A 57,671-nucleotide genomic window follows, 5' to 3' on the forward strand; every position below is an offset into this window, starting at 1 on the left:
ATTCTTGGCTTGGTTTTACAGAGTCAAATTTAACAAGACCAGCTGGCGTGTTACGGCCAAATAAAGTGCCCTGAGGACCACGTAATACTTCGATACGCTCAATATCAAAAACAGGGAAACCTTTTAGGATAGGGTTTTCTTGAACAACTTCGTCAACCACAAGCGATACTGGCTGAGATGCATTCAGATCGAAATCGGTGTTACCAAGACCGCGGACATAAAAGCGCGGGAATGTACGTCCAAACGAAGATTCAACCGATAAGCTCGGGATCTTAGCGTTCATAAAGCGGATATCCATACCAGCAGAACTATAGGCGTCTAAATTATCACCTTGTAAGGCAGACACTGAAACCGGCACTTCTTGTGCGTTTTCAACACGTTTACGTGCGGTGATTTGAATCACTTCCAGTTGATTGCTTTTTGCTTGCTCTTCTTCAGCTAGCGTAGTGAATGAAGTACCTGCCACAGCAGAGAACAACGTTGCATTGATTAAAGTTGCTAACGTAGATCTTTTCATTGCTTTCATGTTGGTTTTTGACCTTATTAATGCACTCTTTGAGTTCAACGGTATATTTGGGCGCCGTATCACATTGGCTATGGCGTTCAATTTTGCGCGTTGATGACAAACAACGCGGACCTCGATCTCGAGAGTGCAAAACGACAAAACGAGGCTGAACGCGACGGGCGTAATTATAGCAGCATATTTTTAAAATGCTTCAAATAAACACATAAATTACACACATTTTTACAACGTTCGACGACGTTAGGTCAAATTTGACAACTTTTAGCTACAAAAAGCGGACATTTGTCCTTATAAACTGTTCAATACTATGTTCTAGAAAATATTTTTTACCCAATTGGTATACAAAAGATCAATATTTCATTGATGAAGCAAAAAAGAGACAATTTAGTCTCTGCTTAATAAAACTGAAATAAAATAAGTTTACACAAGTTACCATCGCCCAAAATGGTAACCGGTGTCATGAAAGCTTTGTTATCTTATCGAACTGTGAATTGAGATGAGAGGACATTAGACCTCTGCTCTTACATTACGATAAGTACACAGTAAGAACACACGTATGACCAAAAGTTCAAAGACGATGAAGATAAATTATTTTGAATTATGAAAAATAGAACGTGGGGTGACGCTGTCTGCTTAAATATAAAGCCGAAAGCACCTCACAAGGTGCTTTTTTCCATTGCAGACGAATTGATATCAGCTAATGGGCGAATGAAGCCCTTTGTAACTAGACTTATGTGTTTTCGGACAGTATTCGATAACCGCAACGCCTGCCGTTGGAAAAATTGGCATTTCACCAGGCACAAGCTGATCAACCATATAACTCACAATCGGCATATGAGCCACAATTAGCCAATTATCTATCTCATCATGCATACTGATCAGCGTTTCGAGATAATCAACAGCAAAAGATGCGCTGCCACTGGGGATCACATCGTTACAGGTTTCTGCAAATACAAAGTTGTTACTTTGCTTAACCGCTTCAGCTGTTTGTTGTGCCCGAGCATAAGGGCTAACAAGTATGGCACTTGGCTGATAAGACTGAAATAACCATTTACCCATTTCGGTCGCTTGCGTTTTTCCTCGCTCAGTCAACAAACGAGCTGCATCATCTGCCTGCATTGGACCGGCTTCACCATGACGCATTATCAATATTGTTTTCATAGCTCTCCGAAAAGTATTGGTTTTTTATCTCTATTCAGTAGTAAACCTAGTTGCATGTCCGCTATATTAAAACAAAATACTTAGAACTGGTAAGTGGTTTACTACTTTTAAGACTGTCTCACTTATTATATCGGCGGCGTAAACTTGAAATTAAGCAACAATGATAATAAACAATATAAGCATGTAACACTGGACAATGGTCTTAGGGTTTTACTCATAACCGACCCTAGTAGTGAGAAGTCCGCAGCCTCTTTAACAATTAATGTAGGTCACTTCGACGATCCTGTTGGTCGTCAAGGCATGGCCCACTTCATTGAGCATATGCTGTTTTTAGGTACAGAGCAATACCCAATTAAGGGGGAATTCTCACAAATTGTTAGCCAAAGCGGAGGAAACAGTAACGCTTGGACGGGCACAGAGCACACTTGCTACTTTTTTGACTGTCTCAGTCCCAAGCTAGACCACCTACTGTCGCGTTTTTCTGATTTTTTCATAGCCCCCTTGTTTGAGCAAAGCGCTTTGAATGATGAGCGCAATGCAATTGATGCTGAGTTTAATCTAAAAGTCAAAGATGATAATCGTAGAATTATTCAAGCCCACAAAGAGACAGCAAATCCAGCGCACCCTTTCACCAAATTTTCAGTCGGAAATCATGATACTTTAGGTGATAGTCATGGAGATATTAGAAAAGAAATCATCCACTTTTTTCAACAATATTATCAAGCGCAATGGATGACATTGGTTATTGCAGGCCCCCAACCTAGCGACGAGCTGGAACGCCTTGCTTATGCCCACTTTTCGGCTATCCAAGGCAATATCAAGCATCGTAAGCCGAAAATATCTTCGCCTTTCTATCGTGCAGAAGATCTTGGGATAAAATTACATATTAAACCAAGAAAACATTTACAAAAACTCATCGTTAGCTTTGCCATGCCTAACATTGACGAACTTTATCGCTATAAAAGTCTTAGCTTTTTAGCCCATTTACTGGGGTATGAAGGCGAAGGGTCGCTCTATGCAATACTTAAGAAAAATGGCTGGATAAATGCGTTGTCTGCCGGCGGCGGCGTCAACGGTAGTAACTTTAAAGATTTTAATATCAGCTTTGCTCTCACAGATTTGGGGATAGAGTTTTATGAAGACATCGTCGAACTCTTATTTGAATACATTAGCTTGATCAAAGCACAACAGCATGTACTTCCTGCATTATATGCGGACAAAAAACAACTGATGGAATTAGCTTTCGATAACCAAGAAGTGAATAAGCTCATTGATTGGGTCAGTAATGTCAGTGTGAATATGCATCATTACAGTGAAGAGTACACACTGTATGGGGATTACTGTATGGAGTGCTTTAACCAAGCTCTTCACGATGAGTTAATAGGTTACCTGTGCCCTAATAATATGCGGCTGGTTTTAATACACCCCACAGCAATCGATGAAGAAGGCGCTGTCAATAAAGTCGCGAAATGGTACAACACACCTTACCAAGTGGCGCAAATAGATAAAGAGTGGCTTGAAGCACTGTCACGTATTCACGAGCCATTGCCCGAAATGCGCCTCCCCAATGTCAATCCGTATCTCAGTGACGACAATACCCTGCATGATATCGAGTCCACTGCTCATATTCCCACCCAATTGCAAGACCGGCCGGGGTTCGCTTTTTGGTTTAAGCAAGATGCAACATTTAGAGTAACGAAAGGACATTTCTATCTCGAGCTCGATTCTGAAGCCTCTATCGAGAGTCACAAAGCAATGGCGCTTACACGGCTATTTGCTGATTTATTTATGGACAGCGTTGCAGAGCAATTTTATTCAGCAGAGTTAGCGGGACTTAGTTATCACTTAACATCCCATCAAGGTGGCTTAACACTGCATACAGCTGGGCTATCATCTTGCCAACTCAAGTTGGCATCTCAACTTGTCGAAGCGCTACAAAAACAGCCGATCAGTGCCGCTCGGTTTGCAGAATATAAAAAGCAACTCATACGCCACTGGCAAAACCACAATAAAAATAAACCTGTCAGTGAACTATTCAGTCTTTTAGGGGCCAAGCTCATGCCATGGAACCCGACACCTAATGATCTCGCAAAAGCACTTCAAAACGTCTGTTTTAATGAATTTAATTCATTTCGAGATTCATTTTTTACCTCCATCCATGCAAAAGCATTTTTGCATGGTAATTGGCAACAACAGCATGCCCTTGGTATTAAACAGCAACTCCTATGTAACTTTGCCAAAAGTGAAATCTTAGAGGATTTAAAAAAGCCATTAAATACAATTGATGAGAGCTACGAAGCATCGTTTATCAATGAACAGAATGAACATGCGTTTGTCCATTATATTCAAGCGCCGAGTCAGAGTGTGCAAGATAAAATCAAAATCATGGCTTTTAATCAGTTGGTCAGTCAGCTCTATTTTGAAAAACTTAGGACAGAACGCCAACTTGGCTATTTGGTCGGCGCAGGTTATGCGCCGTTCAATACCCGGGCAGGTATCGCTTTCTATATTCAGTCACCTAAATTTAACAGTAGAGAGCTACTTCAACAGCACCAATTATTCCTAGCTGACTTTGTAAACAATATTGATTCTATGGATGGCATCCATTGGCATGATGTCAAATCCAGCCTTCAATCTCAAATCGCAGAAAAAGATAAAAACCTGCGTCTACGATCTCAACGTTTTTGGATAGCCATAGGTAATGAAGATCATACTTTTTCAATGCAAACTCAACTCTTGGAGGCTTTGGACAAACTTACATTTGCTGAACTCAAAGCATTTATAGCTACCGTTACCGAGCAAAGCTTCCCCAGCATTATATTGCGTAATAATTAATGATTAAGCAGAGGCTGAGACGATATTTATTTTTGTTATCGCTCTCAGCCTAACAGCCTCATTCTTTAACACTAAGTCAAAAAAGGTACAAACACCTTAATTCTACCCGTCTCTTTCCACATTTCATCAATTATGCTTTGACTCAGACCAGTTGTTTCGATTAGATTAACGATGAATGTATTAATCTTGTACACTATGGTATATAAAAAAAATATAAGTAATTTATTGGCTCTTATTTATCTTTTCGCTTTGAGTACCCCTGTGCAGGCACACACCCTTTTAGAGCCCTTAACCAACAACACACTTATGCTATTATTTGTTGTTGCGGCATGTTTGACTCCGTTTTTTGTCATGTTGTTTTTCAATCGTCGGGCAATACAAAAGCTTGAACACCTTCGCATGTCTGAAAAATGGTTAAAAAGTACTGTAGAAGGAAGTGGTGACACCTTGTGGGATTGGAATATCCAATCTGGTGATATCATTCGTATTAATGATAAATATGCGTTAAACGAAGAAAAGAGCAATCATTTTATACCTAACGCTAAACGCATACATCCTCAAGATATTCCTCTTGTTGAAAAACAATTAAAATTGCATTTTGCAGAGAAAACCGCTTTTTTTGAAGCTTCCTACCGTTTAAGAGATAACTTAAATCAATATCACTGGGTATTAGACAAGGGAAAAGTTATCAGTAAAGACGATAACCTCAACCCACTCAGAATGACGGGGACAGTGCGAGATATTAATCACCTAAAAAGTACTGAAGAGCGCCTTAACTTATTTGCCAAATGTGTCGAATCTCTAACCGATGCCATCGCAATCTACGACCATAACTTTAAGTTAGTGGATTTGAACCCAAGTTATCTTAGAGTTTTTGGTGGAAAGCGAACACAATATATCGATTCAGACTTCCAATTACCCGGCTATGACAGCCGATTCATTAGGCAAATCAAATCTGCATTGAAAGAAACTGAGCACTGGCAAGAAGAACTCAAAATCTATGACCAAAAAGGCAGTATGCTACCCATTGAAGTGAGCATTGATGAAATTAAGAACAGCCATGGTCATGTCACAAATTATGTCGTTGTATTTTCAGATCTAACAGAGCGTAAAAAAGCAGAGTCACAACTGCATAACCTATCAAATCGAGACCGAATTACTGGATTGCCAAACAGGAACCTCTTCTTTACTAATTTAAAAAAGCTGTCTCAGCAAGGCACCCATCATGCATTACTTGTCTTTGATTTAGACAACTTTAAAAAGATCAACGATTCACTAGGCCACCAGCTAGGAGATAGCTTGTTATCCAAGCTCGCTATGCGACTAAATAAGCTATGCCGTCAGCAGGATACTTTCTATCGACTTGGAGGGGATGAGTTTGCTCTGGTGATGTCAGGTACTAACGATATACATACCATCACAAAAGTAGCCAAACAGTTTTTGGCCGCAATTGCCACCCCCTTCAAAATGGCAAATCATGAGCTAGTTATCACCTCTTCAGTGGGCATCGTTTTATTTCCAGAAGATGGTAAAACACCTGAGATCCTTCTAAAAAATGCTGATACCGCGATGTACCATGCCAAACAAAAAGGCAACCACTACTTATTTTTTAATGATTCAATGAATGAGCAAGCGGTAAAACGATTACAAATCGAGAATCTGATGCGATTTGGCTTAAAAGAAGACCACTTTGTGGTCTACTATCAACCCAAAATGGACATTAGAACCGGTAAATTAGTAGGTATGGAGGCGTTAGTTCGATTCATTACCCCTAAAAAAGGCATTATCAGTCCAGGTGTATTCATACCAATTGCAGAAGAAACAGGCCAGATTATTGAGATCGGTGAAGTAGTCCTCGATAAAGCCTGTAAAGATGTCAAACGTTGGGTAGATAAGGGACTATTCAATGGCAGAGTCGCCGTCAACCTATCAGCCAAGCAGTTTAGCTTGCCAGATCTGACGGCTCGGATAGATATTATCTTGCAAAAAAATCAACTTCCTTCCTATTTTCTTGAGCTTGAGATCACTGAAGGAACTGTAATGGATGATCCGCAAGAAGCAATTTCAATTATGCGTTCGTTAAACTCACGTGGTATTCATCTCGCTATGGATGATTTTGGTACGGGTTATTCTTCATTGGCCTATTTAAAACAGTTCCCATTAAATACGTTAAAAGTTGATAAAGCCTTCATTGATGACATGGGCAGTGAAAGAGGGCGCAATATGGTCGACTCTATTGTAACCATTGCACATAACTTAGACCTTCATGTTGTGGCAGAAGGCGTAGAAGAGGAAGAACAACTGGCACTTTTGAAACAGTTAGAGTGCCAAACAATTCAAGGGTATTATTACTCAAAGCCTCTTTCTAGTGAAGAGTTTGAGCGATTCTTGCAGTCTGAACTAGAGAGTAAACCCAGCTTGCAATTAGTGAACTAGCCGACCCATCGCACTGACAGCCCAAATTTTTGCAACCTCAGCTTAATCACAGTCAACAATAGATATTAAAAACCCGCAGCCTTATCGCCACAAAACAGCGTAAAAAGCCAGCAAAACAGCCTTTTTACGAATAAAATCCAATCAAAAACACAAAATTGTTGCAAAATATTGCATTATTTAATTTAATACCAGCCTTGAAGAAACAAGTGATTGCCAACTATTTAATAGAAAAAAAGAGTACATCGTTATTAAGTGTTAAAAAATCCTTAATAAACAAAACTTTACTGGATAAAACTCAATAACACGTACTTTTATGCGCCAAAATGTAAATTTCGTTATGTTTTAAACTGCAAATTGATGTTATTGAAATATCAAAATCACTTTTTTACATGGCGAAATTTCTAGTTTAGTAAAACGTAATAGTGAATTTACGAATACTAAGCTAAAGTAAGTATTAAGTAGTTCAGGTAGTACTTGTTAGATCAATTGGTCATGGTGTAGTTAGCGGCTACATAAGAGTGGTGCTTATTAAGCCTACTTGAGACAGTTTAAAGGTGAGAACGTTTAATTAGACATATTTTTCGAACTTATCTCATCTAATTTAATAAATTTCAATGGATTGTGATTTTTGTTTATGTAATTAGGTGAATAATGATTAAAGTGAATATGTCAACTATGTTTGTTATTTCATGACATTTTACATAAGAAGACTTACTCATTACAGAATTCTCTCAATAGCTGCTAAAATTAGCCCCATGTTGTTTTAATTAATATAGTTTTTTCAAGGACACGGGCTATGGATCAGAAGAGTGTACATAATTATTTACAGGCAAAGCCTGGGACCTTTATAACCAAGCCATTTGCACAAGAAGTTGATGTGTATAAAGTGCAACATAAAATGTTTGCAACACTTTATGAAGGTAAAGAAGGTCAAACAAATGACAATGGCGAGCCAGTGTGGTGGCTTAACCTAAAGTGCGATCCCGATGAGGCATTGTTACTACGTGACAAATATTCATCGATTGTACCTGGGTACCATATGAATAAGCGTCTTTGGAATACCATTGTATTAGATGGCAGCATTCCTGAAGACGAGGTAAAGAAGTTAATTGATGACTCATACAATATTGTTGTAGATAACCTCCCTACAGCTCAACGTGAAGAGTTAAATCGTATCACCTCTGGTGGTAATTAATTTGGCCTCCCTCGCACCTTGTGCGAGGGCCATTTAAACTTCCATACTTAACAAACCTGCTAAAAAAACAGCCTATTTTCATCCCTCTATCCGCTTGTCACCTAACTGTAAATTTCTTGTGGTTAATTATGCCCCGAAAACAATGACATTTTGGGACAATAACAATGAAACAACTCATACTTCCTTTACTGATTTCTACCCTTCTAGCTGGGTGTACTTTTGATGGTGAAGATGGTACCAATGGGATCAACGGCAAGGATGGAAGTAATGGCCAAACCGGAGAAGCAGGTACCCCTGGAGAAAAAGGGGACCAAGGCGAAGCTGGTAATAACGGAATAGATGGTAGCCATGGTATGGACACTTTCCAACAGCTCACTCCTTCCCTTGTTGGCCGAGCTGTACTCAATGCGCAAAGCCCAGAAGGAGCTGCAGAAATTGTCGCCTACCATGCACAAAACCAACGTATCTTTGCACTAAACAGTTCTTCGTCTCCTGCAACCATAGAAATAATTGATATTGCACAGATGGACCCACAAACATTAACGCAAAATACTGAAGGGGTGGTAACAAATACCAACCTACAAAGTAACGCAAGTATTAATCTGAGCGAATTTGAAAGTGGTGATGCAAACAGCCTCGCTATCCATAATAATCTGCTTGCTGTGGCAATCGCTAAAGAAACCGGTCAATCCGGTAAAATCGCTTTTTTTGATATTTCTGCTGACCCAAAGTTTATTAAATCAGTGACTGTTGGCGACCTGCCAGATATGGTGACATTTAGCCCCGATGGCAAAAAAGTCGTCGTTGCAAACGAAGGGGAGCCTAAAAGCGACTACAGTATCGATCCAGAGGGTAGTATTGCCATAATAGATATTAACGACACCCAAGTAGCCGATACCGCGACCATACTAAATTTCAACCAGTTTGACAGCCAATCTGCGGCACTAAAAGCACAAGGCGTCGTCTTTGCGAATCCAACAGGGCGCACAATTAAAGGCAACAGTATTAACACAACCGTCTCTATGGATCTTGAGCCTGAATACGTCACAATTAGCAAAGATAGTCGTTATGCTTATATTTCTTTGCAAGAAAATAATGCCATTGCAAAAGTTGACCTGTCAGACAATAGCTTATCTATACATGGCCTTGGTTTTAAAGACTGGGGGAATTGGACACTTGACGCCTCAGACAAAGATGATGCCATTAATTTTGCATCATACCCTGGGCTGTATGGTATGTATCAACCAGATACTATTTCAGCCTATCAATGGCAAGGCGCCAACTTCATCATTTCGGCAAATGAGGGAGATGGGCGTGAATACTTCTTTGACTCTCCGGACGAGGCGACTTGCTTAGCTGATGGCGGACTCGAATTTGATAGCGATGATGGTTGCCTTGCATACACCGATGAAATCAGAGCCGAAGATTTAACGCTCAGCAATAACTTCGATTATTTAAACAATGACGATCAAGACATTGGCCGATTAAAAGTGAGCACCGTATTGGGCGATTCTGACAACGACAATCAATATGAAGCGCTCTACACCTATGGAGCACGATCTTTCTCAATCTGGGATCATCATGGTCATAGAGTATATGACTCTGGTGACGACGTTGGGAAAATCACGGCCGCAATTCATGGTTCAGCGTTTAATAATGACGAAGACGAAAATAAAGGCGATACTCGTTCAGACGCCAAAGGCGCAGAGCCGGAAGCACTCACCATTGGTCAAATCAATAATCGTACCTATGCGTTCATTGGGTTAGAAAGAATGGGAGGCATACTAGTCTATGATGTCACCAACCCGTTCAACGTTACTATGAACACATACATGATAAACAGAGGTCTCGAAGCCGGTGCGCAGATCAGTGGAGACCTTGCCCCAGAAGGTATGGTGTTTATTGATCAAGCGCAAAGCCCTACGGGAGAAGCTTTGTTAGTTGTAGGTAATGAAATTTCTGGCAGCGTGTCAATTTGGTCGTTATCCAATAAATAAACACCTTTGACATTTGGGCATCGCTGTCTACGATAAAGCTTGCATGATCCTAAACAATTGAGGGAATACATGAAACGCATAGCAATTATCACCAGCGGCGGCGATGCGCCTGGAATGAATGCGGCAATACGTTCAATTGTATTGTCATGCCATGATGAAAATATCCAATGTATCGGTTTTTACCATGGTTACAATGGTCTGTTAAATGATGAGTTTAGTTATCTATCGGTCGATTTGGTGGCACCTATAATCCAGCATGGCGGTACAATTTTAAAAAGTGCACGCTGTAAGGAAATGCATCACGATGCTGGTCTTAAGCAAGTTGCGAATACACTAACAAAACACAAAATTGATGCCCTGATTGTTATAGGCGGAGATGGTTCATTTCGGGGAATGATGGCATTACAAACTTATTGGTCGGGCAATCTCATTGGGATCCCTGCCACTATTGACAATGATCTTGCCTGCACTGACACAACCATAGGCTTTGCCAGTGCCATTCATACAGCAACACAAGCCATAGACAAAATTCGAGATACCGCTAATGCCTTTGAACGCGTTTTTATTGTCGAGGTTATGGGTAGACACAGTGGCCACATTGCTTTTCATGTCGGACTTGCCACAGGAGCGGAGGCAATCCTATCATTTGAAAATTGTAGTATGGAGAATTTAGAACAGGTTAAAAATGGCTTAGTCACTCAGATCCAATCGCAAAAACAAGCTCATCAAAATGGATTTGTCATTGTACTTGCTGAAAACCTCTGGCCAAACGGGCCGTTAGGGTTGCAAAAAGACCTACAAGATACAGATAATATTGAAAGTGCGGTATGTGTGTTAGGCTATATACAGCGAGGTGGTAGTCCCTGCCCTGAGGATCGTATTTTAGCGACTGAGTTAGGCATTGAAGCGGTGAAGGCAGCCAAAGATAGTACTGGCGTCATGATCGGAAAAGTAGCAGGGCAAATCACTCGCCACTGTATTATCAGAGCCACGGAACAAAACAAACCAGTAGACCAAGCATTACACTCGGCCTACCATCAAATTTGTTTAAACGCTTAAAGCAGATTAGCCATAAATAGTAAATAAATCTGCGTTCAACCACAAGTGAACGGCGATACTCGCTGCATACCCCAACGCTATAACAGGTGTCCATTTAAGGTGCCCGAAAAAAGTATAGTTCCCTCTTGCTTGCCCCATCAAGGCCACCCCTGCCGCTGAGCCGATTGAAAGTAAACTGCCGCCTACCCCAGCTGTCAACGTGATCAATAGCCACTGGCCATGAGACATTTCTGGTTGCATCGACAGCACAGCAAACATAACGGGTATATTATCAATCACAGCTGAAATCACCCCTAAGAATACATTTGCGCTCGTGGTGGACCAACCGCCATACAACACGTGTGACATCAAATTCAGATAGCCCAAAAATCCAAGGCCGCCAACACACATCACAATGCCATAAAAGAATAATAGAGTGTCCCACTCCGCTCTTGAAACCTTACTAAAAACATCAAATGGTATGACACTACCAAGCTTTTGTAAGCGCTCTTTATCCCCTTCCCGCTCTGCCATTGCCATTTTCCGAGCCAATGAACCAGGTAATGTCACTCTTAAGAAATAGCCAAAAAATTGTAAATACCCCAATCCCATCATCATGCCAAGTACCGGTGGTAAGTGTAGTAAACTATGACACATAACGGCTGTTGCAACAGTCAGTAAAAACAGCGTTAAAATACGCAGCGCACCGCGCTTTAACTCCACGCTTTCACAACTGGCCGCTGGCTTTTTATTGGCAACAAAAAAGCTCATAATGGCCGCAGGTACCACATAGTTCGCAATAGACGGTATTAACAATACAAAAAACTCATTAAACTTCACCATTCCAGCCTGCCAAACCATCAACGTCGTAATATCACCGAAAGGACTAAAAGCACCTCCAGCATTTGCAGCAACAACGATATTAATACAGCTCAAATTAATAAACTTTTTGTCCCCTTCCGCAACTTTCATAACAACGGCACACATTAATAAGGCAGTCGTCAGATTGTCAGCAATTGGAGAAATAAAAAATGACAAAAACCCAGTCAACCAAAAGAGGGTCTTATAATTAAACTCCTTTCTCACCATCCAAGCCCGCAGTGCATCAAACAATCTACGCTCTTCCAGTGCATTGATATAAGTCATCGCCACCAGCAAAAATAACATCAATTCGGCAAATTCAAGCAAGTTGTGACGAAACGCATGCTCTGTCGCATCAGGCATGCCCTGCTCAATATAAAACGCGCCAATTAAAATCCATATCAAACCTGCCGCAACCAAGACAGGCTTAGACTTTCGCATATGTAATTTTTCTTCGAGCATGACGAGTGTGTATGCGACTACAAAAATAGCAATACATACAAATCCCAGTGTATTAGTGGTCAAATCAAGTTGAGTGGTGGAAGCAAACGCTGGAAAGCTCATCCCCAGCAAACAGAACAACAGCAGGCAACTGTTCCCTACAAGTTTCATTTCAAGGTGTTTCCTTGTCTAGTGAGTACATCTCCGCCAGAAAGTAACACACTTTTTACACTTGCGACATTGTACTCTAGTCTAATTTTACAGCTAATTTACGAAATCACAGGTTAAAGCATGACATTTTGTCATGAACTTTATGATAGACAGCAAATATGATGGTTTTGTTACTTAACCTTTATTGCGGGATTCAAAATTCATACGATACAACTCAGGAAAGCGCAAATGCGGTAAGCCTGCACACGACTGATCAACGGCTCAGAAGTGTGCACCCTTTTTATTCTTGATGGCTAAGTTTATCCAATGCAAGAATTAACACTAACCCAAATATTGCAAGCGCAATACAAATGGCTAACTGAGCGTCTTGACCCGTAAGTTGGGTGAACTCCATAGGAGAAATATTTTTTTGCATCAGTGGCTTTTCTATTCCGCTTGAATTTACATAAGTAGAGACCACTTTTTTCCATGGCCACAGCATATTCAGTGAACCGACTAAAAAACCAGCTAACAATGCAAATGTGACTTGCTCATAGCGCGCTAACAACCATGACAAGAACCGTGAAAATACCATTAGCCCACATATGCACCCTAACAGGAATAATCCAATCAAGAAAACGTCACGATCATTGAGGGCAGTCAGTACATGCCCATACATGCCTAATAGCAACAGGATAAAACTACCAGAAATACCCGGCAGTATCATTGCGCAAATTGCGATGCTACCAGCAATGAAATAAAACCATGGTTGTGCTTGCGCTTCAGCAGGGCTCAAGGAGGTAATCATCACGGCAACAGCCACTCCAACTAAGCAACTCACAATATGTTGCATCTGCCACCGCTCTACTTGCTTAGCGATATACACAAATGACGCAATGATCAAGCCAAAGAAGAATGACCAAACAAAGGTCTGATGATTTTCCAGTAAATAAGCAATGATCTTGGATAAAGAAAGAGCACTTGTAAATAAACCACCGAACACTGCAAGTAAAAAGTTACCATCAATATGTGACCAAGCGTCCTTAATTTGACCTTTTAAAACCATTTTTAAAACTGCAACATCAACACTTTTTATCGCAGCTAATAGTCGAGCATAGATACCTGTAATAAAAGCTACCGTACCGCCAGATACCCCAGGCACCAAATCCGCAGCTCCCATTCCTGCACCTTTAAAAAACAACCAAATGTAATCACGTTTACTGTCCGCTCTATTAGACACCAGCTAATCTCCATTTCTTTTTATCGGCTTAGTGTATCAAATTACAAAATTAAAATACTAAAGCTCATTGCTTTTTAGCCGATACTAAAGACAATTATCGGCCTGCAAATCTTTCGATGTTATGAGAAAACAGACTTTTTTAACTTTGCTACTTGGCATTTGTACTCTAATTGCTCTTCAAAGTCCGAGTATGGCCGCTGAACATATTGCTCCGATACCCAAAACCAAGCTTATTGAGTCTGATCTCGGTTATTACCTATCCAGTGATTCCTTTGTCACCATCAAAGACGATGAGCGAGAGATCCCAGTATTATTCTCCGAATATATGAGCGGCAGTAAGCGTGGCATTATTGTGATGCTACCAGGTATAGAACAATCGCCACTACAGGGAAATGGATTAAGCTTTCTAAGAGAGGCCCTGAATGACGATGGCTATGATACCTATGTGATACCTTCACCTCACTTCGATCTCAACGCAAGCCTGATCCAAGACGGTATCGTTGAGAGTCAACCAAAATCAAAACAAAAAATGGCTATTTCACCTATCAGTGAATCTGCACTCAATGAGTATAAGCTTGAGTTAGTTGCCCGCTTCGATGCGCTTTACAAAACGCTCGCATTGCGTGAACATGAGCACATTGCCATTGTCGCGTTTGGTAACAGTGCAGGCTTATTTGCAGAGCACCTAGCAACACTGCCTAAAATACGAATTGATGCTTTGATAACCGTCAGTGCTCAACTGGCTAATCCAAACAGAAACAAGCACCTCGCGGCAAGTTTGTCACTTGTCAGCCCGGCGCTACTTGACGTGTTTTATTCATATGACAACCCAGCCGTGCTTCATACCATAAAAGACAGACGCCGCTGGGCAAAAAGAAACAGTAAATATGATTATCGCCAAAGAGAGTTATTTGGCCAAAACTCTCAAATGCATCAGCAACATCGATTGCAAAAAGAACTATCTGGGTTTTTGAGACAATTATAAAACACTATTTTTTTAGTGCTTCATAGGCAGCTTGAATACTCTGCGATTTCGCTTTCGCAACTTCCATCATATGTTCAGGTAAACCTTGCGAGACTAGTTTGTCTGGGTGATGTTGAGCCATTAACTTGCGATAAGCGCGTTTAATTTCTTTTTCACTTGCCCCATGATCTAGCCCTAACACGGCCAAAGCTTGATGCCTCGAAATCTCTGGTTCAGGGGATGAATAGTTGCGACTCGATTGCTGATAGTCATGGTGCCCACTTTGATGAGACTGGTGATTGCGTTGTTGAGACTGCCATTGAGCACGCTGTTGACGAAATTTGAACTCAGCCTGATAACGTTTTAAAACAAAATTAAAATGTTTAGCACCAATCCCCAGGTATTTACTTACTAACTTTAAAAGCTCCAATTCTTTTGAAGATAAATGGCCATCTGAAAATGCCATTTGGATTTGAATCTCTAAAAAGAGCTGCAATAGGTCATATCGCCTTGCAAAGGCCTCTTTAAAATCTCCAACACACTCTTTGATAGAAAAGTCGCTATGCTTACCCGAGTTAAACGCACTTTGCGCCTCCCTCCTATCATCGCCATGCAGTGCCATGTCATCCATAAACGCAGACGCTGCTTGAATGTGCACCTCACTGACTCTGCCATTAGATTTTGCAATATGACCCATGACAGCAAAGCAACTAGAGAAAAATAAAGCTTGGCGTTCATTCAAGTCATCCCCCTTAAAAAAGCCTTGAAAGCCACCCGCTTTATCAAAATCCTGCTTTAAGCTTTTATCAAATAAATGGCCTAAGTAGCCTCCCAATATTGCACCTAGCCACTTACCAAATAAAAAGCCGAAGCCAGCCCCGAGTATTTTACCCCACATGAGTCGCCTCCATAGCAGCATTTATCGCTTTGAGTCGTTCAGGTGTCCCAATATCATGCCATTGACCTAAATAAAGCTCACTAGAGAGCATCTGTTCACTTATCGCATTTCTTAGCATTGGACCTAACGGTACTTTGGACACTGGAACATCTTTAAAAAAATCTTTATGGTAAAGACCAATACCGGAAAACGTGTAAGTTTCTTCATTAAGCGGTTGATGTGTCAAACAAAAGTCACCATCAGGGTGATGAGGTGGGTTCTCAACAAGCACAATATGTGCCTCCCCTGGCATAAGTTGGAGTTGCATCAAGGCATGTACGTCATAGTCAGTAAAAATATCTCCGTTTATCACGATAAATACGTCATGGTCTTCGCATAAACTGGGCAGCGCCTGAGCAATACCGCCGGCAGTTTCAAGACCTCCGTCACATTCGTAGCTATACTCAATCTGCATGCCCCACTGATGACCATCACCAAAATATTGCTCAATTTTCTCACCTTGCCATGCCAGGTTAATCACTACTTGTTGAACACCTGCCAACTTCAGTCGCTCGAGGTGATAAGCGAGTAAAGGTTTACCTGCAACTTCAAGCATCGGTTTAGGCATATGCGCTGTCAACGGCATCATACGCTGACCACGACCGGCAGCTAAGATCATTGCTTTCATAACGACTCTGCTAATTTTGCTTCTATCATAGGTATTATCTCGGAATGCAGCCAAGTTGCAAGCCATTGAAACTCAGGGTACATCTGCGCGGTCTCAGTAATATATTCTAAGGTTGGTAATATATTGGGAAGATATCCAGGTTTTCCATCTCTCAAATACAACCGAGCAAAAATGCCTGCCGCTTTTAAATGCCGCTGCATGCCCGTAAAATTAAAGTACTCAATGTACTGTTCATAGCCCATTTCACGTAATAAGCCAGCATCAGATAACTGACGATAGCTCTCTTGTCTTAAGCGCTGAAATTGCCCCGGAGGTAATTTGATATAACAATCTTTTAATAGAGATACCGCGTCGTAACACACTGGCCCAACTACTGCATCTTGATAATCAATTAACCTCCCTGCTGCTTCACAATACATTACATTGCGACTGTGAAAATCACGGTGCATTACCACTTGAGGTTGCGCTAGCATAGACTCTGTTAACGAAGTCGTCAGCTTTTGCCACTGCGACTCAAAATCACTTGTACTTGAATAACCGAGCCACTGTCCAAGCAACCAAACTTTAAATATTTCCATTTCTTGAGTAATAAAAGCTGCATCATATGCATTCATCCACCTAGATGGGCGGAGCATTGCAATTTTAGGTAACCACGTTAACAGAGCTTGATAATGTTGATCGCCTCCTTGTTGAGCGACAATATCAGCCAAATGCACTGAGCCGAGATCTTCAAGCAGCACAAAGCCGTTATCGACATCAAACGCAATCACTTCCGGCACAGCTAAACCGCCTTCAGCAAATTCTTGATTTAGATGTACAAATGCTTCAATTGACCCTTTTTCAGGTGGCACATCCATTAAAATATACTTGGTCAATTTAGTTTGGACACGAAAATAGGACCTAAAGCTGGCATCACCAGTAATCGCGTCGATGCTAATATCACCAAAATCACCTGTAAGTCGCTCAATTTGCGTCTCTATAAATCGCACTCTGATTTTCGCTCTTTGTAATTCAATTTCAGGAGTTAAACTCACCATATTTTCACCAATTACTGATCTTAATTACTGTATTTAGCACTATTTTCATTTATCATGTCTGGCTCAAACGTGGTGTTAGGTAGACAAGGTCGATAAATGAGCAAAAACTGGGGCATTTTAGTCCTACCCCTGATTAGTACACAAGTTATCGCTAATTCGAACACTGTTAGCGGACTCTGTAAAGACTATCTTCAACCAAAGGGTTGGCAACCAATACCAGGCATACTTCCTGACACCATCGATATTCAAGCGAATAAAGTCGAGCTACAAGGCACGGATAGTGCCGAGTTTTCAGGTGATGTTGCCGTCAACACCAGCACGATGACCGTTACCGCTGAAAGTGCGCTCATTGACAAACGTAAAGGGTTACTCAACGCGTCTGGCCCATTGTTATTCCAAGATAATTACACCAAGGTGAACAGCAGTGGAATGTATGCTGATCTCAGCCAAAGTGAATTTAGCTTGCTGGGTGCTCAATATGAGTTAACTGAGCAACTTGGTAGAGGTAAAGCTGAGAAACTACGTGCCACATCGACTCAAGTCGACTTGTTTAATTCAAGCTTCACAACTTGCCCAAGTAGCACACCGTTTTGGGCTATTGAAGCCAGTACGATTTCTTTAGACAAAGAAAAAGGATGGGGCGAAACATATAACACAGTACTAAAAATACTTGATACGCCTGTCATTTATGTACCTTATTTTACGTTTCCCATTGATGATAAGAGAAAGTCAGGGCTATTAACTCCCACTCTATCAAGCTCTAATCGCTATGGAGCAGAAATAGTTACTCCTTACTACCTTAATTTGGCAGAAAATTATGATGCGCTGCTCACGCCAAGGTACATGTCCAATAAGGGATTGCAATTGCAAGGGGAGTTTCGCTATTTAACCGAACAACATGCCGGACTAATAGCCACCGAATTTCTTAATGATGATAAGTCTGAACCAAACTTAGATGAACGATATTTAGTTCATTGGCAACAGAAAAGCTATTTTAATGACAACTGGCGCGCTAATATAGATGTGACCAACGTGAGCGATGACAATTACCTCACTGATTTGGGCTCTAATTATGCAAACCAAACAGATACCCAGTTATCCAGAAAAGCTCAGCTAAGTTATCTTGGAGATGACTGGTTAGTCGACCTTCAATTACAAAACTTTGAAGTACTGGGTAATCACGCAGAGTCGTATGCAGCGTTCCCTGAAATCACAGTGAAAAACCGAACGGCAGAAAAGTACTTTGGTGTTGACTGGCAATTTACAGGTCAATTGAGCCACTTTAAAAATGATGATGCCAAAATAACAGATGCTACCAGAATCCACTTGGAACCCAGTGTTACATACAATATTAATGACTACGCTTGGTCATTTGACTCAAAGCTCTCACTACTGCATACACACTATGAGCAAAATGGTAGCTTCAATGAGACCGAATTTGCAGAGTCAATATCTCGTACATTGCCTCAGGTTAGACTATACGGCCAATTAAATCTTGAGCGTAATACCGACTTATTCCTCACGGATGGTATTCAGACTTTAGAACCTCAGATCCAATACTTATACGCGCCGGAAAAAGATCAGAGCAGAATTGGGACTTATGATACGGTCAAAATGCAAGATGACTTTTTTGGATTATTTAGAGAGCGCCGTTTTTCAGGCGTGGATTACATATCTGAAGCCAATCAATTTACGCTTGGTGCAACAACGCGTTTGCTTGATAACAAAAATACCGAGCGTTTTAGCTTAAGTGTCGGTCAGATTATCTATCTTAGTAATTCAGCTAAACCAACAGAAAATACACTCGACAACCGCTTTGGCGAAAAAAATTATAACGCGCTGTTTGCCGCAGAAACAAAAATACATTGGCATCCTAGATGGTATTTTTCTGGCGGTATCCAGTATGATGCAGATGAGAAAGACCTGATACGTTCACATATGACAATTGACTATCGAGGTAATAATAAAAAACTGGTACAGTTGAACCATCACTACGTTAATGATGTCTCAGGTAATGAGATAGATCAGGTTGGCATCTTCACCAGTTTGCCAATAGATGATAATTGGCAAGTTGTCGCAAGTTATCACCGAGATTTGACCAGTAAACGTAGCGTTGAAGTATTTGCAGGTGTGCAATATGAATCATGCTGCTGGGCTGTACAAATTACTGGAAACAGAACGATAGAAACTGACTTGAATCAATCTACGAATTTTCAAGACCCGGTCTTCGACTCGAGCATAAATTTTAATTTTGTGCTAAAAGGGTTGGGAAGTAAGTCAAGATACGACGCAAGCCAATTACTTAAACAAGGTATATTTGGCTATCGTAGACCCTATTTTTTAAATAATTAACAACAAAGACTCTTATGAATTTCAAAAAGCTGTTACTCATTCCCGTTTTAAGTGCTGCGCTATGCCAGCCTGCACTTGCTGAACGTATACAAATTGACAAAGTAATCGCCACTGTAAATGACGGTGTGGTATTACAAAGTGAAGTTGACCAAATTGTAAACCGGGTTAAAGATCAAGCCAATCAGCAAGGTACTGAGTTACCATCGGATAAAGTACTACGCATTCAAGCAACTGATAAATTGATCGACGAGACCCTTATTCTTCAACTTGCGAGCAGAATGGGTCTAGCAATTTCTGATGCGCACCTAGATCAGACGCTTGCGAATATTGCTAAAGAACAAGGCGGTACAATCAGTGATTTAAGACGCTCAGTTGAAACGTCAGGTAATAGCTTTCAAGCATATAGAGAAGAAATTCGTAAAGAGATTACGATCGGACAAGTAAAACGCAGCGCCGTTGATAGACGAATTTATATAAGCCCTCAAGAAATCGAGAATCTCAATAAGATCCTGGCGCAGCAAAGCGGACAAAGCGAAGAATATAACATCGGCCATATTCTGATCAAAATTGAGAGTAAAGCAAACCCTGAAGAAATTGCTGAAGCAAGAGAGCGGGCAGAGAACGTCATTAAGTTTTTAAATGAAGGTAAAGACTTTAAACGCATCGCTATAGCGTCTTCAGGCGGCGCAAATGCATTAGATGGTGGTCAGCTTGGCTGGATGGGCATCAATGAAATGCCGACCTTGTTTGCCGAAGCTATTAAAGGCAAGAAAAAAGACGAGCTTGTTGGTCCGTTGCGCTCCGGTGCAGGTTTCCACATAGTGAAAGTTCAAGATGTACGTGGCCGTGAGCTTGTCGAAACAGTAGAAGTGCGTTCTAGACACATTTTATTAAAGCCTTCTATCATTTTAAGTGAAGAAAAAGCACGTGACATGCTAGCTGGGTTTGTACAAGACTTAAGAGCAGGCAAAGCTGATTTCGCTGAATTGGCAAAAGAACACTCGGAAGATCCAGGCTCTGCATTGAAAGGTGGAGAATATGATTGGACTGATCCGTCAACCTATGTTCCTGCGTTTAGAGAAACATTGATGGGCCTTGAACAAAATGAAATCAGTGAGCCGTTTCGTAGTACATTTGGTTGGCACATTGTAGAGCTTCTAGATAAGCGCGTGGCTGATAAAACCGAGCAAGCCAAAATGAACCGTGCACACCAACTGCTATTTAGAAGAAAATTCAAAGAAGAAAGCTTCAAATGGATGAGAGAAATGCGAGAGCAAGCTCACATTGAAGTTCTTGAAAGTAAATAAGAAGAGCATATATGAGCTTGAGAATAGCGATTACACCTGGCGAGCCAGCTGGCATAGGCCCTGATTTAGTCATTAAATTGGCGCAGCAGAGTTGGCCTGCCCAGCTTGTTGCGGTAGTGGACAAAAGCGTATTAGAACAAAGAGCAAATGAACTCGGCTTAGAGATAGAATTACTCGCGTTTGATCCGCAACAAGATGTTCAGCCAGCAGCAGCAAAGCAGCTCTACTACCTTCAAGTAGATAAAGGGTGTGATGTTGTTCCGGGCCAGCTAGACGAACAAAATGGTCAGTATGTGTTAGACACGCTGCGTATTGCCTCTGAAAAAAATATGGACGGCACTTTTGATGCAGTTGTTACTGGTCCTGTACATAAAGGCATCATTAACAGAGCAGGGATCTCTTTTAGCGGACACACGGAGTATTTTGCACACCAATCAAATACACCTGATGTGGTTATGATGCTTGCCACAACAGGATTACGTGTTGCATTAGCGACCACACATATCCCGCTCGCATACGTATCAAAAGCCATCACACAAGAGCGCTTAACAAAAGTCGCCAATATTCTATACCATGACTTACAAACGAAATTTGGTGTAGAAGATCCTCGTATTCTGGTATGTGGGTTAAATCCTCATGCAGGTGAAGGCGGGCATTTAGGTAACGAAGAAATAGATACTATCTCACCAGTACTAGAAAAGCTTAACAATGAGGGGAAAAACTTTATTGGACCTCTCCCTGCTGACACGCTTTTCCAAGCAAAGTATTTAGACAATGCAGACGCTGTACTTGCGATGTATCACGATCAAGGATTACCTGTGTTAAAATATAAAGGATTTGGTAACTCAGTTAATATAACTTTGGGATTGCCTTTTATCAGAACCTCGGTTGATCACGGGACAGCCCTAGATCTTGCCGCATCAGGTGATGTGGAAGTCGGTAGTTTTGAACTGGCAATTCACGAAGCAATCAAGCTTGCAAGCAAGAAAATACAGAATTCATGACAGATAAAGTACATTTGGGCCACCGTGCCCGTAAAAGATTCGGCCAAAACTTCTTAAATGATGACAATATTATCGACAAGATTGTTACGGCCATAGATCCAACCCCGAATGACAACCTAGTTGAGATCGGACCGGGCTTAGGTGCTATCACTGAGCCGGTCGTTGAACTTAGTGGTAAATTAACGGTTGTTGAATTGGATAGAGACCTCGCAGAACGTTTGATTGCACATCCGACGATGGGCAGTAAGCTGAACGTACATCAAGGCGATGCCATGAAGTTTGATTTTGCGAGTCTAGTCAGTGAAACAGCAAAGCTAAAAATTTTTGGTAACTTACCTTATAACGTCTCAACGCCGTTATTGTTCCACCTCTTTGAATTTGCAGACCACGTAGAGCATATGCATTTCATGCTGCAAAAAGAGGTGGTTAATAGAATGGTGGCAGGCCCAGGTTCCAAAGCATATGGTCGTTTAAGTGTGATGACGCAATACTATTGCCATGCTATGCCTGTTATCGAAGTGCCCCCAACCTGCTTCAAACCGGCGCCGAAAGTAGACTCTGCGGTGGTGCGACTCATACCAAAGGACGCAACTCAGCGCAGTGCAAAAAGCACTAAGGTATTAAATACTGTTTGCTTGGAAGCATTTAATCAGCGACGCAAAACGCTTCGCAATAGCTTATCAAATCTGCTTACAGTGGATGAAATAACTCAATTAGGTATTGACCCGTCACTCCGTGCGGAAAATATCTCTCTGTCTCAATTTATCGAAATTGCTAACTGGATCTATGACAACAAACAGTGAAATAGGCAGTCCAATAAAAGTCTCCGTTGAGACTTTTTATGTGGAGGCACAGTCCCAGCCTGAAAAAGATAAGTACGTGTTTGCTTATACCATTACGATAAAAAACCATAGCCTTTGTAGTGCAAAATTAGAAAGCCGGTATTGGTTAATAACAGACGCAAATGGCAAAGAAACAGAAGTCGAAGGCGAAGGCGTGGTGGGTGAACAACCCACTATTCGACCCGGTGAAAGCTACCAATATACCAGCGGTGCAGTTTTAGATACCCCTGTGGGCACGATGGAAGGCTACTACTTGATGCGTAATGAATTTGGTTCTGAGTTTAAAGCGCCAATCCAAGTATTCCGCCTTAATCGTCCGGACATACTGCACTAACGACGGTATGGCTTATTACGCAGTTGGCGATTTACAAGGATGCTATACGCCATTTAAACAGCTTTTGGCACAAGTAGATTTTAGCCCGAGTAGAGATCATTTGTATTTAGTGGGAGATCTGGTTGCAAGAGGACCAGACTCTCTTGCCTGTCTAGAATATGTTTATTCACTGCAAAATTCTGTGACTGTCACACTCGGTAATCATGACTTACACTTACTATCCACGGTGCTCAACAATAAACAGGCCAACCCTAAAGACAAGCTAGACGCACTGCTTTCAAGCGCAGCATTGCCCGACTATATCCACTTTTTACAATCGCAGCCTCTGTGTACTTACCTCCCAGAATTCGATAGTTTTATATCACATGCAGGCATACACCCTTACTGGAATATTGAACAAGCGATCGAATTATCTAACTGGGCTCAGACTTACTATCAAGGCCCTATGGCAGCAGATTACCTATCCAAGATGTATGGTAAGAACCCAGCTATCGATTTGTCCCCGTCCGACCAGCAGCTTAAATTCAATACTATCGTAAATGTATTTACCAGAATGCGTTTTTTAACAGAGCACTGGCAATTAGATTTTGACAATAAAGGGGAAATTAACAAGGGTGAATTACTACAGCCTTGGTTTGCACACCCTCGATTTAAAACAAGTCGTACTCGTTTCATATTCGGGCACTGGGCTGCACTGCAAGGGAAAACAAGTCTCAATCATGTAGTTGCTTTGGATACAGGTTGCGTATGGGGTGGTCCAATGACCTTGCTTAATTTGTCCACAAACGAACAAATAACCAGCAATTAGTCAAAACCTATCCGTTTTTACTGAATTTTATATTCACATCTGCTATAAAATACTTAACTAATGCGCAATAAATCCGATAAGTGGTTGTACTGCTTTAACTTGATGGTATGTTTGTATGAATTTAACCGTTAGCCAACGTATTTGGGGTGGCTTTATAATAATTACCCTGCTTTTATTATCTATCGGTGTGAACTCACTGCTCAGGATCGCAAATATCGATAGTTCCACTCAATTGGTCAATAATTTGTCTCTTCCTGCGTTAGATAGAAGCGCAGCTTTACAAATTGAGTTTACGCAAATGAGCAAACTCGCTCAAGCTAGCTTTTACACTCAATCAAGTAATGATTTGAGCAGCCTAAAGTCCGCTTTTAACACGCGACAAAAAGCATTTGAGCAAAGCTATTCAGCGCTTAATCAAACAGTTCAGAATGAACCAACGCTATCAGGGAGCAGCCGAGATGTTGCAGATAGCTTTGGTACATTCTCTAAGTCGGTTACCTCACTATTTGCTGATAAATCACTGGAGCTGAGTCTAAACAAGCAGCTTATTTCACAATTAGAGGAAGCTGAAATAGCCGCTGAAGACGCCGCAACCGTGGTGCTAGATATTTTAGACTTAGATGGCTTTGAATCATTAAATGCTCGCGCATACCAAGCTGCAAATAAGCTAGAAAACTCATTTAGCTCGTTGGCAACAAGCAGTGGAGATATCCTGACAATTAATGATTCAAGCACGTTAGATATTGTCAAAAAAGAACAAAGCTATGTATTTGAAGATGTCGACCGCAACCTTGAATTAATGCGCAACACTGTAGCTCAGCTAGATGAAGATCTACTCAATGATTTAGACTCATACTACAGCGCACTTAAAGAACAACTTCAAGGCAGTGACAGTATTGTAAACAACCGCCAACGCTTGATCACCGCACGTATAAATACTCAAAATGAGCTGAACAGTGCAGAGAAAGCGACTCAAAAGGCACTTGCACAATTGGGTGAGCTAGTAGCGCAGTCCAAACAGTTGGCATTTGAAATCCAAAATGAAGTGACTGAGGATGTATCATCAGCCAATATCGCAACGTGGACCGGCATGATTGCAGCCACTTTACTGGCCATTGGTATCGCCTACTTCACTGTGAGCCGTATTACTAAGCCTCTTGCGGAAGTTAACCGCGTACTTGATATTGTGGCTAGAGGTGATATGACGCACTCACTTGATGCCTCAGCCAAAGATGAGTTTGGAGAATTAGCACAAAGTTGTAATACCCTGATCACCAGCTTAAAAGAGTTGATCACAGGTATTGTCTCACGCTCTACTCAATTAGCAGCAGCTTCAGAGCAAACTTCTGCAATCACTTCAGAGTCAAGCCAAGCGATAAAAAGTCAGCAGTCACAAGTTGAACAAGCGGCTACTGCAACCACTGAAATGAGCAGTACGGCTCATGGTGTAAGTAACAGTGCACATCAAGCACTTGACGAAATTAAAAACGCAGACCAAGAAGCTGAGCGTGTTAAAGGGATTTCCCATGACAATAAAAGAACGATTGAGCAACTGGCGCATGAAGTGGAGGAAGTTTCTACCGTTATCAACAAACTGCACCATGACAGCTCTGCGATCGGTGGGATTTTGGATGTTATTCGTGGCATTGCGGAACAAACTAACCTACTCGCTTTAAATGCTGCAATTGAAGCCGCTCGTGCTGGTGAGCAAGGCCGAGGATTTGCAGTGGTAGCCGATGAAGTGCGCTCTTTGGCGAGTAAAACACAAGAGTCCACACAAGAGATTCAGTCAATGATTGAGTCCCTGCAAGCCGGTGCAGAAGAAGCCGTCACAGCCATGTCAAAAGGCCAACAACAAGCGGAATCGTGTGTGGCACAAAGTGATATCGCTAACGAAGCACTTAACTCAATTACCGATGCCGTATCAAGAGCACACGATGTAAGTGAGGAAATTGCGACAGCAGCAAATGAGCAACAACAGGTATCACAAGAAATCAGTGAACGATTAGAGTCAATTGTCACCATCGCAGAACAAACCGCGGAAGGTGCAAATCAAACGACTATTTCCAGTTCAGAAGTTGCTAAATTAGCTGAGGAATTGAGACAGTCTGTCTCACAATTTAAAGTTTAATCAGCTTAAGACGTGAAAAATTAAAAATTTTTTACACATTAAAAGAAAAGAATACTTTAGTTCTTGGCTTTTTAATTGAAATAGTTGCAATAAGTTAATCTGAAATGTGATAAAAGAATAAAAAAAACCGCCCATCAGGCGGTTTTTTTAAATCATATCATTATCAAAATAATGCTTTCGCTTTTGCAACGATATTCTCAACTGTAAAGCCAAAATGCTTGAATAGCTCACCTGCAGGTGCAGACTCACCAAATGTGCTCATACCTACAATCGCACCATTTAGACCAACATACTTAAACCAGAAATCTTCAATACCCGCTTCAATTGCAACACGACGTGTTACTGATGAAGGCAATACTGATTCTTTGTATTCAGCAGATTGAGCATCAAATACATCGGTAGATGGCATAGATACTACACGTACCTTTTTACCTTCTTGGCGCAGCTGTTCTGCCGCTTCCACAGCTAGTTGAACTTCTGAACCTGTTGCAATAAGAATAACCTCAGGGTTTGCATCACAACTTAAAATATAACCACCACGTTTAATGGCCGCAACCTGCTCTTCACTACGAGGTTGCTGAGCCAAACCTTGGCGAGTAAATACGAGTGATGTAGGACCATCCTTACGTTCCACTGCTTGCTGCCAAGACACTGCTGACTCGACCTGATCACATGGACGCCAATTAACTAAGTTCGGTGTCATACGCATATTTGCAAGCTGCTCTACCGGCTGGTGTGTTGGGCCGTCTTCACCTAAACCAATTGAGTCATGAGTGTAAACGAAAATGCTTGGTTGTTTCATAAGTGCAGCCATACGCACCGCGTTACGCGCATACTCCATGAACATTAGGAAAGTCGCACCGTATGGGATAAACCCTTTGTGCAACGTAATACCATTCATGATCGCAGACATACCAAATTCACGTACACCATAGAAGATGTAATTACCTGATGCATCATCTGCAGTTAACCCTTTTGAGCCTTCCCAAAGCGTCAAGTTTGAACCAGCAAGATCCGCTGAACCACCCATAAACTCAGGTAAAATTGGACCGAAAGCGTTAAGCGTATTTTGTGACGCTTTACGTGTCGCAGGATTAGCAGGGTTCGCCTGTAATTGTGCAATATATGCTTCTGTTTGCTCAGTCCAATTCGCAGGTAATTCACCCTTAGTACGACGCTCAAATTCAGCCGCAAGCTCTGGATAATGCATCTGGTATTCAGTGAACTTAACTAACCACTCGCTTTGGATTTGCTGTCCGTGTGCCGCACCATCCCACTTAGCATACACATCTTCAGGGATTTCGAATGCATCATGCTTCCAGCCAAGGAACTCACGCGCAGCTTTAATTTCATCATCACCTAACGGCGCACCGTGACAATCATGGCTACCTGATTTGTTCGGAGAACCATAGCCAATCACTGTTTTACAACAAATCAGAGTCGGTTTACCTGTTTCAGCACGTGCAGCTTCGATGGCAGCGGCGATTGCTTCGCTATCATGGCCATCAACAGCTGGAATAACGTGCCAGCCATATGCTTCAAAGCGCTTTGGTGTATCATCACTAAACCAGCCTTCCACTTCACCATCGATTGAGATGCCATTGTCATCCCAAAACGCGATCAATTTACCTAGGCCTAATGTACCTGCAAGAGAGCATGCCTCATGAGAAATGCCTTCCATCAAACAGCCATCACCTAAAAATGCATAAGTATAGTGATTAACAATATCGTATTCGTCACGGTTAAACTGAGCTGCTAACGCCTTTTCAGCAATAGCCATACCAACAGCATTAGTGATGCCTTGGCCTAAAGGACCCGTCGTTGTCTCGATACCTGGTGCATAACCATACTCAGGGTGGCCTGGCGTTTTAGAGTGCATTTGACGGAAGTTTTTCAAATCATCAATCGATAAGTCATAGCCACTCAAATGTAATAAAGAATAAATTAACATTGAGCCGTGACCATTTGATAATACAAATCTATCTCTATCTACCCACTCTGGATTGTTCGGATTGTGCTTTAAATAATCGCGCCAAAGTACCTCTGCGATGTCTGCCATGCCCATGGGTGCCCCTGGGTGGCCTGATTTAGCCTTTTGTACAGCGTCCATGGATAGAACGCGAATTGCGTTTGCAAGTTCTTTGCGAGATGGCATGGATTCTCCTACCTTTAAGTGTTTGCACGGGTGTTTTAAAGGCCCATTCTTACCTAATAAAATTACCACTGCAATTAAAATCACAATAAAAGTTATAAATTCACATTGTTTTTAATGCAGAAAATGCAAGTAATTAAAAATAGACGTCTAGGCGTAAAAAAACTATGCATACATTCATGTTTTGGTTAGAATATCTCTCCTAGATTTTTCCAGCGCTGTTTTACGCATGTTCGCGAAGCGCACTTTTTGTGAGTATATAATAATGGCGAAACACTTATTTACTTCAGAGTCAGTTTCTGAAGGCCATCCGGATAAAATTGCGGATCAAATTTCAGACGCAGTATTAGATGCAATTCTTGAGCAAGACCCTAAAGCACGTGTTGCGTGTGAAACCTATGTAAAAACAGGTATGGTCATGGTTGGTGGTGAAGTAACCACAAGCGCTTGGGTAGATATCGAAGAACTAACGCGTAAAACCGTTCGTGAAATTGGTTACACGCATTCAGATATGGGCTTTGATGCTGATTCTTGTGCAATCTTAAATACAATTGGTAAGCAATCTCCTGATATCAACCAAGGTGTAGACCGTTCTCGCCCTGAAGATCAAGGCGCTGGTGACCAAGGTCTGATGTTCGGTTATGCATGTAACGAAACTGATGTTTTAATGCCTGCACCAATTACATATTCTCATCGTTTAGTTCAGCGTCAAGCTGAAGTTCGTAAAGACGGCACACTTCCTTGGCTTCGCCCAGATGCAAAGTCACAGGTAACTTTTGCTTATGAAAATGGACAACCTGTTGGCATCGATGCAGTCGTTCTTTCTACTCAACATTGTGATTCAGTATCTCAAGATGATTTGGTTGAAGCGGTGATGGAAACCATCATTAAGCCAACTCTACCAAAAGAGCTGATCACTGAAGCCACTAAGTTTTTCATCAACCCAACTGGTCGTTTCGTAATTGGTGGCCCAATGGGTGACTGTGGTCTTACAGGTCGTAAAATCATCGTTGATACATACGGTGGTATGGCAAGACACGGTGGTGGTGCTTTCTCTGGTAAAGATCCATCTAAAGTTGACCGCTCAGCGGCTTACGCAGGTCGTTACGTGGCTAAGAACATTGTTGCAGCTGGTCTTGCTGATAAGTGTGAGATCCAAGTTTCTTATGCAATCGGTGTTGCAGAGCCAACCTCTATCAGCATTGATACATTTGGTACAGGTAAAGTTGACGAAACACGTTTAATCGAACTTGTTCGTGAGCACTTCGACCTACGCCCATATGGCTTGATCACTATGCTTGATCTTGAGCGTCCAATTTATCAACCTACAGCGGCATACGGCCACTTCGGTCGTGAAGAATTCCCGTGGGAAAAAACCGATAAAGCTGAAGCGCTTAAAGCAGCAGCTGGCGTATAAATACCAATCTTTTGAAAAGGCGCTATATGCGCCTTTTTTTAACCTATCAAAAACTCTTCAACATCTTCTTTCACATCGGTATAGTCATCGTCACTCAAGTCTAGAGCAAGCATCACATCGTCTTTAAAGGCGTGCCAATCCGCACAGCTTCTAAAATGCTTAATTTCAAAGCAAAAATTTTCCGCCAGTTTCAAAGTTGCCATAATTTTTTTTTCAACATCAGAGTCATTGTCTTGGAAAAACAGCGGATCATGATGTCGTAAAATAATTTGGCATACCCTTTTAGGTAAATGCCAAGAGCTAGCCAAATAGTACCCTACAACCGTGTGGTTTGTGGGATACTGTTGTGCTTCGTATTCTATCAATGGGTGTTCTGGCCGCTGCGCTGCACGCATCAGCACATCATTATAATCTTTAAAACGCATCGCCATGGCAGGGACACCCGCATCATGAAATAGGCCAAGTAATTGCAAGTCTTCAACCGGAATTGCTGGGCTTACTTTTTTTCCTATGAGCATCGCGACCTGTGAAATATCAGACGCACTATCCCAAAAACGCTGCAAAGAAATACAGCAGTCATCTTGTGCAAACGCACTTTTTAGTAAATGCCCTGTTACAACCTGAGTAATACAATTCATGCCCAAAAACATCACAGCCTGTTTAATATCTGTGACCGTTCTAGACATACCATAGGCAGGAGAATTGATAACTTTCAATACCGCAGCAGATGTGGCTACATCTTCTGTAATAATGGCAGCCACCCGATTTAATTCAGGTTCATCTCTATTTAATTCATCTTGAAGGCTTTGTAAGATTTCTGGCTTGGCAGGTAGGCTAAAGCCTGACCTTAAATCTGCTAAAACTTTGTCATCAATATCTATCATAGGTCACCCATCTGGTGGCTTTGATTTTAGTGTAGTAGATGAATTTTGACCTGTCGCGACTATTTAATAATCTCTAATAGTTATCAATTTGAATAAGCTCAAATACAGTATTGGGTATAATGGGGTAAGTTAAAGTGCGTGATGAAAAGCAATCAACTAAAAGGTTGGAGCTGTCGTTAATAAACTCTTTTACCATGGTACGTTTAGATAAAAAAGGTATCAGGGGCACTAGAGTGCGCCCTAAACGAAGCAAATTGAACCCTAGGTTTTACCAGTAAGGTTCACAATTAATAGACGCATCTCGGCTTTGATCCATCGCACTGATCAGAAAGTCAGATTTTTGTTGCAACCAGCCTAAGATATCAGAGAGCGGTTGTGCCTCTTGCCCATCACATAGCTGTTGTAAGTAATGTAATGTTTCCAGTTCATAAATACCTGAGAGAATATCCATCCAAGGCGCCCTAAAACTCAGCCTTAACTCTTCATCAAATAGTTCGCCTAAACAACTTCCACTTAACAACATCTCTTCAATGCTTGAGCGGGTGTGCACATACTGCTCGAGAGACATTGAACTTTTGTGTGGGAACATGGATTTAAGCTTTTTCCACTCTAAGTCGAACGTCTTTTTAGCCATCGAACGCACACTACTCTGCGCAGACTTTATTGCATTTTGATCCCACTGCTGTCGCCAGCTTTTTTCCATCAGCCAACGCGTTAATGACAACAACAGTTTGTTGTACCGTGGACAGTGGAACAAATCTTCTAAATCAGTTTTAGTTGGCTGGACACTTTTCAGGTCATCAATCACTTGAGATAGCTCAGGTGCACCGTGAATACGTTTATAATAAGCGTGGCGTTTAGACGTGTAAGTCTTTAAATAGATAGCGCTCTCTACCCAATCAAGTTCCCCTAATAGCCACTTTAACTCTTTACGTAAGCTATCTGTGGTTTCTCTTGCGACAAACTCTTCAAATAACCAAAAAGCGTGCTTAATTAAGCGTACTCCATCTATGATGCGTTTTAGCGTTTTCAAGCTTGGCTCATTAACGTAGCATTGTTCATGTTTTTGAACCAAAGCAATCGCATAATTGATTGTTTTTATAAACGCTTGCTCTTGATTCATCTCGCTAGATAATGGTACAAATCCAATTTCTTTATTAGCTTTCAACGGCTTATCATCAGCTAAGCGATACCCTCTAGCAGCTTTTGAGTAAAACCCTAGCCTTACACCTATTTGTGCAACAAGTTGCTCTGCCAACAAAAATAAATCAACACGATCTCCTTCGACAAGCTCTATCTCCAGTTCGGAAATCGTTTCAGACTTGCCGCTTGCCGATACTTCACCTTTATCCAGAACCACTTCAATTAAACTGCCCGATTCAGTCTCAATCAGCCAAGTTCTTCTAATAAAGTTCGTACTAAATATTGGGAATAAATTTTCAGCGATTGATTCAAGTCGCATACCCATAGGCCAAATGCTCGAATCAAACGCAAAAATATCTGGCTTTCTTGTTTTTAAAGGTAAGTTATATTCTGGTCGTTGATGAAGACCCCCAAGCACTTCACCGGAGAGCTTGATTGTTTGCTCACAGTCGTCGTCTTGGCAACGTGTGCGAAGCCCAATATCTAAAGCTCTTAACTCTCTACTTGGCGTATCGTAATATGCATTTTCTAAATTTTTTGCCGGCTTGTTATTAACCCGCTTTGCAAACTGTGTGATCAATGCCGGAATAAGCGGAACTTCGTTATCTGAAACCAAAAACTTCAGTTCTATTTCAGTGTCCATTAGGGGGTAGGTTACCTTTGTAATATGAGAACAATCAAAATATACAAAGACACCTAATTTTGCAATCTTTTTACCATAATCAGAAGGAAAATGAACACAAATTACCTCAACTTGTATACTTAATGGATCAAACTTGGCCACGACTCTTATGACCACCAGCGCGGTGATATTTATACCTTTTAGGTACATTCAAATGCATATGTTCGAACCAAGACAATCTATACCTTGATGCATATAAAGAAATAAAAAAACATGATCATACGTTAATCCCTTGCCAAGCGCTTTTTAAAGCCATACTATTTTCATAAATTCATATAAACCTTAAAAAAATAAGGGCTCGAGAATGATCAAACGCCTCGCATTGCCACTTTTATTCGTTTTTGCTCCTATTGCGCTTCATGCAGAGGAGGACAATCTGGATGCCCCTCAAGAACAAACGGCACAACAAAACACACCTAACGGTTTTATTGTTGATAACCTCTACTTGTTTATGCATTCAGGCCCAGGGAAAAACTATCGCATTTTAGGCTCCATCGAAGCTGGTACCCCAATACAAATAACCAATGAACAAGACAATAATTTTGTGCGAATTGTTGACAACAAAAATAGAAGCGGTTGGGTTGAGTCTCAATTCGTTACAGCTGAACCTGGATTAAAGCGACAAGTTAACCAATTACATGAATCTCTTGCTGAAGCAGAGCGTCAACTGGGCGATCTAAAAGCGTCGGTCCCTAATCTACAAAACGATTACGCATTATTAGAGTCTCAGAATATTGAATTACAAAAAACCATTCAAGACCTGAACACACAACTTCAACAACAAACTGAGTCAGCTCAAAATCAAGTGAAAGAAGAACAACATAAGTTGCTTGCCTACGGGGGAGGGATTGCGCTTTCAGGGCTTATCCTAGGTGTTATATTGACTTTATTTTTATCACGTAGAAAAAGATATGATGGCTGGAACTAAATAATAAAAACCCACTTTGTCAACCAAAGTGGGTTTATTCTAAACATCTAGTACCATGATAGATAAAAACAGTACGCAGCCTACTGAAAAAAATACCGCGCCAATATCAGCTACAAACAACTCGAACATATGCTCTTTGAGCTTTGCATCATCTAAGCTGTTTATCTCCCTTGCAGAGGAACGATCAACTAGATTGTATGCAAATGAAGCTTGCTGACCAATATCAAATCTATCTAGTAACAATTTTTGGTAAAAGCTTGGATAAGTGGAATTCAAGTAACGTTCTATTGTCATTAATTTGTCGTTACTCAATCTTCTACATAATAGCGCTCCACCAAAGCTACTGATAACTAGGAACAGATATGTCAAGTATCACCTCCTTGCCATGACGATACCTGTTCCCATTTAAATCACAAACAAGAGAAATTGCAAGTTAAAATTAACAAATACTCAACACTATACGTCACCAATTTACTGAATACTGAGCAACTCCACTTCAAAAATTAATAACGAACCTGCACTGATTTTACCAGCAGATCTATTCCCATACCCGAGATCTGGGTGAATATAAAGTTTGAATTTGTCACCCACAACCATAAGCTGTAATGCCTCTTTCCACCCCTCGATTACCTGTTGAGGCGTAAAACTTATCGCTTGCCCACGATCGACAGAACTGTCAAAAACTACTCCACTGAGTAAAGTACCGTGATAGTGCACACGGACACTATCGCTCAAAGTAGGAAAAGCAGCCCCTTCGCCCTTTTCTAATATTTCATATTGCAAACCACTTTCGGTCGTGATCACGCCATCTTTCTGCGCATTTGAGGCCAAAAATGCCTCCGCATCATGTCGATTTATTTGTGCGATCTGTTTTTGTTTCTGATTACCGTTATAGATAAACCAAGCTAAACCAAGGGCTAAAATGGTTATCGCGATACTCGTGACTGACATAACTACTCCTGCTCAGTGTCTTCTGATGCTTCTTTTTCTTCACCGTTCACAACTTGTGCAATTTGCTCAAGTCGCTTAAGCGCTAAGTGATTGATTGTACCTTCCGGATACGCGCCAGTATTCGTTACCTCACCAGCAGCAACATCCATCAAAAGCTCAAGTGCTTCATCAACACTTTTGACAGCGTATAAATGAAACTTTTTGTTTTCAATCGCATGGACTACGTCATCTGCTAGCACCAAATTAATCAAATTTGAATGTGGGACAATGACTCCCTGCTTGCCTGTTAGACCGCGCATTTTACAAAGCTTAAAAAAGCCCTCTACCTTTTCATTCACTCCACCTACGGCTTGTACTTCACCATGTTGATTTATCGACCCGGTTAAAGCCAATGACTGGGATATTGGTAATTGCGTGATAGCAGAGATTAAACCGCATAGTTCAGCCAAAGACGCACTATCACCATCTATATAACCATAACTTTGTTCAATCGCGATATTTGCGCTCAATGTTAAACTAAATTGCTGAGCGTATTTATTGCCTAAATAACCTGTAAGCAACATGACCCCTTTGGAGTGAATCGATTTTCCTAATTCAGCTTCTCGTTCAACATCAATCACCCCATCGGAGCCTGCATATACAGTCGCCGTTATTCTTGCAGGCGTACCAAAAGCGGTATCACCAATATGTAACACCGTTAATCCATTAACCTTGCCTACAGCTTCTCCCTGAGTCGCAATCAGCGTATGCCCCTCTTCAATGTCACTGAGCATATTTTCGCTAAGCTGACCAGTACGATATTGCTTGCCTAATAAGGCTTCATTGATGTGATGCTCATCAATGCTCTCTTCATTGTCTTGCTTGGCATAATAGCTTGCTTCAGCGACAAGCTCTAACACATCCGCAAAGCGCGCCGATAACTTGTTTCTATGCTCTGCTTGGCGATAACTAAACTTTAATAATCTGACTAAACCTTCCGCTGTTAATCCGCAGTTTAGTGTTTGTTCACAATATTCTTGGACTTTGCTGACGAATTGATATTGCAATCTATCACTGGAAGGCAAGTAATAATCAAAATCAGCTAAAACTCGAAACAGCTCACCAAATTCTTCATCGTATTCACTGATTGTGTAATAGAGATCTCTCGAGCCCAGTAAAATGATTTTTACATCCATGGGGATCAACTGTGGTTTTAGCGTAAAGCTGCTGCCTACTGAGCTGTCTTGAAATGGCAGGTCATTTTTTATCTGATGCGTTTTCAATGACAACTTTAAACCATCCCACACTTGCGGCGATGATAATACTTTATCTGCATCCATAATTAAGTAGCCGCCATTGGCACGATGAAGCGCCCCTGCTTGAATTGAGCGGTAGCTGGTGATTAACGAACCTTGAGCACTTTCATATTCAATTTTACCAAAAATATTGCCAAAAGTTGGGTTAGGCTCGTACACAACTGGCGCAGGTGCCCCTTCTTTGTACTCAATTAAAATGTTGGGCGCAAAAAAATCAGTAAGCATACCTTTGGCATCAAAATCATCTTTTTGATCTTCAGCACTGGCAGAATCATCATCTAGCCAGTCCAAAACAGCTTCAACTATTTCGACACGTAAATCTTTCAAGTAGCGAATAACGCCAATATGACTTGCATACTTATGTTCAAGCGCTTTGAGTAAAGGCTTGGTTGCCAACTCTATGGTGGTTTTTTTTAATTTCCTGAGCTTTTCAGAGGATTCTCGTTTCCAACGAGGCAACTCTATCAAGGCTTCAATTAGGCCATCCTCTAATTCATCAATCGCGTCATAGAATTGAGCTTGGGCCTGCTCGCCCAGTGCATTAAACTCATTATCATCCAGCTGCTTTCCATTCACCACAGGCACAAAGCTAACCGCACCATTTTCTTCCAGCATTACCACACTTTTTTGTATAGCCAACTGTTCAACCGCGGTGAGCGCTGCGTTATATTTATTATCAAATTCTCTATCGAGAGACTTTTTCTTACGCTGATAACCCGGGTTGTCAAATGCTGCAGGAAAAGTATCCACAACCTCGTCCAAAAAAGCGTCAATGTCATCTGCAAGCTGACGACTTTCTCCCGGTTGCATAAACATCGTTATTGGCTCACGGTGGTCGTCATAATTATTGACGTAAAGCCACTCTTTAGGTGTTGGACGCGTCTTACTGTGAGCTTCTAGTTTATCTTTGACCATAGTAAAGCGCCCGGTGGCCGCTTCACCCATTACAAAAACATTATAACCTGGGAGTTCCATACCAAGCGCAAAATCAAGCGCACTTTGTGCACGTTGCTGACCGATAAAAGGCAAAGACTCTGGATAAGGGTTTTGCATACATGAATGTATATGCTGCAAAGAGACTGTCGGAGCCAATTGCTCCGAACTCAGTGGCTTAATTGTTTTAGTCATTCCTGATTTCTTTATTGTTCACCTTAGAAAAATTAAAGCACGGTGGCTAAGGCGTGAGCGCTTTTCTTGAAAACGTATCATGTCCACATTCGCTGCAAGCTTTTATTTCAATAGAGTGATAAACATCGATTTTATTGCCGCAATTCTTACACACTAATTGCCCCAAAGCTATCCATTCACCCTCTTTATAAATACCATCATGCGCAAAATCACTCATCAATGCATGCCACTCAAGCTGAGTCCTATCTTCTAAATAAGCCAGCTCATATAAAACAGACTCTTTGAATTCTTCCCATGCTACCCCCTCATAGTGATCCTTAAACTCCGAAATATGCTGTAAATCACGCTTAAAATAGTGCCGATAATCACTGAGTTTATTTTTCCCAAACTGTCGCCACTTTTCTTCTTCCTGCAAAAAATCATCCATCAACTTTTTTAGCTCATGCTCCTTCACGTCTTTGCACCACTTAGAAAAGTCTCTTAGCCATTGTTGATAATCTGCCATGTCGCCCCCTCCCCAACAACACTGCGCAAGTTTTTGGCATGCACTTCAGATAACCTGAAGTCGATACTGACAAACTGCTGAAACGATTGATTTATGAAGTCATCACAACACGTGTTGGATACAATTACCGTATAAACCAAGTATAGAGCACCGTTCAAAAAGGGCCATTGAGCCAGAGTTAATTAACTATTTAGTGTGCAGATAATTGAACCAAACGAAATCAACTAAAATCACATTTATCAGCTGAAAATGCTTATCAGACGCTGTGATCAAGCTCAGTTTTCGGGTATGCTATTGACCAATTTTACAATCAGTTTGCAAGAAGTCTGGAAACGTCAATGCAAGAGCAATACAACCCACAAGAAATCGAACCCAAGGTTCAATCCTATTGGGAAGAAAACAAAACATTTAAAGTCGTCGAAGACGAAAGCAAAGAAAAATACTACTGCTTGTCTATGTTCCCTTACCCAAGTGGTAAACTCCACATGGGTCATGTCCGTAACTATACAATCGGTGATGTTGTGTCGCGCTTCCAGCGCTTGCAAGGCAAAAATGTCATGCAGCCTATGGGCTGGGATGCATTCGGTCTACCAGCTGAAAACGCGGCTATCAAAAATAATACTGCACCAGCAAAATGGACTTATGAAAACATCGACTACATGCGTGGTCAGTTAAAGCAATTAGGCTTCGGATATGACTGGGACCGAGAAATCGCGACTTGTCACCCTGAATACTACAAGTGGGAACAATGGTTCTTCACTAAGCTGTATGAAAAAGGCTTAGTATACAAGAAAATGTCTACCGTAAACTGGGACCCAGTTGACCAAACAGTCCTTGCGAATGAGCAGGTTATCGATGGTCGAGGTTGGCGCTCAGGCGCACTTGTAGAGCAAAAAGAAATTCCTCAGTGGTTCATTAAAATTACTGACTATGCACAAGAACTACTTGACGATTTAGACAAGCTAGATCATTGGCCAGAACAAGTTAAAACGATGCAGCGCAACTGGATCGGACGCTCTGAAGGCTTAGAGATCGACTTTAAGCGCGCTGATAACAACGAAAGCTTTACTGTGTATACAACACGCCCTGATACCTTTATGGGTGTCACGTATGTTGCCGTTGCTGCTGGTCATCCAATTGCTTTAGAAGCGGCAAAAAATAACGAAGCTGTCGCTGCATTTGTTGATGAGTGCAAAAACACCAAAGTGGCTGAAGCAGATTTAGCGACCATGGATAAAAAAGGTATCGCAACGGGCTTTACTGCTATTCATCCATTAACAGGTCAAGAAGTCCCTATCTGGATTGCGAACTTTGTATTGATGGATTACGGCTCAGGTGCAGTCATGGCGGTACCAGGTCATGATCAACGCGACTATGAATTTGCAACTGCTTACGGTCTTGAAATTAAACAAGTCATTAGCCCTGCTGCAGATGCTGAACAATCAGCTGATTTAGCCAAAGAAGCGTTCACTGAGAAAGGCGTGCTAATCAATTCTGGCGAGTTTGACGGTCTAGAATTTCAAGCCGCGTTCGATGCCATCGCTGAAAAACTAGAGGGCATTGGCGCTGGTCAGCGCAAAGTAAACTTCCGTCTACGTGACTGGGGTGTGAGTCGTCAGCGCTACTGGGGTTCTCCAATCCCGATGCTAAACAAAGAAGATGGCTCTGAGCTTGCTGCGACTGAAGATATGCTACCAGTTCGCTTACCTGAAGATGTTGTGATGGATGGTGTAACGTCACCGATCAAAGCCGATCCTGAGTGGGCAAAAGCAACGGTGAATGGTGAGCAAGTATTCCATGAAACAGATACATTCGACACCTTCATGGAATCTTCTTGGTATTATGCGCGTTATTGTAGCCCACGTTACGATGAAGGCATGTTAGAGCCGGGTGCTGCAAACTACTGGTTACCTGTTAACCAATATATTGGTGGTATCGAACATGCAATATTGCACTTGCTTTACTCTCGTTTCTTCCACAAGCTACTCAGAGATTTCGGATTAGTAAACTCTGACGAGCCATTTGAGCGTCTACTATGCCAAGGCATGGTGCTGGCTGATACATATTACCGCAAAGATGAAAAAGGCGGCGATATTTGGATTTCTCCGCTTGATGTAGAAACGGAAAAAGACGACAAAGGCCGTATCATCAAAGCGTGGCACAAAGATGATGGTGAACCTGTCATGTCTGCGGGCATGGGTAAAATGTCTAAGTCTAAGAACAATGGTATTGACCCACAAACAGTAATTAAGCAGTACGGTGCAGATACTGTTCGCTTATTTATGATGTTTACTGCGCCGCCTGAGCAAACACTTGAATGGTCTGACTCTGGTGTTGAAGGTGCACAGCGTTTCCTTCGCCGTGTATGGAAGTATGCGGTTGACGTGAAAAATGCGGGTCACGCAAACTTAGATCTCAGCAAGCTATCTGGCAACCAAAAAGCACTTCGCCGTGAAATTCACAAAGCCATTGCAAAAGTTTCTGACGATGTTGAGCGTCGTCAAACATTCAATACTGCAATTGCTGCAATCATGGAACTATCAAACAAGCTACTTAAAGCGCCACTTGAGAGCGAGCAAGATATTGCACTTGCGAACGAAGCGCTCAATGCAATGATTATTATGCTTGCGCCAATTACGCCGCATATGTGTCACGAGTTATGGCAGCAGCTTGGACATGACGGAGATGTTCTCGATGCGTCTTGGCCTGTCGTTGATCAAAATGCGTTGGTTGAAGATGAAAAGCTTATCGTTGTTCAAGTTAACGGTAAACTACGCGCCAAGCTAACCGTAGCAGCTGATGCAACTCAGGAACAAGTAGAAGCGATTGCATTTGCCGAAGAAAACGTGACTAAATTCACTGACGGAAAAACCATCCGTAAAGTCATTTATGTGCCTGGCAAGCTACTTAATGTGGTTGCAAACTAATGATTGGCTTTGTTCAGCAAGTCATTTCAACAGCGGGCCAATTTGGCTCCGCTGTTCGCTCGCTTGCAGACATTAAAAACGGACTGGCAATTTTGCTAGTCTGTTTTACTGTCACAGGCTGTGGTTTTCAACTCAAACAAGCTTCCTATATTCCTGAAGATTTACGAGTGCTACATTTAACAGGAGATGATCAAAAGTCTGCGTTATACGAACAATTAAAGTATGAGCTGCAGCGTTCAAAAGTGACACTCAATGACCAAATTGATGGTCAAAATACCAAGTTCACGGCTGAACTGCATCTATACCAAGATGAATTGAACAGACAAACTCTAAGCCTCTTTCAAAATGGTCAGGTTGCACAATATGAGCTTGCTTATAAAGTGTCATATCGCCTTGCACGTCCAGATCAGGATCCCATTGAGCAAAGCTTTGAACTCTATCGAAACTATCAAGATGATCCAACCAACTCGCTTGCCAAGTCTAAAGAACTAGAAATTATTTTGACGGAAATGCGCAAGTTAGCCACCAAAAGAATTATTCGCGAATTGTCACAACTCTAATGCGCTGTTATGCAAATCAATTAGCAGGTCAGTTAAGTAAAGGCCTGCACCCTTTCTACCTTGTTTTTGGTGAAGAGCCATTCCAAGAAGGTAACTGTGTACTCACTATCCGCCAAGTAGCCAAAAAACAAGGCTTTGACGAGACGATAAAGTTCGCCTTACTACCAGGCTTTGATTGGCAGGAAATAATTGCCCAATACAATAGCATGTCTTTATTTAGCGCCCGAACGGTCATTGAACTAGACTTAAACCAGCAAAAGCCACCAACACAAGGCGTGAATATCCTTAAAGAGATTGCGGCCAACATAAACCCCGATGTCATTTTGATCATCAAAGGCGCAAAAGCAGGTCAAGATATTCAGCGTTCCGCCTGGTTCAAAGCACTGGATAAAAGTGGCTTGTTTGTGCCCTGCTATCCTTTGACAGGCTTTCACCTTGAAAAGTGGCTTGATGAAGAATGTAAACGGCTAAAAGTTAATTTAAAAAGTGACGCTAAGCGCAGTTTATTATTGGCCACAGAGGGCAACCTGCTTGCCACCTATCAAGAGCTAGAAAAACTCTCTTTACTCTATAAAGACGCACTCATAGATCAACAACAATTGATGGGCGGCCTACTCAATCAAGCAAAATTTGATATTTTCGATTTGAATGAAGGCCTTCTAAAAGGGAACCCCAAGTACATTATCAAAGTGCTAAATAAACTCGCGACCGATAATGTCGAACCGACGAGTGTTGCGTGGGCCCTGCAAAATCAAGCTCAAACACTTTTAAATATGAAACGTGCACTTGTACAGGGACAGCCTATCGGTCAGTTATTCAAGCAGTTCAATGTCTGGAAAAATCAACAGCAACCAACACAGCAAGCTTTAGATAGACTGCCAATATCTCAGTTAGAAAATATCATCATGCTGTTGGGACAATTTGATTCAGCCTACAAAAGTAATGCCTTAAACGCTCCATTTCAAGGCTTGGCACACATTGCGTTAAGCTTCTGCCAGCCCGTCACCTTTTCAATGCCTTTTATAGATGACAGTGTTCAACTTGGCGGTGTCTACTGATGATTGCACTATTTGGCGGTACATTTGATCCGATCCACCTCGGGCATCTCAATATGGCAAACCACTGCTTAGACGAGCTCTCTTTGAGCTCATTGGCATTTATGCCCAATGCAACACCAGTTCATAAAAAAGGTCCAAGCATTGCTACAGAACATCGCATTGCAATGTTAGAGTTAGCCACGCAAGATGAACCAAAGTTTTACATTGATACTCGAGAAATCAAGCGAACAGAGCCCTCATTTACTGCACTCACTCTCAAAGAGCTCAGAGCAGAATACCCAGTAAAACCCATCGCGTTTTTAATGGGCATGGACTCTTTTAATGGTCTCAGCACTTGGTACCAATGGCAAACTATCACACAGCTATGCCATGTGGTGGTATACGCAAGGCCTGGGGATAAATATGCCCCTTGCACGCAACTAGAAGCCTATTTAGCACATTCAAAAACCACTTCACCCGACGATTTACATCAAACACCTGCTGGCAAGTGTTACTTTTTGACAGGCAAAGCTTTTTGCGCAGCGTCGAGCCAAATTCGCCAAGCCATAAAATCTGGCAAAACCGTTGAACCTTGGCTGCCCAAACCAGTCTTAGCCTATATCAATAACAATAAGTTGTACGCACTTTAGCCGTCGCTAATCGGCTTGGGAATTCTGCTCAAAATCATGTTAGAATTGCGCCCCTAATTGAAGTGTACACAGTAAAGAGATTCTGATTTGAATTCAAAACAACTTTTAGACTTTGCGTTAGATAAAGTCGACGATATGAAAGCGCGTGACATTGTTAAATTAGATGTACGTGAGACATCATCAATCACAGACTATCTAGTCATTTGCTCTGGTAACTCTAAGCGTCATGTACAATCTATTGCTGATCATGTTGCAAAAGAAGCACGCCATGCAGGCGAGACACCTCTAGGACACGAAGGTCAAGATGCTGGTGAATGGGTACTGGTCGATTTAGGTGATGTGGTTGTACACGTGATGCAAGATCAGACTCGCGACTTTTACGATTTAGAAAAGCTTTGGGGCTAACGTGAAAATTCAGTTAATTGCGGTTGGTACAAAAATGCCAGCTTGGGTAGAAACAGGGTTTAAAGAATACCAAAGACGTTTCCCCAAGGATATGCCATTAGAGCTGATCGAAATTGCCGCGGGTAAGCGCGGTAAAAATGCTGATATCAAGCGGATTTTGCAACAAGAGGGTGAAAAAACCCTCGCCGCTATTCCCAAGGGAAACCGAATCGTGACGCTTGAAGTAACAGGTAAGCCTTGGGATACGCACCAATTAGCAAGTAACATGGAAAAATGGCAACTTGATGGCCGTGATGTCAGCTTACTCATCGGTGGACCTGAGGGCCTTGCACCAGAATGTATCGCCGCATCAGAGCAAAAGTGGTCACTGTCAAACCTCACTTTGCCGCACCCGCTGGTCAGAATTGTCGTAGCTGAAAGCCTATATCGCGGCTGGAGCTTAAACAACAACCACCCTTACCACAGAGAATAATTATTCCATGATAAAAAACCGGCCAACGATCCGCGACCACAGCGCTGAAGCCAATTTGTTTGCGCGTCGCGCGTTTGTTGGCTTTGTTTTTGTCGTCATTCTCATTGGTGTACTGCTCAACAATATCTACACATTGCAAGTTGAGAAACACGAAACGTATCAAACTCGTTCAAATGATAATCGTATCAAAGTTATTCCGATTGCGCCCAATCGTGGACTGATTTATGACAGAAATGGGGTGCTACTAGCCGAGAATAGGCCAGTTTATAATCTTGAGGTGATCCCCGAGCAAGTGGATGATCTCGACAAGTCGCTTGAATTAATAAGTGAAATAATCAGCATCACTGATGCACAAAAAAATACCGTCAAAAAGAGCAATCGCCGTTCAAGGCGCTTCAAAAGCCAAGTGCTTAAAGCCCGACTGAATGAGCAAGAGGTTGCCATTTTCTCCGTCAATCAACACCGATTCCCAGGATTCAGTGTGGAAGCAAGGCTTGCTAGGCATTACCCCTATGGAGACGCACTCACTCACGCTTTAGGGTACGTCTCTCGCCTCAACAAAAAAGAGCTCAGTGAACTTGAATCTCAAGGACAGGCTAAAAATTATCGCGCCACACATGACTTTGGCAAATTGGGGATCGAAAAATTCTATGAACAACGCTTACACGGTCAAGTGGGATCGCAACGTGTAGAGGTGAACAACCGCGGGCGGATCATTCGCTCACTCAGTATTGAGCACCCAAAACCTGGTGAAGATTTGGTACTCACTTTAGATATTGGTTTACAAAAAATTGCACAAGAAGTACTCGAGGGAGTACGTGGTGCTATTGTCGTTATGGACCCGAAAGACGGCGGGATATTAGCCCTTTATTCAAACCCCAGCTACGACCCTAATTTGTTTGTACATGGGATCAGTAGTAAAGATTATCGAGCATTACTTAACCCCGATAGGCCATTAATAAACCGCGCAACTCAGGGGCGATATGCACCAGCATCAACGGTTAAGCCTCACCTTGCAATTTTGGCTTTAGAAGAAGGGATTGTTAAAGAAGACACTAAAATATGGGATCCCGGTTTTTTTCAAATTCCAAATGTCGAACACAGGTGGCGTGACTGGCTCCGGTGGGGACACGGACACGTAGATGTGTATGAAGCGATAGAGCAATCTTGTGACACCTATTTTTACGAAACCGCTTACAAACTCGGGATCACAAAAATTAGTAACTTTATGAGCCAATTCGGTTTTGGTGATCTTTCAGGCATTGATATCCATGAAGAAACACCAGCAATCATGCCCACAACCGAGTGGAAGAGACAGCGATTTAAAGAATCGTGGTGGCCTGGAGACACGATTTCAGTAGGCATTGGCCAAGGTTATTGGACAGCGACGCCAATGCAAATTACTAATGCAGTTTCTATTTTAGTCAATAAAGGAATACATCGTCCTCCCCACCTTGTGCAAGTCGCAAAGCAAGACAATGATGTAGAACAAATGTACACCGAAGAAAAACCACCTGTGGTGTTAAAGAACCCACATCATTGGAAAATCGCTTTAGATGCCATGCATAACACGGTAAAAAAAGCCCGAGGTACTGCACATAAGGCATTTTTAGGTGCCAATTACGACCCCGCAGGAAAAACAGGCACAGCCCAAATTGTAAGTATTGCTCAAGGCGAGGAATACGATGCTGAGAGTCTCAAAGAAAAACATCGAGATAATGGGATTTATGTCGGATTTGCACCTTACAACGACCCCCGCATCGTGGTGACCGTTATTGTAGAAAACCAAGGTGGTGGGTCAACCATTGCCGCACCAATTGCAAGAAAGCTGATGGACTATTATTTCGAAACTTACCCAAGCCATACGGAGGGTAAATGAATCAATTAAGACAGCGCCGCTCTTTTTGGCAGCGTATTCATATCGACTTTCCTCTATTTGCCGCCTTGTTGATCATGATGGCAGGCAGTTTGGCTGTAGTTTACAGCGCAAGCGGCCAAAATATGGATATGATGGCTCGCCATGCAACACGTATGTTTGGTGCTGTAATTGCACTGGTTGTCATGGCTCAAATTTCGCCTAACACACTAAAAAGACTTGTTTTTCCGTTATATACGGTTGGTCTAATCATGCTGATTTGCGTATTCTTTTTTGGCATCACCATCAATGGGGCTAAGCGTTGGTTAGATATTGGAATTACTCGATTTCAGCCCTCTGAAATCATGAAGTTAGGCGTGCCTATGATGGTTGCTTGGTATATAGGACGCCAACAATTACCGCCAAAAATACTGCATATCATTATTGGATTTGCAATTGTCCTTGTGCCAACAATCTTAATCCAAAAACAACCAGACCTAGGTACTTCTTTGCTCATTGCAAGCTCCGGGATATTTGTCTTATTTTTGTCTGGACTCAGCTGGCGGCTAATTGGCACCAGTGTGCTGCTTGCGATCCCTGGCGCTTTTGCCATGTGGCATTTTGTTATGCACGAGTACCAAAAGCAACGGGTATTAACCTTGCTGGATCCAGAAAGCGATCCGCTTGGCGCAGGATACCATATTATCCAATCGAAAATTGCCATTGGCTCTGGTGGCATAGAAGGCAAAGGCTGGTTGCATGGTACCCAGTCTCAACTTGAGTTTTTACCTGAGCGCCACACTGATTTCATTTTCTCTGTCCTCAGCGAAGAGTTTGGCCTGCTTGGCGTCGTCATGCTATTGAGTGTTTATCTATTCATTATAGGCCGAGGCCTTTACATCGCCGTCAAGGCACAAGAAGCATTTAGCAAACTACTTGCAGGTGCCTTAACACTCACATTTTTCGTCTATATTTTTGTCAACATAGGTATGGTCTCAGGGTTGTTACCTGTCGTTGGCGTTCCATTGCCTTTGATTAGCTATGGCGGTACATCGATGGTTACACTGATGGCCGGTTTCGGTATCATTATGGCAATAGCAACAGATAAAAAAATGCTACTAAAATAATTTATGAACAAAACTCTACTGCTCCCGTTAAGCGCCATTTTATTATTAAGTGCCTGTAGTGGTCGATATCATACAAGCCAAGATAAAGCACCATTACGCGCACCAACGCAACTTGAAATGCAAGATGCCAAAGTGACCAATGAACCAAAAAGTGTCAGTGCAGGCCGCCCTTACACAGTATTAGGAAAAAGTTATACGCCTATGTCTGATGAAAAAGGTTTTACGCAAACAGGCACCGCGTCTTGGTATGGGCGAAAATTTCATGGCTACTACACCTCAAATGGTGAAACCTTCAACATGTTTGATATGACCGCAGCGCACAAAACACTGCCACTGCCGAGTTTTGTCAAGGTGACTAACTTAGCAAATAATGTGAGCGCAATTGTCCGAGTTAACGACCGAGGTCCTTTTCATGATGATAGAATAATCGACCTTTCATACGCAGCCGCCTATAAACTCGGGTATCACTTACAAGGTACAGCTGAGGTTAAGATAGAAGCGATTACCATTGACCGTAAAAGCCCACGATTAACTTATGTCCAAGTAGCGGCTGGCAGCAACATGGAGAATGTGCAAGCACTGGCAACACAGCTTTCGAATAAGTTTGAATTAGGTACTCCTATCGCGTTTGAAGATAATCTCTACAAATTGCGACTTGGACCGATTTTGGATGACCAGACAGCACAAAAAGTGCTACAAACCTTACAAGAAGGTGAATTTAACAAAGCTTTCTTGCTTTATAGCGAATATGAACTTTAAAATATTCAAAATCTGAATTACGTAATTTTTGTTCCGCGACTTAACACCAGCATGTAAGTATACTGCTCGGTATGTAGGACAAAAATAAAACCAATTGGGCGCTGCAAAAACAAGCCATCGCCCAAACTAAATTGAAAAGCGAGCATGATGACAGTATTTAAACCAAAAGTAGTTAAAAAAATCCTTGGTGTCGTGTGTTCTTTGTCATTATTTTCGGCAAGCGCACAGATCATTCCTTCTCCACCACAAATGAGTGCAAAAGGCTACTTCCTAGTTGACTTCACAACAGGTAAAGTCATCGCTGAAGGTGAGGCTGATACCAAACTCTTGCCTGCGAGTTTGACAAAAATGATGACCAGCTACGTTATTGGTACAGAGATTTTGGCAGGTAATATCGCACCTACTGATATGGTCACCATTAGTGAGAATGCTTGGGCAAAAAACTTTCCTGAATCATCAAAGATGTTCATCGAAGTTGGTAAAAAAGTCAGTGTTGATGACTTAAACCACGGTATTATCATTCAATCTGGTAATGATGCATGTGTTGCCATGGCTGAGCATATCGCTGGCAGCGAGAGTGCATTCGCTGACTTAATGAATGCACATGCTGAAAAACTAGGTATGACCAACAGCTTCTTTATCAATAGCCATGGCTTGGATGCCCCTGAACAATTCACCACCCCAAGAGACATGGCAACTTTAGGTGCAGCGCTTATTCGTGACGTGCCGGAAGAGTACGCACTGTACAAACAAAAGTCATTTACCTTTAATGGCATCAAACAGTACAACCGTAACTCGCTGTTATGGGATGCTAGCCTTGATGTCGACGGTATTAAAACTGGCCATACTGCGGAAGCTGGCTACAGCTTAGTGACATCTGCCACCAAAGGTGATATGAGATTGATCGCGGTTGTGATGGGTACTGAAAGCGAACGTGCGAGAAAAGTCGAAAGTAAAAAACTATTAAACTATGGTTTTAGATTCTTCGAAACAATCACACCTTACAAAGCGGGTGACAGCTTCGCTGATCAGCGTATCTGGATGGGTAATAAAGAAACGGTTTCTTTAGGTATTACACAAGATACACCTATTACGATCCCACGTGGTCAACGCAAAAATTTAAAAGCCCACTTCGAGCTAGATCAAACACTAACAGCCCCTCTTGCTAAAGGCAGTACAGTGGGCACGTTATTCTTACAATTAGATGGTGAGGATATTGCGCAGTACCCATTGGTTACACTTGAAGAAATTGAAGAAGGTAGTTTCTTTAGTCGCATATACGACTACTTACGTTTACAGATCATGCAATAACCCTGTATTGAGTATGTATATAAAGCAACGACGCCTCAATTAGAGGCGTTTTTTTTTGCCATAAAAATGATAGAATGCCGCCATTATTGAGGTAATGATGCCTAAGTGAAAACAATTCACATTACATAATCATTGCTTAGTATCTGTAGTGAGGAAACCGTCGTGGTAACACCTGTAAAAAACACTAAGTTTGATGAGTACTTAGAATTTCCCTGCCCATTCACTTTTAAGGTCATGGGCTTGGCAAACGTTGATCTGACAGATCAGATTCTTACCAAAATGCAAGCAATTGCGCCTGGCGATTACGCGCCAAAGGTCAAGCCAAGTAGCAAAGGCACATACGAGTCTGTAACTTTAGTTGCAACCGTGACTTCAAAAGAGCACATTGAGCAGATATACACTGAACTGGGTAGTATCGAAGCTGTTCGTTACGTACTGTAGTGAAGGAAGTCCATGAGCAACCATAGCATCATCATTCGCCACCTTGGGCGGCAAAGTTACGAGCCTATTTGGCAGAAAATGCAACACTTTACTGATCAGCGTGATGATTCAGCAGCTGATGAGATCTGGTTAGTTGAGCACAATCCTGTCTTTACTCAAGGTCAAGCCGGCAAAGCCGAACACGTACTTGCACCAGGTGATATTCCTGTCGTCAAAGTCGATAGAGGCGGCCAAGTAACTTACCACGGCCCTGGCCAGCAAATGATGTATGTCCTGTTTAACCTACGTCGTTTAAAGATTGGCGTACGAGAACTGGTTACTTGGCTTGAAGAGACCATTATTGAAACTTTGCAAGAATACAACATCAATGCCTATGCTAAAGCTGATGCGCCAGGTGTTTATGTTAACAATTGCAAAGTTGCTTCTTTAGGCTTAAGAGTGAGACGAGGCTGCTCATTTCACGGACTTGCACTCAATGTCAATATGGACCTCAGTCCATTTTTGCGTATTAACCCATGCGGCTATGCTGGCATGGAGATGGTACAAACTAGCGATTTAAATGGGCCTGATACGCTTGAAGAAGCGGGTAATGGGCTCATTAAGCATATGCTTAAGCGTATTAATGCTGAGCATGTTGTTCACACTGAAGGGTTTGAGAACGAATGAGTAAACCAGTCAAAATGGAGCCGGGTGTAAAACTACGCGATGCCGAGAAAATGGCATTAATTCCGGTCAAAGTACTACCAACTGAACGAGAGCAAATGCTCCGTAAGCCTGAGTGGTTAAAGATCCGCTTGCCAAAATCAAGTGAGCGAATTGAAGGCATTAAAAGTGCAATGCGTAAGCATGGCTTACATTCAGTTTGTGAAGAAGCATCTTGTCCAAACTTATCTGAATGTTTTAACCATGGCACCGCGACATTCATGATTTTAGGCGCTATTTGTACTCGTCGTTGCCCATTCTGTGATGTTGCACACGGTCGTCCGTTAAAACCTGACGCAGCTGAACCGGAAAAGCTTGCACTAACCATCAAAGATATGAAACTGAAGTACGTGGTTATCACATCGGTAGACCGAGATGACTTGCGTGATGGTGGTGCTCAGCACTTCGCTGATTGTATCAGAGAGATCCGTAAACATAACCCAGGGATCACCATTGAGATTCTAGTACCTGACTTCCGTGGCCGTATGGACAGAGCACTTGAAATCCTAACGGAAACACCGCCAGATGTGTTCAACCACAACTTAGAAACTGCGCCTAGGCTTTACAAACTGGCGCGTCCAGGTGCAGATTATAAATGGTCTCTTGAGTTATTGCGTCGCTTCAAAGAAGCTCATCCAGAAGTTAAGACCAAATCTGGTTTAATGGTAGGGTTAGGTGAAGAGATACCTGAAATCGAAGAAGTATTAAGAGATCTTCGTGAGCATAACGTAGACATGTTGACTGTTGGTCAGTACTTAGCACCATCTAAGCATCACCTGCCTGTTAAACGCTATGTGCCACCAGCAGAGTTTGATGCCCTTAAAGAGTATGCCGATGAAATTGGCTTCTCACACGCGGCATGCGGTCCGTTTGTACGTTCAAGTTACCACGCAGACCAGCAAGCGGCAGGTAAAGAAGTAAAATAACTTTACGTCAAGCATAAAAAAGCAAGCTCCTGAGCTTGCTTTTTTTGTGGCTATTCTTCTATTTTACAATTACTTGGTCTTCCCAAAGATGGATCTTATTTGGATTAGTCAGATTAAACACTTTAACAACCATGGTTTTGCCCGCTGCATTCTCACATTCAATGATTTGATACAAAACTTGATGTGCAGGGTTGGTTATAACTTCATTTTTAACAAACACATCAGAATGAAATGGCCCTTTGCGATCTTCGCCATGAAATAAGCCTAATGACACTCCACGATTTGCGACCGTTGTACAATAAGATTGCGTATTTTGATTATTGACCTTCAAAAGGCTATTAATGCGATATGCCGAATGATATCCATACGAATAAGGGATATAAATAAACTTCCCCTCAGGTGCCAAAGTTACTTGCCAATCCACAATCGGCGCGCCTGGCACATTAACCAGAACGTTGTAGTCATCGCCAAGTGCATCGATGCAACTAATGTGCACCGTCTTGGAGTCTTGTAGTACGTTTTCGTCGTGTAGATCTGCTTCTAACGTTAAGTTCGTTATGCTATGCGTATCCACAGACACACTTAAGTTTGCAAGATTGGTGTGCGTCTCGTTGGAATAGACGTTGGCATGATTACAGACACTCAGCTCATCTCTGAGTTGAACATTGAGCGTTAATTTATGTGCATGTTCACTGGTGATCATAGCGCTGCTCACAGGGCCCATATCGTAGTGTGTGACCCGATCAAAACCATCTTCATCTGCAATATTTTGCGCAACTGCAAATACATTTAAGCTCGTCAACACAGAGCCCAGTGCGATCGAAAGTTTAGACATAGACATGACAATTTCCTTTTCATTGAGAGAAACCTGTATAGTCTGTACTGCATAATCAGCTATCTGCTGAGATAACCCTAGCAGCCGTTTTCACCATCAACAAAATCCTCACCCGCCGAAGAAAAAACAGCAAATTTCGAGAATTTATTCAATATATTTATGAACTTAAACTTCAGCTAAACTTTCCCATTAGATACCACTTTGATTTAAATAACACTTCCTCATGACACAATAGCATTCCTATTTAATTCACTATAATTCATTACCAATTTTTGTATCGCACGAGTACTTATTAAGTTACGCACTTTATCAAAGTGCGTAATAAGCTAAACAGTTACTGATGTGACTCACCTTGCGTTATATTTTACGCAATCACATCTGGGTCATTTCTCACGCCTTCGATAACCTGAGTAATATCCATCAAGTAGACATCCTCAATTAACGAAATAACATCATTCCATCTCGGATTATATTCATTATTTTCCCAGCGTCTCAGCGTTCTCTCTTCAATCCCATAACAAGCGGCTGATTCAGCTTGCGTATAACCTCTGCACTTTCTTGCATACTTGAGTAATTGTGCGCCCTTTGGCGTACGAACAAGTTTAGATGGTTGGGGAGTAACATCATCACTTCGATGCGCAGACACCAAGTGCTGAGATAATCTAGTTTTCATTTGAGTGTTGAATGTTAGGTGTTTGGCCATGTTCACTTTCCTTATTTTTTTACGCAAGTGAGTACGTTTGCACCCCGAGGTGCCCTACTAACTGTTATAACTTACCGTAATTAATGCATACTGAACCATAAACAAGCTCGAATGCGTAATTTTTTATAAAGTATAGTTTAAAAAGTTACGCACTACAACCATTAATTAATTTAACTCTGCGTAAAAAATTGCATTGAGTTTATATTTAAAGCTCCTTATAATGACGAGCATGACGCTTAATAAATGTGATACAGGAAATAAACCCATTATGGACGGAGTAAATTACCTCAGTACCTTGGCAGCTAGAGTCGAGGAAGCAATTAAACCGCACAGTATAAGGGCATTTGCGTCAAAAATTGATGTTTCTGAAGGCACACTGCGTCGAATATTAAAAGGCGAAGATCCAAAGCTTAGCATCATTGAAAGAATCGCGACTGAGGCCAAAGTCAACTTACTCTGGTTAATCACTGGAGAAGAAAGTGACATCGGTGATGAAAGTGCACTACATCCCGTTGTTAAACTGGATGAGTTTAACGATGCATTTGTATTAGTACCTGGATATCATGTTTCGGTTAGTACTGGCTACGGTGCATTTAATGACCAAATGCAAGTTTCTAGGCATTTAGCTTTTAGAAAAAAATGGCTTGAGTACAAAAATCTTGAAAAAAGTAAATTAGCGGTGGTATTCGCCAAAGGTGATTCCATGGAACCAACCATTCATAATAACAACACCATTTTGGTCGACTTGAGTGATAAAAAGCTCAGTGAAGGACTCATTTATGTTGTAAGGCTTGGTGAAGAACTCTACGCAAAACGTCTACAACAATATTTAGACGGTTCAGTGAGACTTATCAGCGATAATAAAGAATATGTTGAGCAGGTAGTCAAGCCTGATGAAATGGAACAACTTGAAATTATTGGTAAAGTGGTATGGATAGGAAAAGATTTAACTTAAACCTTTTCCCACAAAAAAGAGGTGTGGACTACCCGCCCACACGTATTAACTTATAGTTTTTGCCATGCGCTACTTTTACCTGGCTCATCCCCTTTGGTCCACCAAAGCGCCTTATAACGTGCGCATTGATTAGTTGCATCACAATGGTTCACTTCAGAGCCTGTGTTGTAAGCAACATCAATATGCCACGGAAATTCAGCTTGACTGATCAAAGTCCATGCATCCGCAAACCGCGTTGGCTCAACACCAGATACCCAGTACTTCGCTTCCCACACCAATATCTGTTGCACTTCTTGATCAAAGTGGCTCACTCGATCGCCAGTATTGTACACTGCAGCTGCATCATAGGCTGGATGGCCACCTGTTCCTTTAGGGGTTACAGTCACAGACACAGTATCTGTGTAACTATCAACACCGTTATCAGATACACTTAGCTGGAATACCAACTGTTCAGGCTGCGTAAGCTCTGGCGCTGAAAAGCTTGCTTTAGACGTATCACTTCCAGCAAGCACAACAGCTTGGCCTGAAACTTGAGTCCAAATGTAAGTAAGCACATCACCATCAGCGTCTGACGTCGCACTGCCATCTAACGTCACATTAGCAGAACCAGATTCAACTTGTTGATCTGCACCTGCATTCACTACCGGTGGCGTATTCACAACGCTATCACGAACCGTGATCACAACTTCATCACTGGTATTGGCACCTTTGCCATCATTAGCACTAAAACGTAGCGTCACAGTCGCTTCACCTACCACATCAGGTGCCACAAACTCTAGATTCAATGCACTGGTGACACCCAAAGTAACCGCAGGGCCGGATACTTGCTGCCATTGATAGGTAAGTGCATCGTTATCCGCATCACTCGCAGTCGCAGCCAGTTTAACCACTGAGCCTGATAACACACTTTGATCCGCGCCAGCATTAACCACAGGCGCACGGTTAGAACCATCTACAAGAGGATGACCAAGCGACTCGTGCATCCAATTTAAAATATCGCCATTGTCTGTGTCGATTTCCCAACCGAACATACCAGCAAGCCCTTCTTGGAATACAAGCTCACCTTTGGCTTTGATCGATCTTTGATCATCGTAAGAGATCAGATCACCTGTACTCGGGCGGTAAATATATGGCGCCTGTGCGACAGTATCATAATGATATTCCCAATCCGGGTGTTTCGCCCACTGTGCAATGTTTGCATACATCAGTGTGCCAGGCTCCAGTTTAAAGGCATCAGCTGGTGCTGAAGGACCCGTCGCTTTACCTTGCATATGATGTGTACCAGGGGTATGTTCAACGCCTGTCCAGCCACGGCCATACATGGCAATACCTGCGATCAGCTTATTACCGGGAACGCCTTGCGCTTTAAGTAAATCGATGCCTGTTTTTAGGTTGTATTGTGTTGTACGTACATCAGAAGGTTTAAAGTCTGATGGATATACTGCTGTCTGGTGGCCTAGACCTTCTAAATCCCAAGCGCCAAAGTAGTCATAGGACATCATTAAGATGTAGTCCATATACTTTATTGCTTCGCCATAATTCACTTTATCAAGCTTATCAAACCCAACGTTGATTGCAGACGTCAGTTCATATTTACGACCTGTACGCAGCTCTTCTTCATCAAGCATTGCGCGTAGCTCTTTCATCAGCTTGATATAAGTTGCACCATCACTTGGCGCGCCTAAATTCGGGTTTGCGGCAGCGACACCAGGAAACTCCCAATCTATGTCGATACCATCCCAAAACTGCCATGTTCTTAAATACTGTCGACAAGATTCAACGAACGTTTTTCGTTTCGCATCGTCCGCCATGTAATAAAATGGATCAGATAACGTCCAACCGCCGATAGAGGGAATAATTTTAAGATCAGGATAACGCTGCTTTAACGCCATCATTTGACCATAATTTCCTTTGATCGCATCCTGATTCACTTGATCACCAACAGGCTTCATATAAGCAGCCCACGGATCTGGTGGCGCAAGCTCAAAGTCGCTCAAGCCAGCTGTAACGCGCTGAAAGGTATCATAACCTGTTGGGTTTTCCTTTTTAAAAGATTCATTAGGACCAGCGATCGCAACAAACCCATAAAAAATATGCGTCAAGTTTTCAGCTGGGATATTGTCAATGTAATAATCCATGCCCTCTACACGATAAACAGACCACTCAGCGGCATATGCTGCAACCACCTTGCCTGTTGTGTTCACATAAGAGCGGTTGGTCATCTCAATTGGAAAACGTGGATCATTCACTTTCATCGGCAGCGGATCTAAATGACTCCCCGCCGTATCTGCCACCACAAGCACCTTTTTATTTGTGCTGTCACTACAACCATCAATATTACACAGCTGAACTGTTAAATTAAATTTCCCGCCCTTTGTAAACGTTAATGTTTCTACACCCGATTGTGAGCTGCCTACTTCGGTTAAAGTGCGGCTATGAACGACTTGCCCATCCAATAATACTTTAACTGTTTCTCCAGCCTCCCCAGTCCATTTTGACCAAGGCACAGAAACATCAACACTTGGCGCAACGACAACATCTTTGTATGCCAGTGAATCTGTTATCGTAACCAAACTGTGCTTTTCGACCATCCATTCTACTTTTGGTGCGCCAGGAGCCGCAGCCAATGTGGGCAAGGAGGCAATAAAGCCAGAGATAAGCAATGCCTGCTTAACTCGAGTGAGCGCCCTGTTATGTGTTGTTTTCATTTTATATCCTTCTACATGTTTTTATTTTTGTGCACGTATTACTTACCTGCTTTTTTAAACTTCAGTGGACCCTTACTTCCTCCCGAAGCGTATTCACCAATTAAATACTGCCCATCGTCAGACAATGTCAGTGTGTGTACCCCCTCTGTCGTCCAGCCTGGGATCTGCTGTGTCACTTGTACTTTAACTGTAATAGTGTCTTGTTCACGTACCCCATTACCATGCTCAACAAAGGGGGTGCCTTTGAACTCTAAGTAATGTGCAGTAAACACTTCATTTCCCTGCTGAGATATAATTAAGTGGCCATTGCTAAAATTACTGTTATTTACGTCATGCCATAAACCAGCGATACGCCGCTCAAGCACCTTTTCACTCGTACCCGCGGAAGAGGAGACAGCGCTGTCATCGGCGTTGGAAAAAAATGCACCATTGAGTGCTAAAAAAATAATGATTGGGCGAAAAGCTTTACGCATTACCAAGAGTCTCTTAAGTTGAGTTAACAAAATAAAAAATATTATTAACACCAATGTACCTAATATATAGTAAAACACAACCCACTTTAGGGACTAAAAATCCACTAACCTAGCTAGCGTCGGAGATAAAACTCCCCACTTCAGTCTTTTTCTATCGCTATAATATTGAATCTAAAGCTTTTAAAAAAATAAGAAGAATTTTGGATAATGTAATAAAATAGTAAAAATAATTGACTAAACAGCTTAACGAAATAAACCTATAACCACAGTGCCGTAAGACAATAAATGTCCACTTATCGGGAAGCTTTTAACGATCACATTTGTCGTATCGCGCAGATCGACCCAGACTTATTCTTAATTACTGAACTTAAAATAAGCAATTCACGGTCAACTCGATGTACAGTAATTACTAAAAAGGAAAATGCATGACACAAACTACTTACACCCCCGAAAAGGTATGGCAATGGCAAAGTGGCAATGGCGGGAAATTTGCCAATATCAACCGCCCTACCGCCGGACATAGATTCGAAAAGTCATTATCAGTTGGTCAACATCCGCTTCAGCTGTATTCTTTAGCTACGCCTAACGGCGTTAAGGTAACCATCTTGCTTGAGGAATTGCTTGAAAAAGGCATTTCAGAAGCAGAATATGACGCATTTTTAGTTGATATTATGGAGGGGGATCAATTTTCATCCGGATTCTGCAATATCAATCCCAATTCAAAAATTCCAGCGCTGATTGACAATAGTCAACAACCTGCCATCCGCGTATTTGAGTCTGGTGCCATTTTGTTATACCTCGCTGAAAAATTCTCAGAGTTCATTCCAAAATCTCTTAGTATGCGAACAGAGTGCCTCAACTGGTTGTTTTGGCAAATGGGGTCCGCGCCTATTCTAGGCGGAGGGTTTGGTCACTTTTATGCCTATGCGCCAGAAAAGTTTCAATATCCGATTGATAGATACACCATGGAAGTAAAACGGCAGCTAGATGTCTTAAATATCCATTTACAAGATAAAACCTATCTATGCGGCGATGAGTACACCATTGCCGATATTGCAATTTGGCCTTGGTATGGCGTACTAGTAACGGGTGGTCTTTACGATGCTGCAGAGTTTTTAAATGTGCAAGACTATCCTCATGTTCAACGCTGGGCAAAGCTCATCAGCAATCGAAATGCCGTTAAACGTGGCAGAATGGTCAATCGTACCTGGGGAGAAGACAACGAGCAACTTCATGAAAGGCACCACGCAAGCGACTTTGACTTGAATACCCAAGATAAAAGAAACGACCGATGAATTTACACGTTCAGCACCACTTCAAGGGTGCTGAACTATTTATTACTTATCAGACTGTTTTGACATAAACTCACTCATTCTCTCTTGCAACGCTGTCTCCGATAAATCTTCAATATGAGTGGCAATCGTCCACACATGACCGAAAGGGTCTTCAAGTGTACCCGCCCTATCACCATAAAATTGATCTTCAACCGCTCTCACTTCTTTCGCCCCCATCGCCAAAG

Annotated in this window: 49 protein-coding genes (2 of these 49 cut by a window edge); 30 read left to right on the forward strand and 19 right to left on the reverse strand. The window is 42.0% G+C overall.

Annotated features, from left to right (window positions below):
* On the reverse strand, nucleotides 1–526 hold the beginning of the coding sequence (locus tag JF50_RS22470) for a TonB-dependent receptor (RefSeq protein ID WP_039611568.1). Its footprint begins 1,763 nt before the window's first position; the window shows 526 of its 2,289 coding nt (coding positions 1–526); its start codon is at nucleotides 524–526; the stop codon falls past the left edge of the window.
* Nucleotides 527–1,216: 690 nt separating this feature from the next.
* On the reverse strand, nucleotides 1,217–1,684 hold the full coding sequence (gene sixA / locus JF50_RS22475; RefSeq protein ID WP_039611569.1) for a phosphohistidine phosphatase SixA: 468 nt from the start codon (nucleotides 1,682–1,684) through the stop codon (nucleotides 1,217–1,219).
* 144 nt (nucleotides 1,685–1,828) lie between these two features.
* On the opposite strand from sixA, the gene JF50_RS22480 reads away from it, so the two are divergent.
* The 5 genes from JF50_RS22480 (at nucleotide 1,829) to JF50_RS22500 (ending at nucleotide 11,206) form a co-directional block, all read left to right on the forward strand.
* A complete protein-coding gene (locus JF50_RS22480; RefSeq protein ID WP_039611570.1) occupies nucleotides 1,829–4,519 on the forward strand; it encodes an insulinase family protein in 2,691 nt (896 codons plus the stop codon).
* Nucleotides 4,520–4,870: 351 nt separating this feature from the next.
* Nucleotides 4,871–6,955, forward strand: coding sequence for an EAL domain-containing protein (locus JF50_RS22485; protein WP_235423519.1), 2,085 nt, complete (start codon nucleotides 4,871–4,873; stop codon nucleotides 6,953–6,955).
* 796 nt (nucleotides 6,956–7,751) lie between these two features.
* Nucleotides 7,752–8,150 (forward strand): MmcQ/YjbR family DNA-binding protein, encoded by a 399-nt coding sequence (locus JF50_RS22490; RefSeq protein WP_039611571.1) that lies wholly within the window; start codon nucleotides 7,752–7,754, stop codon nucleotides 8,148–8,150.
* A 164-nt stretch (nucleotides 8,151–8,314) separates the two neighbouring features.
* A complete protein-coding gene (locus JF50_RS22495; RefSeq protein ID WP_039611572.1) occupies nucleotides 8,315–10,147 on the forward strand; it encodes a choice-of-anchor I family protein in 1,833 nt (610 codons plus the stop codon).
* 69 nt (nucleotides 10,148–10,216) lie between these two features.
* Complete coding sequence (locus JF50_RS22500; protein ID WP_052262703.1) at nucleotides 10,217–11,206, forward strand: 6-phosphofructokinase; 990 nt, start codon at nucleotides 10,217–10,219, stop codon at nucleotides 11,204–11,206.
* A 6-nt stretch (nucleotides 11,207–11,212) separates the two neighbouring features.
* On the opposite strand, the gene nhaD is transcribed toward JF50_RS22500, so the two are convergent.
* Together nhaD and JF50_RS22510 are read right to left on the reverse strand one after the other, a co-directional pair.
* Nucleotides 11,213–12,610 carry a sodium:proton antiporter NhaD gene (nhaD, locus tag JF50_RS22505; protein ID WP_235423520.1) on the reverse strand — a complete coding sequence of 466 codons (1,398 nt, stop codon included), beginning with the start codon at nucleotides 12,608–12,610 and terminating at the stop codon, nucleotides 11,213–11,215.
* Between the two features lie 328 nt (nucleotides 12,611–12,938).
* Nucleotides 12,939–13,877: a DUF368 domain-containing protein gene (locus JF50_RS22510; protein ID WP_039611574.1), complete on the reverse strand. Its 939-nt coding sequence runs from the start codon at nucleotides 13,875–13,877 to the stop codon at nucleotides 12,939–12,941.
* Nucleotides 13,878–14,067: 190 nt separating this feature from the next.
* Here JF50_RS22510 and JF50_RS22515 point away from each other — a divergent pair, with 190 nt between their 5' ends.
* Nucleotides 14,068–14,862: a DUF3530 family protein gene (locus tag JF50_RS22515; RefSeq protein WP_052262705.1), complete on the forward strand. Its 795-nt coding sequence runs from the start codon at nucleotides 14,068–14,070 to the stop codon at nucleotides 14,860–14,862.
* Between the two features lie 4 nt (nucleotides 14,863–14,866).
* On the opposite strand, the gene djlA is transcribed toward JF50_RS22515, so the two are convergent.
* The 3 genes from djlA to JF50_RS22530 are packed head-to-tail and all read right to left on the reverse strand — an operon-like array spanning nucleotide 14,867 to nucleotide 17,443.
* Nucleotides 14,867–15,739 (reverse strand): co-chaperone DjlA, encoded by an 873-nt coding sequence (gene djlA, locus JF50_RS22520; RefSeq protein WP_039611576.1) that lies wholly within the window; start codon nucleotides 15,737–15,739, stop codon nucleotides 14,867–14,869.
* Complete coding sequence (murU, locus tag JF50_RS22525) at nucleotides 15,729–16,406, reverse strand: N-acetylmuramate alpha-1-phosphate uridylyltransferase MurU (protein WP_039611577.1); 678 nt, start codon at nucleotides 16,404–16,406, stop codon at nucleotides 15,729–15,731. Before murU ends, djlA begins: the two co-directional genes overlap by 11 nt.
* The gene (locus JF50_RS22530; RefSeq protein WP_080760335.1) at nucleotides 16,403–17,443 is read right to left on the reverse strand and encodes an aminoglycoside phosphotransferase family protein; all 1,041 of its coding nucleotides are present in this window, start codon (nucleotides 17,441–17,443) and stop codon (nucleotides 16,403–16,405) included. The genes murU and JF50_RS22530 overlap by 4 nt, the downstream gene beginning before the upstream one ends.
* A gap of 96 nt (nucleotides 17,444–17,539) precedes the next feature.
* Between JF50_RS22530 and lptD the strand changes: the two genes are divergently transcribed.
* From lptD to JF50_RS22565, 7 genes are all read left to right on the forward strand, one after another.
* Nucleotides 17,540–19,795, forward strand: coding sequence for an LPS assembly protein LptD (gene lptD, locus JF50_RS22535; RefSeq protein WP_039611578.1), 2,256 nt, complete (start codon nucleotides 17,540–17,542; stop codon nucleotides 19,793–19,795).
* Nucleotides 19,796–19,809: 14 nt separating this feature from the next.
* The gene (gene surA / locus JF50_RS22540; RefSeq protein WP_039611579.1) at nucleotides 19,810–21,102 is read left to right on the forward strand and encodes a peptidylprolyl isomerase SurA; all 1,293 of its coding nucleotides are present in this window, start codon (nucleotides 19,810–19,812) and stop codon (nucleotides 21,100–21,102) included.
* An 11-nt stretch (nucleotides 21,103–21,113) separates the two neighbouring features.
* Nucleotides 21,114–22,106: a 4-hydroxythreonine-4-phosphate dehydrogenase PdxA gene (gene pdxA / locus JF50_RS22545; protein ID WP_039611580.1), complete on the forward strand. Its 993-nt coding sequence runs from the start codon at nucleotides 21,114–21,116 to the stop codon at nucleotides 22,104–22,106.
* Complete coding sequence (gene rsmA, locus JF50_RS22550; RefSeq protein WP_039611581.1) at nucleotides 22,103–22,909, forward strand: 16S rRNA (adenine(1518)-N(6)/adenine(1519)-N(6))-dimethyltransferase RsmA; 807 nt, start codon at nucleotides 22,103–22,105, stop codon at nucleotides 22,907–22,909. The genes pdxA and rsmA overlap by 4 nt, the downstream gene beginning before the upstream one ends.
* On the forward strand, nucleotides 22,893–23,282 hold the full coding sequence (apaG, locus tag JF50_RS22555) for a Co2+/Mg2+ efflux protein ApaG (protein ID WP_039611582.1): 390 nt from the start codon (nucleotides 22,893–22,895) through the stop codon (nucleotides 23,280–23,282). Before rsmA ends, apaG begins: the two co-directional genes overlap by 17 nt.
* Before the next feature lie 7 nt (nucleotides 23,283–23,289).
* A complete protein-coding gene (locus JF50_RS22560) occupies nucleotides 23,290–24,090 on the forward strand; it encodes a symmetrical bis(5'-nucleosyl)-tetraphosphatase (RefSeq protein WP_039611583.1) in 801 nt (266 codons plus the stop codon).
* Between the two features lie 115 nt (nucleotides 24,091–24,205).
* Nucleotides 24,206–26,221 (forward strand): methyl-accepting chemotaxis protein, encoded by a 2,016-nt coding sequence (locus JF50_RS22565; protein ID WP_039611584.1) that lies wholly within the window; start codon nucleotides 24,206–24,208, stop codon nucleotides 26,219–26,221.
* A gap of 163 nt (nucleotides 26,222–26,384) precedes the next feature.
* Here JF50_RS22565 and tkt read toward each other — a convergent pair whose 3' ends face one another.
* The gene (tkt, locus tag JF50_RS22570) at nucleotides 26,385–28,376 is read right to left on the reverse strand and encodes a transketolase (protein WP_039611585.1); all 1,992 of its coding nucleotides are present in this window, start codon (nucleotides 28,374–28,376) and stop codon (nucleotides 26,385–26,387) included.
* A 262-nt stretch (nucleotides 28,377–28,638) separates the two neighbouring features.
* Between tkt and metK the strand changes: the two genes are divergently transcribed.
* Nucleotides 28,639–29,790, forward strand: a complete 1,152-nt coding sequence (metK, locus tag JF50_RS22575; protein WP_039611586.1) for a methionine adenosyltransferase — start codon at nucleotides 28,639–28,641, stop codon at nucleotides 29,788–29,790.
* Nucleotides 29,791–29,828: 38 nt separating this feature from the next.
* Here the strand turns inward: metK and JF50_RS22580 are convergent, their stop codons facing one another.
* Together JF50_RS22580 and JF50_RS22585 are read right to left on the reverse strand one after the other, a co-directional pair.
* The gene (locus JF50_RS22580; protein WP_039611587.1) at nucleotides 29,829–30,674 is read right to left on the reverse strand and encodes an HDOD domain-containing protein; all 846 of its coding nucleotides are present in this window, start codon (nucleotides 30,672–30,674) and stop codon (nucleotides 29,829–29,831) included.
* A gap of 268 nt (nucleotides 30,675–30,942) precedes the next feature.
* Entirely contained in the window at nucleotides 30,943–32,460 is a 1,518-nt protein-coding gene (locus tag JF50_RS22585) for a CYTH and CHAD domain-containing protein (protein WP_039612140.1), read from the reverse strand.
* A 343-nt stretch (nucleotides 32,461–32,803) separates the two neighbouring features.
* Between JF50_RS22585 and JF50_RS22590 the strand changes: the two genes are divergently transcribed.
* On the forward strand, nucleotides 32,804–33,427 hold the full coding sequence (locus tag JF50_RS22590; protein WP_039611588.1) for a TIGR04211 family SH3 domain-containing protein: 624 nt from the start codon (nucleotides 32,804–32,806) through the stop codon (nucleotides 33,425–33,427).
* 39 nt (nucleotides 33,428–33,466) lie between these two features.
* Here JF50_RS22590 and JF50_RS22595 read toward each other — a convergent pair whose 3' ends face one another.
* From JF50_RS22595 to JF50_RS22610, 4 genes are all read right to left on the reverse strand, one after another.
* Complete coding sequence (locus tag JF50_RS22595) at nucleotides 33,467–33,796, reverse strand: hypothetical protein (RefSeq protein ID WP_039611589.1); 330 nt, start codon at nucleotides 33,794–33,796, stop codon at nucleotides 33,467–33,469.
* A 102-nt stretch (nucleotides 33,797–33,898) separates the two neighbouring features.
* Nucleotides 33,899–34,378 carry an FKBP-type peptidyl-prolyl cis-trans isomerase gene (locus tag JF50_RS22600; RefSeq protein ID WP_039611590.1) on the reverse strand — a complete coding sequence of 160 codons (480 nt, stop codon included), beginning with the start codon at nucleotides 34,376–34,378 and terminating at the stop codon, nucleotides 33,899–33,901.
* Nucleotides 34,379–34,380: 2 nt separating this feature from the next.
* Entirely contained in the window at nucleotides 34,381–36,801 is a 2,421-nt protein-coding gene (locus JF50_RS22605) for a Lon protease family protein (protein WP_039611591.1), read from the reverse strand.
* Nucleotides 36,802–36,847: 46 nt separating this feature from the next.
* Nucleotides 36,848–37,306: a zinc ribbon-containing protein gene (locus JF50_RS22610; RefSeq protein WP_039611592.1), complete on the reverse strand. Its 459-nt coding sequence runs from the start codon at nucleotides 37,304–37,306 to the stop codon at nucleotides 36,848–36,850.
* Nucleotides 37,307–37,644: 338 nt separating this feature from the next.
* Here JF50_RS22610 and leuS point away from each other — a divergent pair, with 338 nt between their 5' ends.
* From leuS to lipA, 13 genes are all read left to right on the forward strand, one after another.
* Nucleotides 37,645–40,233 (forward strand): leucine--tRNA ligase, encoded by a 2,589-nt coding sequence (gene leuS / locus JF50_RS22615; RefSeq protein ID WP_039611593.1) that lies wholly within the window; start codon nucleotides 37,645–37,647, stop codon nucleotides 40,231–40,233.
* Nucleotides 40,233–40,793, forward strand: a complete 561-nt coding sequence (gene lptE / locus JF50_RS22620) for an LPS assembly lipoprotein LptE (RefSeq protein WP_052262706.1) — start codon at nucleotides 40,233–40,235, stop codon at nucleotides 40,791–40,793. The genes leuS and lptE overlap by 1 nt, the downstream gene beginning before the upstream one ends.
* Nucleotides 40,793–41,851: a DNA polymerase III subunit delta gene (gene holA, locus JF50_RS22625; protein WP_039611594.1), complete on the forward strand. Its 1,059-nt coding sequence runs from the start codon at nucleotides 40,793–40,795 to the stop codon at nucleotides 41,849–41,851. Before lptE ends, holA begins: the two co-directional genes overlap by 1 nt.
* A complete protein-coding gene (gene nadD, locus JF50_RS22630) occupies nucleotides 41,851–42,480 on the forward strand; it encodes a nicotinate-nucleotide adenylyltransferase (RefSeq protein WP_039611595.1) in 630 nt (209 codons plus the stop codon). The genes holA and nadD overlap by 1 nt, the downstream gene beginning before the upstream one ends.
* Nucleotides 42,481–42,567: 87 nt before the next feature.
* Nucleotides 42,568–42,885, forward strand: a complete 318-nt coding sequence (rsfS, locus tag JF50_RS22635) for a ribosome silencing factor (RefSeq protein ID WP_039611596.1) — start codon at nucleotides 42,568–42,570, stop codon at nucleotides 42,883–42,885.
* Nucleotide 42,886: 1 nt separating this feature from the next.
* A complete protein-coding gene (gene rlmH / locus JF50_RS22640) occupies nucleotides 42,887–43,357 on the forward strand; it encodes a 23S rRNA (pseudouridine(1915)-N(3))-methyltransferase RlmH (protein WP_039611597.1) in 471 nt (156 codons plus the stop codon).
* A 7-nt stretch (nucleotides 43,358–43,364) separates the two neighbouring features.
* Nucleotides 43,365–45,236 carry a penicillin-binding protein 2 gene (gene mrdA, locus JF50_RS22645; protein ID WP_039611598.1) on the forward strand — a complete coding sequence of 624 codons (1,872 nt, stop codon included), beginning with the start codon at nucleotides 43,365–43,367 and terminating at the stop codon, nucleotides 45,234–45,236.
* Nucleotides 45,233–46,339, forward strand: coding sequence for a rod shape-determining protein RodA (gene rodA / locus JF50_RS22650; RefSeq protein ID WP_039611599.1), 1,107 nt, complete (start codon nucleotides 45,233–45,235; stop codon nucleotides 46,337–46,339). Before mrdA ends, rodA begins: the two co-directional genes overlap by 4 nt.
* 3 nt (nucleotides 46,340–46,342) lie before the next feature.
* The gene (locus JF50_RS22655) at nucleotides 46,343–47,098 is read left to right on the forward strand and encodes a septal ring lytic transglycosylase RlpA family protein (RefSeq protein WP_039611600.1); all 756 of its coding nucleotides are present in this window, start codon (nucleotides 46,343–46,345) and stop codon (nucleotides 47,096–47,098) included.
* 147 nt (nucleotides 47,099–47,245) lie between these two features.
* Entirely contained in the window at nucleotides 47,246–48,409 is a 1,164-nt protein-coding gene (locus tag JF50_RS22660; RefSeq protein ID WP_039611601.1) for a serine hydrolase, read from the forward strand.
* Nucleotides 48,410–48,571: 162 nt separating this feature from the next.
* Nucleotides 48,572–48,850 carry a DUF493 family protein YbeD gene (ybeD, locus tag JF50_RS22665; RefSeq protein WP_039611602.1) on the forward strand — a complete coding sequence of 93 codons (279 nt, stop codon included), beginning with the start codon at nucleotides 48,572–48,574 and terminating at the stop codon, nucleotides 48,848–48,850.
* 12 nt (nucleotides 48,851–48,862) lie between these two features.
* Nucleotides 48,863–49,516, forward strand: coding sequence for a lipoyl(octanoyl) transferase LipB (gene lipB, locus JF50_RS22670; RefSeq protein ID WP_039611603.1), 654 nt, complete (start codon nucleotides 48,863–48,865; stop codon nucleotides 49,514–49,516).
* Entirely contained in the window at nucleotides 49,513–50,478 is a 966-nt protein-coding gene (gene lipA, locus JF50_RS22675; RefSeq protein ID WP_039611604.1) for a lipoyl synthase, read from the forward strand. Before lipB ends, lipA begins: the two co-directional genes overlap by 4 nt.
* 58 nt (nucleotides 50,479–50,536) lie before the next feature.
* On the opposite strand, the gene JF50_RS22680 is transcribed toward lipA, so the two are convergent.
* Together JF50_RS22680 and JF50_RS22685 are read right to left on the reverse strand one after the other, a co-directional pair.
* Nucleotides 50,537–51,319, reverse strand: coding sequence for a hypothetical protein (locus JF50_RS22680; protein WP_039611605.1), 783 nt, complete (start codon nucleotides 51,317–51,319; stop codon nucleotides 50,537–50,539).
* A gap of 358 nt (nucleotides 51,320–51,677) precedes the next feature.
* The gene (locus JF50_RS22685) at nucleotides 51,678–52,016 is read right to left on the reverse strand and encodes a helix-turn-helix transcriptional regulator (RefSeq protein ID WP_235423499.1); all 339 of its coding nucleotides are present in this window, start codon (nucleotides 52,014–52,016) and stop codon (nucleotides 51,678–51,680) included.
* 229 nt (nucleotides 52,017–52,245) lie between these two features.
* Between JF50_RS22685 and JF50_RS22690 the strand changes: the two genes are divergently transcribed.
* Nucleotides 52,246–52,971 (forward strand): XRE family transcriptional regulator, encoded by a 726-nt coding sequence (locus tag JF50_RS22690; protein WP_235423500.1) that lies wholly within the window; start codon nucleotides 52,246–52,248, stop codon nucleotides 52,969–52,971.
* A 50-nt stretch (nucleotides 52,972–53,021) separates the two neighbouring features.
* On the opposite strand, the gene JF50_RS22695 is transcribed toward JF50_RS22690, so the two are convergent.
* Both JF50_RS22695 and JF50_RS22700 read right to left on the reverse strand, forming a co-directional pair.
* Nucleotides 53,022–55,679, reverse strand: coding sequence for a glycosyl hydrolase family 18 protein (locus JF50_RS22695; protein ID WP_052262710.1), 2,658 nt, complete (start codon nucleotides 55,677–55,679; stop codon nucleotides 53,022–53,024).
* A 38-nt stretch (nucleotides 55,680–55,717) separates the two neighbouring features.
* Nucleotides 55,718–56,152 (reverse strand): hypothetical protein, encoded by a 435-nt coding sequence (locus JF50_RS22700; protein WP_039611607.1) that lies wholly within the window; start codon nucleotides 56,150–56,152, stop codon nucleotides 55,718–55,720.
* A 425-nt stretch (nucleotides 56,153–56,577) separates the two neighbouring features.
* Between JF50_RS22700 and yghU the strand changes: the two genes are divergently transcribed.
* Nucleotides 56,578–57,447, forward strand: a complete 870-nt coding sequence (gene yghU, locus JF50_RS22705; protein WP_039611608.1) for a glutathione-dependent disulfide-bond oxidoreductase — start codon at nucleotides 56,578–56,580, stop codon at nucleotides 57,445–57,447.
* 42 nt (nucleotides 57,448–57,489) lie between these two features.
* Here yghU and JF50_RS22710 read toward each other — a convergent pair whose 3' ends face one another.
* Nucleotides 57,490–57,671, reverse strand: the 3' end of a protein-coding gene (locus JF50_RS22710; RefSeq protein ID WP_039611609.1) for a VOC family protein. 292 nt of this gene lie beyond the right edge of the window; 182 of the gene's 474 nt are visible here — the last part of the coding sequence; its start codon lies off the right edge, out of view; it ends in the stop codon at nucleotides 57,490–57,492.

Origin of the sequence: Pseudoalteromonas luteoviolacea, from assembly GCF_000814765.1 — a bacterium.
Lineage (GTDB): Bacteria > Pseudomonadota > Gammaproteobacteria > Enterobacterales > Alteromonadaceae > Pseudoalteromonas > Pseudoalteromonas luteoviolacea_H.

What these genes read in the sequence shown, in the direction of transcription:
- tkt (WP_039611585.1), bottom strand. Translation starts at nt 28,376, where the DNA reads ATGCCATCTCGCAAAGAACTTGCAAACGCAATTCGCGTTCTATCCATG.
- JF50_RS22660 (WP_039611601.1), top strand. Translation starts at nt 47,246, where the DNA reads ATGACAGTATTTAAACCAAAAGTAGTTAAAAAAATCCTTGGTGTCGTG.
- JF50_RS22610 (WP_039611592.1), bottom strand. Translation starts at nt 37,306, where the DNA reads ATGGCAGATTATCAACAATGGCTAAGAGACTTTTCTAAGTGGTGCAAA.
- rodA (WP_039611599.1), top strand. Translation starts at nt 45,233, where the DNA reads ATGAATCAATTAAGACAGCGCCGCTCTTTTTGGCAGCGTATTCATATC.
- JF50_RS22605 (WP_039611591.1), bottom strand. Translation starts at nt 36,801, where the DNA reads ATGACTAAAACAATTAAGCCACTGAGTTCGGAGCAATTGGCTCCGACA.
- JF50_RS22495 (WP_039611572.1), top strand. Translation starts at nt 8,315, where the DNA reads ATGAAACAACTCATACTTCCTTTACTGATTTCTACCCTTCTAGCTGGG.
- JF50_RS22565 (WP_039611584.1), top strand. Translation starts at nt 24,206, where the DNA reads ATGAATTTAACCGTTAGCCAACGTATTTGGGGTGGCTTTATAATAATT.
- JF50_RS22490 (WP_039611571.1), top strand. Translation starts at nt 7,752, where the DNA reads ATGGATCAGAAGAGTGTACATAATTATTTACAGGCAAAGCCTGGGACC.
- JF50_RS22560 (WP_039611583.1), top strand. Translation starts at nt 23,290, where the DNA reads ATGGCTTATTACGCAGTTGGCGATTTACAAGGATGCTATACGCCATTT.
- JF50_RS22680 (WP_039611605.1), bottom strand. Translation starts at nt 51,319, where the DNA reads ATGTCTATGTCTAAACTTTCGATCGCACTGGGCTCTGTGTTGACGAGC.
- JF50_RS22590 (WP_039611588.1), top strand. Translation starts at nt 32,804, where the DNA reads ATGATCAAACGCCTCGCATTGCCACTTTTATTCGTTTTTGCTCCTATT.
- mrdA (WP_039611598.1), top strand. Translation starts at nt 43,365, where the DNA reads ATGATAAAAAACCGGCCAACGATCCGCGACCACAGCGCTGAAGCCAAT.
- nadD (WP_039611595.1), top strand. Translation starts at nt 41,851, where the DNA reads ATGATTGCACTATTTGGCGGTACATTTGATCCGATCCACCTCGGGCAT.
- yghU (WP_039611608.1), top strand. Translation starts at nt 56,578, where the DNA reads ATGACACAAACTACTTACACCCCCGAAAAGGTATGGCAATGGCAAAGT.
- JF50_RS22515 (WP_052262705.1), top strand. Translation starts at nt 14,068, where the DNA reads ATGGCCGCTGAACATATTGCTCCGATACCCAAAACCAAGCTTATTGAG.
- JF50_RS22485 (WP_235423519.1), top strand. Translation starts at nt 4,871, where the DNA reads ATGTTGTTTTTCAATCGTCGGGCAATACAAAAGCTTGAACACCTTCGC.
- JF50_RS22585 (WP_039612140.1), bottom strand. Translation starts at nt 32,460, where the DNA reads ATGGACACTGAAATAGAACTGAAGTTTTTGGTTTCAGATAACGAAGTT.
- JF50_RS22700 (WP_039611607.1), bottom strand. Translation starts at nt 56,152, where the DNA reads ATGCGTAAAGCTTTTCGCCCAATCATTATTTTTTTAGCACTCAATGGT.
- lptE (WP_052262706.1), top strand. Translation starts at nt 40,233, where the DNA reads ATGATTGGCTTTGTTCAGCAAGTCATTTCAACAGCGGGCCAATTTGGC.
- JF50_RS22500 (WP_052262703.1), top strand. Translation starts at nt 10,217, where the DNA reads ATGAAACGCATAGCAATTATCACCAGCGGCGGCGATGCGCCTGGAATG.
- JF50_RS22530 (WP_080760335.1), bottom strand. Translation starts at nt 17,443, where the DNA reads ATGGTGAGTTTAACTCCTGAAATTGAATTACAAAGAGCGAAAATCAGA.
- lipB (WP_039611603.1), top strand. Translation starts at nt 48,863, where the DNA reads ATGAGCAACCATAGCATCATCATTCGCCACCTTGGGCGGCAAAGTTAC.
- apaG (WP_039611582.1), top strand. Translation starts at nt 22,893, where the DNA reads ATGACAACAAACAGTGAAATAGGCAGTCCAATAAAAGTCTCCGTTGAG.
- holA (WP_039611594.1), top strand. Translation starts at nt 40,793, where the DNA reads ATGCGCTGTTATGCAAATCAATTAGCAGGTCAGTTAAGTAAAGGCCTG.
- lipA (WP_039611604.1), top strand. Translation starts at nt 49,513, where the DNA reads ATGAGTAAACCAGTCAAAATGGAGCCGGGTGTAAAACTACGCGATGCC.
- JF50_RS22580 (WP_039611587.1), bottom strand. Translation starts at nt 30,674, where the DNA reads ATGATAGATATTGATGACAAAGTTTTAGCAGATTTAAGGTCAGGCTTT.
- leuS (WP_039611593.1), top strand. Translation starts at nt 37,645, where the DNA reads ATGCAAGAGCAATACAACCCACAAGAAATCGAACCCAAGGTTCAATCC.
- JF50_RS22655 (WP_039611600.1), top strand. Translation starts at nt 46,343, where the DNA reads ATGAACAAAACTCTACTGCTCCCGTTAAGCGCCATTTTATTATTAAGT.
- rsmA (WP_039611581.1), top strand. Translation starts at nt 22,103, where the DNA reads ATGACAGATAAAGTACATTTGGGCCACCGTGCCCGTAAAAGATTCGGC.
- metK (WP_039611586.1), top strand. Translation starts at nt 28,639, where the DNA reads ATGGCGAAACACTTATTTACTTCAGAGTCAGTTTCTGAAGGCCATCCG.
- surA (WP_039611579.1), top strand. Translation starts at nt 19,810, where the DNA reads ATGAATTTCAAAAAGCTGTTACTCATTCCCGTTTTAAGTGCTGCGCTA.
- pdxA (WP_039611580.1), top strand. Translation starts at nt 21,114, where the DNA reads ATGAGCTTGAGAATAGCGATTACACCTGGCGAGCCAGCTGGCATAGGC.
- JF50_RS22600 (WP_039611590.1), bottom strand. Translation starts at nt 34,378, where the DNA reads ATGTCAGTCACGAGTATCGCGATAACCATTTTAGCCCTTGGTTTAGCT.
- sixA (WP_039611569.1), bottom strand. Translation starts at nt 1,684, where the DNA reads ATGAAAACAATATTGATAATGCGTCATGGTGAAGCCGGTCCAATGCAG.
- JF50_RS22685 (WP_235423499.1), bottom strand. Translation starts at nt 52,016, where the DNA reads ATGGCCAAACACCTAACATTCAACACTCAAATGAAAACTAGATTATCT.
- JF50_RS22695 (WP_052262710.1), bottom strand. Translation starts at nt 55,679, where the DNA reads ATGAAAACAACACATAACAGGGCGCTCACTCGAGTTAAGCAGGCATTG.
- nhaD (WP_235423520.1), bottom strand. Translation starts at nt 12,610, where the DNA reads ATGAGCTTTCCAGCGTTTGCTTCCACCACTCAACTTGATTTGACCACT.
- JF50_RS22690 (WP_235423500.1), top strand. Translation starts at nt 52,246, where the DNA reads ATGACGCTTAATAAATGTGATACAGGAAATAAACCCATTATGGACGGA.
- lptD (WP_039611578.1), top strand. Translation starts at nt 17,540, where the DNA reads ATGAGCAAAAACTGGGGCATTTTAGTCCTACCCCTGATTAGTACACAA.
- murU (WP_039611577.1), bottom strand. Translation starts at nt 16,406, where the DNA reads ATGAAAGCAATGATCTTAGCTGCCGGTCGTGGTCAGCGTATGATGCCG.
- djlA (WP_039611576.1), bottom strand. Translation starts at nt 15,739, where the DNA reads ATGTGGGGTAAAATACTCGGGGCTGGCTTCGGCTTTTTATTTGGTAAG.